Below are 54,754 nucleotides of genomic sequence, written 5' to 3'. Positions count from 1 at the left end.
CGATCGCGGTCTTGACGTGGGTGGAGTCGCTCGGTCTGGGTAGTGCTCCGCAGCTTGCCGGAGCGGCGATGGAAGGCAAAGAGACCCGGTACGGGATCTGGGGATCGACGCTCTTCGCCGGCGCAACGACCCTCACGAGCACAGGCGCCGTCAATTCGATGCACGATTCCTACACCGCGCTGGGCGGCATGATCCCCGTGATCAACATGATGCTCGGCGAGATCGCACCCGGCGGCGTGGGATCAGGGCTCTACGGAATGCTCGTGCTCGCCGTGATCGCCGTGTTCGTCGGGGGCCTGCTGATCGGACGCACCCCCGAGTACGTCGGCAAACGCATCGGGCCGACGGAGATGAAGCTTGCGAGCCTCTACATTCTCGTGACACCGACCCTCGTTCTGTCCGGCCTCGCACTGAGCTTTGCGATTCCGGCAGTGCGAGCGGATGTCGAGTCCACGTCGATCTGGAATCCCGGTGTCCATGGACTCAGTGAGGTCATCTACGCCTTTACCTCGGCAGCCAACAACAACGGGTCAGCCTTCGCCGGTCTGACAGCCAACACGCCGTGGCTCAACGCGGCGTTGGGCACCGCGATGCTGCTCGGCAGATTCATCCCGATCGTTCTCGTGCTCGCACTGGCGGGAACTCTTGCGTCGCAAGAACGCGTGCCCGAGACCGTCGGGACACTACCCACCCACCGGCCGCAGTTCGTCGGTCTCCTTGTTGTCGTGGCAGTGGTCGTCACGGCACTCACCTACTTCCCCATACTCACGCTGGGACCCCTGGCGGAAGGGCTTATCTGATGTCCAGTACCACCCACGAACACCTACCAGCGATTCGCGGTGATCAACCCGAGCGCCCAGGACGCTCGCGCGTGCTCAGCGGCGCGCAACTGGTCTCCGCGCTTCCCGGCGCGTTGCGAAAGCTCAACCCCGCGGCGCTGTGGCGCAACCCCGTCATGCTGCTGGTCTGGGTCGGCGCAGCCCTGACGACCGCCATCGCGATCACCGAGCCGTTCCTCGGTGGGCCCGAGGCATCCGGCGGGACTCCCGTGCCGGCCGGGTTCACGTGGGCGATCGCGATCTGGCTTTGGCTGACGGTCCTTTTCGCAAACCTCGCGGAATCCGTTGCCGAGGGACGCGGCACGGCGCAGGCGGCAACGTTGCGGCGCACGCGTACCTCGACGATGGCGCGGCGAGTCAGCGACTATGACTCCGTGTCGGATGCTGCAGCCGAGCGCGCGTCGACGGCGGAGGTCTCGTCGGCAGATCTCACGCTCGGCGATGTCGTCATCGTCGCGGCGGGCGAACTCATCCCCGGCGACGGCGACATCATCGCGGGGATTGCGACAGTCGACGAATCTGCGATTACCGGCGAGTCGGCGCCGGTCGTGCGCGAATCGGGTGGCGATCGCTCGGCCGTCACCGGCGGTACTCGCGTGCTCTCCGACCGGATCGTTGTGAAGATCACGTCGAGACCCGGTGAGACATTCGTCGACCGCATGATCGCCCTCGTGGAGGGCGCCGCTCGTCAGAAGACGCCGAACGAGATCGCCCTCAGCATCCTGCTGTCGAGTCTGTCGTTCGTGTTCGTCATGGTCGTGCTTACCCTCAACCCGATCGCGTCGTACGCTGCGTCTCCGGTATCGATCACGGTTCTCGTCGCGCTCCTGGTCTGCCTCATTCCGACGACGATCGGAGCGTTGCTTTCGGCGATCGGCATCGCCGGGATGGACCGGCTCGTGCAGCGCAACGTGCTGGCGATGTCGGGTCGGGCAGTCGAAGCGGCTGGCGACGTCACCACCCTCTTGCTCGACAAGACGGGAACGATCACGTACGGAAACCGCCGCGCAACGCACACCTCTCCTCTCGACGGAGTGTCCGAGGCCGACCTCACCCGGGTCGCGGCGCTCTCGTCGCTGGCGGACCCTACTCCCGAGGGCGCTTCGATCGTCGACCTCGCCGCGGCCCGCGGCATCCGGGTCTCCCTCCCGGAGGGTGCGATTGTGGTTCCGTTCACGGCGCAGACACGGATGTCGGGGCTCGACCTTGCGGACGGGACGCTGGTGCGAAAGGGTGCCGGGAGCGCCGTGCTCGCGTGGCTCGACCAATCCGGTGCAGGGCCGAGTGACCAGGTGCGAGCGCACGTAGCTGCCGAAGCCGATCGCATCGCTGCGTCGGGCGGAACCCCGCTTGTCGTGGCGACCCTGACGGGCACGGTGGGAACGGTGTCGGGCGTTGTGCACCTGAAGGATGTCGTGAAGGAGGGTCTGCGCGAACGGTTCGAGGAACTTCGCGCGATGGGTATCCGTACCGTGATGATCACGGGAGACAACCCCATCACCGCCGCCGCAATCGCTCGAGAAGCGGGGGTTGATGACTTTCTGGCGGAGGCGACCCCCGAAGACAAGCTCGCCCTCATCAAGCGGGAGCAGGCCGGTGGGCGCCTGGTCGCGATGACGGGGGATGGCACCAACGATGCTCCTGCGCTCGCGCAGGCTGATGTCGGGGTTGCGATGAACACCGGCACCTCGGCGGCGAAGGAAGCCGGCAACATGGTCGACCTCGACAGCGATCCGACCAAGTTGATCGACATCGTCCGTATCGGGAAGCAACTGCTCATCACGCGCGGTTCGCTCACGACCTTTTCGCTTGCCAACGACATCGCGAAGTACTTCGCGATCATCCCGGCGATGTTCATGGGTGTGTTCCCGGGCCTCGCGGCCCTGAACATCATGCAACTGAGCTCACCGGCCTCGGCGGTGACGAGCGCGATCATCTTCAACGCGGTCGTCATCGTCTTTCTCATCCCGCTCGCACTGCGCGGTGTCACCTACCGGCCGGCGTCGGCATCCCGCGTGCTCAGCCGAAACCTGCTCATCTATGGCCTGGGCGGCGTGATTGCCCCCTTCATCGGGATCAAGCTGATCGATCTCGTCATCAGCCTCGTTCCTGGCTTCTGATCACCCCTGGGAGAAACGCAATGTCAACCAGTCACACCACGCGAGCAACCCTTCGCCAGGCGGCAGTCGCGATCCGCGCGATGCTCGTCTTCACGGTCGTGCTCGGTGTCGGCTATACGGCTCTCATCACGGGAATCGGGCAGCTCGCCTTACCCTGGCAAGCAGGAGGTTCGCTGGTGACCGACAGGTCCGGCGAGGTCGTCGGCAGCTCGCTGATCGGTCAATCGTTCACGGATGCCGACGGTAACCCCCTTCCCGAGTACTTCCAGTCCCGGCCCTCCGCTGCCGGTGACGGGTATGACGCGGGCGCCTCGAGCGGCTCGAACTGGGGTCCGGAGAATCCTGACCTCATCGCGGCCATCGCGCAGCGCAAAGCCTCAATCGCCGCTTTCGAGAACGTCGCCGAATCGGAGGTTCCCGCCGATGCCGTGACCGCGAGCGCGTCAGGCCTTGACCCTCACATCAGTCCTGCCTACGCCGAGCTTCAAGTGGCGCGTGTCGCTGAGGCGCGCGGGCTCTCCGAGCGCGAAGTCTCAGCGCTCGTGTCGCAGTACACCGAGAATCGAGACCTCGGGTACCTCGGCGAACCGAGGGTCAACGTGGTGGCGCTGAACCTCGCCCTCGATGCCCTCGATGCCCTCGACCCGTGAGCACGGATGCGGAAACTAGGGTGATCCCATGAAGCGCGGATCGTTGCGGGTCTTGCTGGGCGCCGCGCCCGGTGTCGGCAAGACCTACGAGATGCTCGAGGAAGGTCGACGACTGTTGAGCGAGGGACTCGACGTCGTCATCGCCATCGTCGAAACCCACGGTCGCGCCGCCACCGCCGCCCTGACCGAGGGGCTACCGGTCATGCCGCGTAAGACGGTGAACCACCGCGGCACCGCGTTGACCGAGATGGACCTCGAGGGGGTGTTGAGCCGCCAACCGGCCATCGCGCTGGTGGACGAACTCGCGCACACCAACGCGCCCGGCTCTGTCAATGAGAAGCGTTGGCAGGATGTCGAGGACCTGCGGGCAGCCGGGATCGATGTGATCACGACTCTCAACGTTCAGCACATCGAGTCGCTGGGTGATGTTGTCGAGAAGATCACCGGTGTCGTGCAACGCGAGACGGTGCCGGATGCCGTGGTGCGCGGCGCCGACCAGATCGAGGTCGTCGACCTCGCTCCGCAGACGCTGCGCGATCGCCTCGCCATGGGTGTCGTGTATCCGGCCGAGCGCGTCGATGCCGCCCTTTCCAACTACTTCCGCCTCGGGAACCTCACTGCGCTGCGTGAACTCGCCCTGCTCTGGCTCGCCGACGAGGTTGACAGTGCCCTGCAGTCCTACCGTCAGGAGCACGGGATCAGCGGGACCTGGCAGGCGCGTGAGCGCGTCGTGGTCGCCATCACAGGCGGGCCGGAGGGGGAGACTCTCATCCGTCGGGGCGCAAGGATCGCTGCTCGCTCTGCTGGTGGAGAGATGCTCGCCGTGCACGTGAGCAGCCAGGACGGTCTTCGCGGTGCGGTTCCCGGCGCGCTCGAGGCGCAGCGAACCCTCACTGAGAGCCTCGGGGGGACGTATCACCAGGTTGTCGGCGACGACATCCCGACGGCGCTGGTGCAGTTCGCTCGATCGGTGAACGCTACGCAACTGGTCGTGGGCGTGAGCCGACGTGGCCGACTTGCGTCGGCGCTCACCGGACCGGGAATCGGAGCGACCGTCATCCGCGAATCCGGCGACATCGATGTGCACATCGTCACTCATGCCGCCGCCGGCAGCCGGTTCTCACTTCGCCGGCTGAAGGGCGGGGCGCTGAGCATCCGTCGCCGCATCCTGGGGTTCGCGCTCGCCGTTAGCGGCGGCCCACTGCTGACCTGGCTGTTGATTGCGATCCGGGATCAAGACAGCATCACTGCCGATGTGCTTGCCTATCAGCTGCTCGTCGTCGCTGTGGCGTTGGTCGGTGGAATTTGGCCGGCTGTGTTTGCCGCGATCATGTCGGGACTCACGCTCAACTTCTTCTTCGTCGAGCCGTTGTACACGATCACGATCGCGGATCCGCGCAACGCGTGGGCCCTCGCCCTGTACGTGATCATCGCGATTCTTGTCAGCCTCGTCGTCGATCGAGCTGCTCGTGCGGCGCGCCGTGCCCTGCGCGCCACCGCCGAAGCCGAGCTCATCGGAACTGTCGCGGGCTCGGTGCTGCGCGGTCAGGGCGCCGTTCCGGCCCTCGTTGCTCGTGCGCGCGAGGCGTTCGGAATGTCGGGCGCTCGCCTCGTCGACGAATCTGGCGACGTGCTCGCAACCGACGGCGAACCGCTTCTGAACGGGCGTCACAGCGACGTACCCATCGGCGAGCGCGCGACGTTGGAACTTCATGGCGGCGATCTTGACGCATCGGAGCGGCGCCTGTTGGGTGTTGTGGTTGCCCAGCTGGATGCCGCGCTCGAGCAGACAGCACTTCAGGAGACCGCCCGGGCAGCCGACATCCTTGCCGAAGCCGATCAGGTCCGCAGCGCCCTCCTCTCGGCGGTGAGCCATGACCTTCGTCGTCCGCTCGCCGCCGCGCTTGCCGCTGTCGGCGGGCTTCGCGCCGCGGGGGCCGCGCTCGGTGAGCAGGACCGCGCTGATCTGCTGGACACTGCCGTCGAGAGCCTCGATACCCTCTCGCGGCTTCTCACCGACTTGCTCGATGTCAGCCGGATCGAGGCCGGAGCACTTGCCGTCTCGCTGACGTCGACGGATGTCGGAGACGTTGTGCTCGCTTCGCTCGACGAACTCAGCCTGGGCCCGGCCGCGGTGGAGCTTGCTCTGGATGTGGAGGTGCCGAATGTCCTTGCCGACCCGGTGTTGCTGCAGCGTGTCGTGGTCAACCTGCTCACCAATGCTCACCGTCACTCGCCGGTCGGCACCGCGGTGAGAGTGACGACCAGCGTTCTCGGTGATCGCGTTCAGGTGCGGGTCATCGACCGTGGTCCTGGCATCTCGACGGATCGTCGTTCGGACATGTTCACGCCGTTCCAGCGGCTGGGCGACACCGACAACACGACGGGGCTCGGGCTGGGGCTTGCGCTCTCTCGCGGTTTCACCGAGGGGATGCGCGGGACCTTGATGGCTGAGGACACCCCGGGCGGGGGCCTGACGATGGTGGTGGAGCTTGGCACCGCGCCTATGGTCGGGGATGACGATGCGGCTGTCGCCGAGCGGACGGGCGTGGCGTCGTGAAGGTCCTGGTCGCAGACGACGACCCGCAACTCGTGCGGGCCGTGCGCATCACCCTCGCCGCGCACGGTTACGACGTCGTGGCGGCGCCAGACGGACCGGCGGCGATAGCGCTCGCCGCCAAGGAGCACCCCGACGTGATCATGCTCGATCTCGGGATGCCGCACCTTGACGGGGTTGGGGTCATCCACGCCATTCGAGGCTGGAGCGAGGTGCCGATCATCGTGGTGTCGGGACGTTCGGGTTCCGCCGACAAGGTGGAAGCGCTGGATGCCGGCGCAGACGACTACGTCACCAAGCCCTTCCAGATCGATGAGCTCCTCGCACGCCTGCGCGCACTGACACGGCGGTCATCATCGGCACCGACGGGCGAATCCATGGTGCGTTTCGGGGATGTCGAGGTCGATCTGTCAGCCAAGAGCGTTCGGCGACGCGGCGCCCGTGTTCATCTGACTCCGACCGAATGGCGGATGCTCGAGTTCCTCGCCCGTAACCCCGGAACCCTGGTAACAAGGCAGACGCTGCTGAAGACTCTCTGGGGCACCGAGCAGGTCACCGATACCGGGTACCTCCGTCTCTACATCTCGCAGTTGCGCAAGAAGTTGGAGGTCGACCCCGGCCACCCGGTCCATCTGCTGACCGAATCGGGGATGGGCTACCGACTCACCCTTGAGGCGTGAGCGGTCCCGGTCAATTGGGCCGGACGCGTGCTCCTGGCCGGGGTTTGAATGTCGGAGGCCCCTCGTAGTGTCGGGGTATGGAAGCAGTTGGTGCGGGTGATTCGGGTCAGTGGCCCGGCGCTTCGGATGCCGACGCGTTCCTGTATGAGGGTGATGTGCGGGAGTGGGATGCGGAGGTGGCGGGGTGGGTTCCGCCGCGTCCTGACGCTGTTGCACTTGTCTTGGAGGCTGCTGACATGGAGGCGGTGTTCGCGGCGCAACGGTTCGCGCGGGTCGATGACCTCCGCCTCGAAGCCCTGGATGATGTCACCCGGTATGGGGGTGGGTCGCGGGAGCTGGTGATGCGGTCCCTACGCCTCGAACTCGCCGCGGCGTTGCGGGTGACGGAGAACGCGGCGGGGATGATGCTTGCCCGCGCCGAGTCCCTCGTGCACTCCTACCCGACGGTGTTGGAGTCCCTGTCGCACGCGAACGTGACGGTTCGGCATGCGGAGATCCTGGTCGATGACCTCGACGTGTTGGACCCGGTGGTCGCGGCACGGTTGGTGGGGCTGGCGTTGGGGCTGGCGGAATCGTTGCCGGTGGGGTCGTTCCGGCGGGCGTTACGGCGCCTGATTGACCGGGAAACCGCCCCGACGCTGACGGAGCGTCATCAGGTGGCGGTGCGGGGCCGTCGGATCATGGTGGAACCGGCGGGGGATTCGATGTCGTGGGTGCACGCTTTGGTCCCGTCGGTGGAAGCTCACGCGATCTACGGGCGGGTCACCCAGAAAGCTGTGGTGATCCGTGACCACGACCGCGGTTCGACCCGCGGCGGACAACCGGGGGATGGGTCGGAGCGGAGTCTGGATGAGATTCGTGCTGACGTGTTCTGCGACCTGCTCATCGACGGAACCGTGGCTCAGCACCCGGAGCAGGCTCGGGGGATCCGCGCGACCGTTGTGGTCACCGTCCCAGCCCTCGCGCTGCTCGGGGTCGAGGGTGTGATCGATCCGGCGGAGGTGGAAGGGGTCGGTCCGATCCCGATCGACACCGCCCGGGAGCTGGCAGGTAACGCGTCGGGGTGGATGCGGGTGCTCACCCACCCCGAAACCGGGGTCGTCATCAGCGTGGGGCGCACGAGGTATCGGCCACCGCCGGAGCTGGCGAGACTGGTGACGTGGCGGGCTGACCGGTGCATGAGCCCCGGATGCGGGAAACCGGCCTCCCAGTGCCAGATCGACCACTCTGTCGCGTGGGCCGACGGGGGTGAAACATCCGTGACGAACACGGCACCGTTGTGCCAAGGTCATCACACCGTGAGACACCACGGCGGGTGGCAGATCACCCACCTCGACGACGGGTCGTTGGAATGGGTATCCCCACACGGCCGCCGGTACATCGTCAAACCCGAACGACACCTCCCCACCTTCTACCCCAACGCCGCCTGAACCGGCCTGCGCGGCTACGACAGTTGCACTGGCTCCGGGGCGATAGATCTCGTGCGCGGTGCGGCGAGGGGATCCGCGCACGCCGTGTCGGCGAGCCCGCGCGCGACCAGTAGAGTGCCGTCATGGTGTCGCTTGGTCAGGCCATGGCGGATGCGAGACAGCCGGCTCCCGACGCCGCCACCTATTGGCGCAGGCAAACTGACGCCATAGCCGATGTCTCCGGTCCCGTCGCGACCCTGCACCTCGGTGCGCTGCGTCACAACGCGCTCGATATGGCGGTGCGCGCCGCGGGCGTGCCGATCCGGGTTGCCAGCAAGTCCGTCCGGGTGCGAGAAGCCATCGACGCTACACTCGCGCTCCCGGGCTACGCAGGCATCCTCGCTTTCACGCTCCCCGAAGCGCTGTGGCTCGCCGAGACGCACGACGACGTCGTGCTCGGCTATCCGACCGTTGACCGCGCGGCGATCCTCGCCCTCGCCCAGAGCGAGGAGGCGTGCGCGCGCGTCACCCTCATGGTCGACGATCTCGCCCAGCTCGACGTCGTCGATGCCGTCGTGCCGCCGCGCGCGCGGCCCGCGATCCGTGTCGCGATCGACGCCGACGCGTCCTGGCGCGCCCCCGCGCTCGGCCACATCGGCGTGCGCCGCTCGCCGGTGCACGAGCCGGGGGAGGTGGCGAGCCTCGCGCGGGCAATCACCAGGCGCGACGGTTTCCGGCTCGTCGGGCTCATGATGTACGAGGCGCAGATCGCCGGCCAGGGGGATGCCACCGGATCCGGCGACGGACTCATCCGATGGATGCAGCAGCGTTCGTCCGCTGAGCTTCTGGAGCGGCGCGAGGCGATCGTCGCAGCGCTGCGCCCGATCGCCCCCCTCGAGTTCGTCAACGGCGGTGGAACCGGATCACTGGAGTTCACGGCATCCGACCAGGCTGTTACGGAACTGACGGCGGGAAGCGGCCTGTTCGCCGGTCACCTGTTCGACGGATACCGCGTCTTCGCGCCCCAACCAGCGGCAGCCTTCTCGCTCGAGGTGGTGCGCAAGCCGACTCCCGACATCGCAACGGTGCTCGGCGGCGGATGGATCGCGTCAGGCCCGCCCGTCGCGTCGCGCCAGCCGAAGCCCGTGTGGCCGCAGGGTCTTCGCACACTTTCTCGCGAAGGAGCCGGGGAGGTGCAGACCCCGCTGCAGGGTGAAGCGGCTCGAAGCTTGAACGTCGGAGATCGGGTGTGGTTCCGGCACGCCAAGAGCGGGGAGCTCGCCGAGCGGGTCGAGCGCTATCTGCTCCTGGATGACGACACCGTCGTCGGCGAAGCACCGACGTATCGCGGCGAAGGGAAGGCGTTCCTGTGACACGACCCGGCGGTACATGGCAGAACTGGGGACGCTCGGCACGAGTGCGGCCGCAGAGCGTCGAGTTCCCGGCATCCGCGGATGCCGTGCAGCGCTCGGTAAAGGCGGCAATCACCCGCGGCCGACGCATCAAGGCGGTGGGCGCCGGGCACAGCTTCACGGGAATCGCTATCGCGCCCGACGTCCTGCTCGATCTCACCGATCTCTCGGGCCTCATGTCGATCGACCACGAACGGCGTCGCGTGACGCTGCGCGCCGGAACGCGGTTGCACCAGATCCCGGGGATCCTCGCGCGCCACGGCCTGGCGATGCAGAACCTCGGAGACATTGACCGGCAGACGATAGCCGGTGCCATCTCGACCGGAACGCACGGGACGGGTGCTGCCTTCGGTGGGATCTCCACCCAGATCGTCGGCGCGACCCTCGTCACGGGAACCGGAGACATCCTGCGTGTCAGTGACACCGAGAACGCCGACCTCCTTCCGGCCGTCGCCCTCGGGCTCGGCGCCCTGGGCATCCTGGTCGACGTCACCGTCCAATGCGTCCCTGCCTTCGTTCTCGAAGCAACCGAGCGCCCGGAGCCCCTGGCGGACGTCCTGGACACCCTCGATGACCGAGTCGCGAGTACCGACCATTTCGAGTACTACTGGTTCCCGCACACGGATGTCGCGCTGACGAAGTCGAACACGCGTCTGCCCGAATCCGCTGTCCGCAAGCCCCTGCCCACGGTGGGGAAGTGGGTCGATGAGACACTGCTCGCGAACGGTGTTTACCGGGCGGTGTGTGCCGTTGGAGCGCAGGTGCCGGGCGTCGTGCCGCCGTTCTCTCGGCTCGCAGTCAAGCTCACCGGCAACCGCGACTACACGGACCGGTCCAACCGCGTCTTCACCCAGAGTCGCACGGTCCGCTTCCGCGAGATGGAGTACGCGCTGCCAGCCGCCGCCGTGCGTCCGGCATTCGACGAGATGCGGGCGCTCATTCGCGCTCGCGGATGGCGCATCTCCTTCCCGGTGGAAGTGCGTTTCGCCGCTGCCGACGATCGGTGGCTCTCAACCGCGTACGACCGCGATTCCGGCTACATTGCCGTGCACCGGTATTGGCGAGAAGACCCGACCGAGTATTTCACTGCCGTCGAGCAGATCATGCTCGAGCATGGCGGCAGGCCCCACTGGGGCAAGATGCATACGTTGGATGCCGACCTGCTGCGTGAGCGGTACCCCCGGTTCGATGACTTCGTGTCGCTACGCGACCGGCTCGACCCGCGTCGCGCGTTCCAGAACACCTACCTGGAACGGGTTCTCGGCGCCTGATCCGGTGGTGGCGGCACCCGACGCACTCACAGTCAGCGAGCAGCCGAGTCCCCTAGGATGGGGGCCATGTGGGAGTGGCTGATCCCGGTACTGATCGTCGTGGCGCTCATCGTCATCGTCGGTATCTATCTATGGGCGACATACAACTCGCTTGTGCAGCTGAACGTGCGTGTCGATGAGGCGTGGAGCGACATCACCGTCCAGCTCAAGCGACGAGCGGACCTGATCCCGGGCCTGATCGAGACCGTCAAGGGCTACGCGGCCCATGAGCGAGCGGTGTTCGAGAACGTCACCCAGGCGCGAGCCGAGACACTCTCCGCATCCGGGCCCGCAGAGGCTGGTGTCGCCGAAGGCCACGTGCAGCAAGCTCTCAAGTCGCTGTTCGCCGTCGCTGAGGCCTACCCCCAGCTGCAGGCCAGCACGAACTTCCTGCAGTTGCAGCAGGCGCTGGTCGACACCGAAGACAAGATTCAGGCATCCCGCCGCTTCTACAACGGTGGCGTTCGCGAGTTGAACACGAAGATCAAGGTCTTCCCGAACAACCTCTTCGCGAAGAATCTCGGTTTCACTGAGCGGGAGTTCTTCGAGGTCGTCGACGGGGCAGCGATCTCCGAGCCGCCGCGCATTCAGTTCTGATCGACCCCTGAGGTCGCATGTACAGCGCCATCGCGCGGAACAAGCGCAACACCTGGTTCATCCTCGTCCTGTTCGTCCTGGGCCTGGGAGCCATCGGGCTGCTCGCCGGATGGCTCATGGGCAACAACTGGTGGGTGACCGCTTTCGTGCTGATCTTCGCCGTCGGCTACGCCACCGTGCAGTACTTCGCGGCAGACCGTGAGGCGCTTGCGATGGCCGGCGCCATCCCTGTGTCCCGCGAGGAGGCGCCGCGCTACTACCGGCTCGTCGAGAACCTGTGCATCACGACCGGCACACCGATGCCGCGCCTGTACGTCGTCGAGGATGCCGCACCGAACGCCTTCGCCACCGGCCGTAAGCCCGAAGAGGCCGCGATCACCGTGACGACCGGCCTGTTCGAGATCATGACCGACCGGGAGCTCGAGGGCGTCCTCTCGCACGAGCTCGGCCACATCCGCAACTACGACATCCGGGTATCGCTCATCGTGTTCGGCCTCGTCGTGGCGGTGGGGCTGTTGGCCGACATCCTGATGCGGATGGCATTCTTCGGTGGTCTGCGCCGCTCCGGGGGCAACAACAGTCAAGCGCAGCTGTTCTTCCTCATCTTCGGCATCGTCGCAGCGATCGTCGCACCACTTCTTGCCGGTGCGGTCCAGGCCGCAATCTCGCGTCAACGCGAGTACCTCGCCGACGCAACCGGCGCGCTCACGACCCGTGACCCGGACGGCCTCGCCTCGGCGCTGGCCAAGCTCGAGGAGCACGCGCGACCGCTCAGCCGCGAGAACACGTCGATGGCCCACCTGTGGTTTGCCAACCCACTCAGCGCCAAGGGCATGTCGCGCCTGTTCGCAACCCACCCGCCGATCCCGGACCGCATCGAGCGCCTCCACACCATGGGCGGCCAGTTCTGAGATCTCCCGATCGGCAGCGGGTGCAGGTCAGTCGACCGACAAGACGAGTTGGTTGCCGCTGAAGGCCATGCCCCCGCGCAGCGACCAGTCGTCGGTGCGATAGGTGAACGTTCCCGACGCTCCGTCCCTGGTCGTGCCGGATGCCGTCGCGACGAGGACCCCGCCGGTAGCGGCAAAGCTCGACAGGTCCTCGGCAAAGGCGAGCGTCGGTGCCGTCTCGACGCGGAAAGAGAGCGAGGTCAGTGTGGCGAGGTCTGCGGCCCAGGGAACCCGGATGCCGCAGTTCTCGGGCACCGCATCGGCAGGAGCGGTGCATGCGTCGACGTATGCCTGCACCTGCGCGGATGCCGTCTCAAGCGCGGTGTCCGAGAGCTGCGGCTGCAGTGCTGCTGTCGCGGCCGAGCCAGGTGCCACGGCGACGGTCAGCGCTCCGGTCAGGATGCCGACCGGAGCGGCGTCGATCTCGTAGAGCGCGGGCAGCAACAGGACGGGTTCGTTCACCCCGAACACCGCTGTGCCGATCGCGGCGGCATCACCGAGTGTCGAGGTGATCGTGACCGTACCGAGCCCGTCCGGGGCGACTTTCCAGCCGGTGGGAGTCTGCTGAAGCATCAGCTCACCCGAGCCGGAGGTCGAATCGAGGGTGTAGGTAATCGACGCGGTGGCAGTCTCGCCATCCTCGATGACGCCTGTGACCTCGGCATCCGAGATCGTGGCAGTAGCCCCCGCGAACGCGGCTTCGATCAACGACGGATCGAGGCTGTCGGAGGCGACGAGATCCAACGCCGTGTCGGCGTCGCCGCCGGCCAGCGCACGGAGGTAGTCCTCGGCGACTGCCTGCGGTCCCGGCGGGCGCTGGAGAAGCCACAGCACAAGTCCGGCGACTGCCAGAAGCACGACTCCCGCCGCAACGACGGCGATCAGGGGGCCACGTTTCACACCCCCACGCTAGCGCGCCAGCACATCCGGTTCACGGCATGTGCCAGTTCTAGACTGAACGGATGAGCACGTCCGACGACAAGCCCACGGGGTCGTTCTTCGACGCGATCCGGGACCGGCGACGGATCGTCACGATGCAGCAAACGCGCGGCATCCCCTCAGGCTTCCAGCTTGCCGCCGCGTACGCGTGGCGCTTCCTGGTCATCGCCGCGGCGATCGGTGTCGGGATCTGGCTCGTCATTCAGCTCAAGTTGCTGGTCATTCCGTTGCTGATCGCGATCCTGATCACGGCGCTGGTCTGGCCCGCGTTCGCGGGGATGCTGCGCCTGCGCTTCCCCAGGTGGCTTGCGATCGCCATCACCGTCCTCGGCGCGGCAGCGATCGTCACCGGCTTACTGTGGCTCGCCATCTGGCAGATCACGCGCGAGTGGTCTTCGGTACAGACGCGCACGATCGAGGCCATACAGCAGTTCCGGCAGTATCTGATCGACGGGCCGCTCCACCTGACCGAGACCCAGATCGATGACCTGCTCGCGCAGGCCTGGACCTTCATTCAGCAGCAGGCAGAGCTGCTGTGGTCGGGTGCGCTGGCCATCGGCACCACGGTCGGTCACGTCGCAACGGGGGCGCTGCTCACGATCTTCATCCTCCTTACCCTCCTCGCCGATGGAGCAGGGATTTGGCGCTGGACCACGCGGCTGTTCCCGCGAGCGGCGCGCCCCGCTGTCGATGGCGCCGGCCGCGCCGGCTGGGTGACCGTCGCCAACTATGCGCGAACCCAGTTGCTCGTCGCTACGATCGACGCGATCGGAATCGGTCTGGGGGCGTTCCTGCTCGGCGTTCCGCTCGCGATCCCCATCGCCGTGCTCGTGTTCCTCGGCTCCTTCATCCCCATCGTCGGTGCGGTCGTCACCGGCGCGCTCGCCGTTTTCCTTGCCCTCGTCTACAACGGACCCTGGATCGCGCTGTGGATGCTGGTGGTCGTGCTCGGCGTTCAGCAACTCGAGGGTCATGTGCTTCAGCCGCTTCTCATGGGATCGGCGGTCAAGGTGCACCCCCTTGCCGTCGTCCTCGTGGTCGCCGGTGGTGCGCTGATAGCCGGCATTCCGGGAGCCCTCTTCGCCGTGCCGCTGGCTGCGTTCATCAACGTCGTGGCGGTATATCTCGGTGACCGCGCCTGGGAGCCCGGTGCGAAACTCGACGCCCCCGACCTGATTTGGTCGACAGTTCCCCGCCCGAGGAGAATCAGCACGTGAGCATCCCCACCCTGCCCGAGATCGAGGATGCTGCAGCAACTCTCTCGGGGGTCATCCGACGCACCCCGATGGATGAGTCCCTGCACCTGACCGACCTCCTCGGCGTCCCTGTCGCACTCAAGCTCGAAAACCTGCAGCGCACCGGTTCGTTCAAGATCCGCGGTGCTGCGTACCGGCTGTCGCGGCTGACGGAGGATGAGCGCGCGCGCGGCGTCGTCGCTGCATCGGCAGGAAACCACGCCCAGGGGGTTGCGCTTGCTGCCCGGGAGCTCGGAATCCCGGCGACGATCTTCATGCCGCTCGGGGTGCCCGTCCCCAAGCTCCTCGCTACGCGCGGCTATGGCGCTGACGTCATCCTCGAGGGCGCCACCGTCGAGACGCCGCTTCGCCTCGCGGCGGAGTTCGCGGAGCGTACCGGCGCCGTGCTGATTCACCCCTTCGATCACGGGGACATCATCACCGGGCAGGGCACCCTCGGCCTCGAACTGATGGATGACATGCCCGACCTCGACACCGTCATCATCGGGATCGGCGGTGGGGGATTGCTGTCGGGTGTCGCCGCCGCGGTGAAGGCGCGCGCCGCGGCAGTCGGCCGCACGGTGCGCGTCATCGGCGTCCAAGCCGAAAACTCCGCAGCCTACCCGGCGTCGCTCGCAGCCGGGCGACCCCTGGAGGTTGCCACTCGAGCCACGATCGCCGACGGAATCGCCGTGGCTCGGCCGGGAGATCTGCCCTTCGAGATCATCAGCCAGCTGGTGGATGAGGTCGTCACCGTGTCGGAGGACGACATCGCGCGTGCGCTCCTCGTGTTGCTCGAACGCGCGAAGCAGGTCGTCGAGCCGGCTGGGGCGGTCGGCGTCGCCGCCATCCTCGCCGGTAAGGTCACGGCTCAGGGGCCGACTGCGTGCGTCCTGTCGGGGGGCAACATCGACCCGCTGCTGCTGCAACGGGTCGTCGCACACGGACTGTCGGCATCCGGTCGCTACATGACGATGCGCATCCCCTTGCCAGATCGCCCCGGACAGCTGGCCCGGGTCTCAGAACTGCTTGCGCTCGCGGGCGCCAACGTGATTGAAGTCCTGCACACCCGTCATGGGCAGGGTCTTCAGATCAGCGAGGTGATTCTGCAGTTGAGTGTCGAGACGCGCGGCGAAGAACACAAGGCGCACGTCATCGCGACGCTCGAGAACGCCGGGTTCGTCGTCCACGTCGACGCGGACTGATGCGGCGGCCTACTGCCCGCCGTAGGTCTCGACCTTGACGATCTCGACCGCAATCTCCCGCCCGTTGGGTGCGGTGTACGACGTCTTGTCGCCTTCCTTCAGACCCAGGATGGCAGAGCCCAGCGGCGACGCCTCGCTGTAGACATCGAGCTCTGACCCGGCACCGATCTCGCGGTTACCGAGAAGGAAAACCTCTTCGCCACCGGCGACGACGGCGGTCACGACCGTGCCCGGCTCGACGACGCCCGTGCTCTCGGGCGCGACGCCCACCGTGGCGTTCTTGAGCAGCGCCTGGAGCGTACGGATCCGAGCCTCCTGCTTGCCCTGCTCGTCCTTGGCGGCGTGGTATCCGCCGTTCTCCTTGAGGTCGCCCTCTTCGCGTGCAATCTCGATGCGCTTGGCGATCTCTTCACGGCCGACGGTCGACAGGTGCTCGAGCTCGGCGTGGAGGCGGTCGAAGGCCTCCTGGGTCAGGAAGGTCACCGGGGCATCGCTGGACACGAGCGTCTCCTTTCGTCGGCGCCGATATGGCAAGACGCCCCGGCAGCGCCAGGGCGTCGTGGAATTCGTCCCGCTAGATTACGTCACCCAGCAGGAGTTGATCAAACCCGTCGTCGCTGCCGCTGTCGTCGGGATCGTCTCGACGAACGCCCGCGTGTGATCGCTCGAGGGAGGAATCACCAATACCCGCCAACCCACGATGCCGTGTTCTTCGTCCTGCGCCTCCAGGATGCACGCTACCTCGCGCTCCAGGGGCGCCGTCACCTGGAAACTCAGGCTCACTGACCCGTCATCGACCACGGTGAATCCGGTGGTGTCGGCATCCACGCTTTCGAGGGAACTGGCCACCGTCATCCAGCCGAACCATCCGATGACGGCAACGACGATCACGAGTCCGAGGCCGATGACCCACCGCGGTGCGCGTGCGCGTCGGCGTCCGTAGCGATCGTCGAGCTTCGCGCGGATCGCGTCGTCAGAGGTGGGGAGTGCGGTCGTCATCGGCGGTGTCTTGTGAGTCGTTAGGCTGGAACTCCAGGCTAGACGCTGGCCAGTCGAAACGAGACATGATGCGCATTTTGTTGGGGACCTCGACCCCGGTTCCAAGCCCGTCGGAGACGGTCAACCCCGACCTCGTCACCCCGGGCCCGTGGGGCTTTCTGGTCATCGCACTGCTGGCGGTCGTCGTGATCTTGCTCATCACCGACATGATGCGTCGCATCCGTCGTGGCCGGGTGCGCGCCGACATCCGCGAAGAACTGGACGCCGAGGCGCAGGCGGAAGCCGCCGCGGAGTCGGGTTCAGAAACCGGAGACACTGACGGCGGAGACCCCGAGCCCGGAGAGCCCGAGCGGTCCTAGCTGCGCGAGGCTCTAGCCGTGATAGGCGGGGCTGAGTCCGATGAGCAGGCACGCCGTCCAGTGGCACAGGAACGCGAGCACGGTGCATACGTGGAAGATCTCGTGAAATCCGAAGTGGTTCGGCCACGGGTTCGGGCGCTTGAGCGCGTATACGACGGCGCCCAGTGTGTAGAGGATGCCGCCCACCGCGACAAGGACCATCATGGCGGCGTTGGCCTGGAACAGCGGCACGATGTACATGACCGCCGCCCAGCCGAGCACGAGGTAGAGCGCCACATAAAGCCATCGCGGCGCGTCGATCCAGAACACGCGGAACAGGATGCCGAGAATCGCCCCGCCCCAGACGAGAGAAAGCAGGATGACCGACTGGCTTGTCGGGAGCGCGAGCACCGCGATCGGGGTGTAGGTTCCCGCGATCAGCAGCAGGATGTTGGCGTGGTCGATGCGCTTGAGGACGGCACGGGTCTTCGGCTTCCAGCGGAACCGGTGGTACAGGGCTGAATTGCCGAAGAGCAGCAGCGATGTGAGCATGAATACGGCAGCCGACCACTTCGCCGCCGCGCCCTGTGACAGCACAATGAGGACGATGCCGGCAGCGATGGCGATCGGGAAGGTCGCTGCGTGGATCCAGCCGCGCCAGGACGGCTTGAGTTCGTCGGAGGCGACTGCCTCGGCCTCTTCGATGAGGGGCAGTCGGGGCATCTCAGCGCCATCGACGGCCTCGTCCCATTCGGGGGCCGGGCGCTCGGTCGGGTGGTTCACGCCAGACGGGGTCACACCCCGAGCCTACGGGCCCGAGTATTCCCGCGGGGGCACGCGCCGGTGCTGCGGATCGTCCTCGCGTCGGTGTGGCGCAGGAGTAACGTGGCCGTGTGGCATCGGGAGTCGGAACAGCGCGCGGCAAGGGCCCGCTGTATCGGCTCTACACCGCTCGCCTCCGCCGTGAACTGACACCGGAGAACATGCCGCATCACATCGCGATGATGATCGACGGCAATCGTCGGTGGGCTCGTCAGCTCGGGTACGAAACTGCAGCGCACGGTCATCGTGCGGGTGCGGCCAAGATGCGCGAGTTCTTGGAGTGGTGCGACGACCTCGGAGTCAAGGTCGTCTCGCTCTACCTGCTTTCGACGGACAATGTCCGCAAACGTGACGCTGCAGAACTCAACGACCTGCTGCAGATCATCGCGGGTCTCGCCGAGGAGCTCTCAAGGGTGCGCGACTGGCGGGTCAAGCACGTGGGCCGAGCCGACCTCCTTCCCCCAGAACTGACCACAGTGCTGCGTGCTGCGGAAGACCGGACGGCAGGAAACGCCGGTCTTCACGTGAATCTCGCTGTGGGCTACGGTGGGCGCTCCGAGATCGTGGATGCCGTCCGCAGCATCATCGCCGCCCACGACCGCGACGGAGGCTCGCTCGAGGAGCTTGCGGCAAGCCTCACGCCTGAGCAGATCGGCGAACACCTCTACACCGGCGGTCAGGCGGATCCCGATCTCGTGATCCGGACCTCGGGCGAGCAGCGGCTCAGCGACTTCCTGCTCTGGCAGAGTGCTCACAGCGAGTTCTACTTCATGGAGGCTCTCGGACCTGACCTTCGCGAGGTCGATTTTCTTCGTGCCCTGCGCAACTACGCGAGTCGCGAACGCCGCTTCGGGAGCTGAGCGCGGGGAACACCCGCCCGCGGTGCGCCGTGGGCGTGCCACAATGTGACCGTGACGGGTGACATCACGACGTATATCGAGTCCTTCGATTCCGAGCCCGGCTACCTCGACTGGGCGGCATTCGGTCCGCTCTCTCCCAATGTTCGCAGCGAAGTTCACGCGGATGCCGAGCTGCTGGGCACGGGGCGCCGTTCGAGCGTCGACCTGGTGAACGAGCACGTCGACCAGTCGCGTACTCACGCGGCATCCGTCTTGGGTGTGCCCGCAGAGCAGATCGTCATTCAGCCCTCGACGAGCCACGGCCTGCAGCAGGCGATCTATGGCCTCAGCGGCACGCTGCTGCTGTCGCGCGCTGAGTTCCCCGCCCTCACCATTGCCGCCGCGCGCGCCGAGGCATCGCTCGGTACCATGCGAGCGGCGTGGCTGGATCCCGAGAACGGGTTCATGACTCCGGATGCCGTCCGCGACGCCCTCACCGATGAGGTGACCGCCGTCGCCGTGAGCCTCGTGGATTTCCGCACCGGCTATCGCGTCGACCTCAGCGCCCTCCGCGATGTGATCGGGGATCGCCTGCTCATCGTCGACGCGATCCAGGGGCTCGGGATCGTCGACGCCGATTACGGTGCCGCCGACGTCGTCTGCGCTAACGGATACAAGTGGCTGCGCGCCGGGCGCGGCACAGGGGTCGCCTCGTACAGCCCGCGCGCCGTCGATCGGCTGGCTCCCGTGCTCTCGGGCTATGCGGGGGTAGCCGATGGCCTGCCCGTGGATGAGGTGCCCGAGCCGTCGCGTGACGCGCGCGCCTTCATCGTTTCGAAGGCCGATTCGCTTGCGGCTGCGCGCCTCGGAAGTGCGCTCCATGAGATTCACGAGGTTGGTGTGGCGACGATCGGCGCAGCAGTCGAGACGCGGGCGACGCGGGTGATCGAGATCGCCGACGAGAACGCCATTCCCGTCATCACTCCTCGAGAGCCCCAGCTTCGCGCGGGAATCGTGACCCTGGCTCCCGAACCGCAGGATGCCGCACCGCTGGCGGCTGCGCTCGCCAACGCAGGAGTCACGATTACTCCTCGCGGCGGCACGATCCGCGTCTCCACCCACGCCGGGACTGACGACGAATCCCTCTTGCTGTTCGCCTCCGCACTTTCGGCCTACTCTGCTTCGCGAGCCTGGTAGAACCCGCGAGGAATTTACCTCGACGTAACGGGACCGACAGCGTGTCGATGCCTACGCCACCCGCTCCCCGTCGTACGTTCAACTCGTCGGGCAAGGCGCCCGACCGGGTCGGCCGTCAGGATCGCGACTCGTGACCCCTGGTCGACTCGCTGGGTACCGGGAATTACCACCCGGGGCGGGAGTGGGTTGTGACCACACGGGCAGCACAGGCACAGAACCGGGTTCACCAGGATGACCGGATCGAGGATGCCGAGCAGGATCAGACGCTGCGCACCTACGTGCTCGACACATCGGTGCTGCTGAGCGATCCGCGCGCGTTCTTCCGATTCGCGGAGCACAATGTCGTGGTCCCGGTGGTGGTCATCACCGAACTCGAAGGCAAACGGCACGACCCCGAGATCGGCTACTTCGCGCGGCAGGCGCTGCGTCATCTCGATGAGTTGCGGGTCGAGCACGGGCGACTTGACTTCCCGGTTTCTGTCGGCGCCGGTGGGACCCTGCGCGTCGAGTTGAACAACACCAATCCCGATGCACTGCCCTCGGGTATGCGACTCGGGGACAACGACAGCCGCATCCTTGCCGTGGCGATGAACCTGGCATCCGACGGCCAGGAGGTTACCGTCGTCTCAAAGGACCTCCCGATGCGCGTCAAGGCGGCCTCCCTCGGCATCTCAGCCGAGGAGTACCTTGCTGAGCAGGCAGTCGACTCCGGGTGGACTGGCATAGCCACCCTTGACATCTCCGGCGACGAACTCAGCGATCTCTACGAGAGCGAGGTCGGTACCAGCGACCAGGTGACGGGCCTTCCCGTCAACACGGGCCTGATCATCCACTCTGAGCGGGGGTCGGGCCTTGGTCGTGTCACCGGCGATGGCGGTTTCCGGCTCGTTCGCGGCGACCGCGACGTGTTCGGGCTGCACGGTCGCTCGGCTGAGCAGCGCGTCGCGATCGACCTCCTTCTGGATCCGGAGGTCGGCATCGTGTCCCTCGGTGGTCGGGCCGGCACAGGCAAGTCGGCTCTTGCCCTGTGCGCTGGGCTCGAGGCGGTGCTCGAGCGGCAGCAGCAACGGAAGATCATCGTCTTCCGTCCGCTGTTCGCGGTGGGCGGTCAGGAGCTCGGCTACCTGCCCGGTGACCAGGCAGAAAAGATGAACCCGTGGGGTCAGGCGGTGTTCGACACGCTCGGATCCGTGGTCTCTGGGAACGTCCTCGACGAGGTCGTGGAACGGGGACTTCTGGAGGTCCTGCCTCTGACGCACATCCGAGGTCGCTCCCTGCACGACGCTTTCGTGATCGTCGATGAGGCCCAGTCACTCGAACGCAACGTCCTGCTGACGGTGCTTAGCCGCATCGGCCAGAACTCGCGAGTGGTGCTCACCCACGACGTCGGCCAGCGAGACAACCTCCGGGTGGGGCGCCACGACGGTGTCGCCTCCGTCATCGAGACCCTCAAGGGCCAGGCGTTGTTCGGTCACGTCACCCTCGTGCGCTCGGAACGTTCGGCGATTGCGGCTCTGGTCACCGACCTTCTCGAGTCGGGAGAGTTGTCCTGACGGGATCGCATTGAGCTCGCTCCCATCGCATGCCAAGGAAACAATGAGAAGAGTCTCATCGAGCGGTCGGTCATCGGGGCCCTGGCTTCTGTCACCATGGTTGCAACGGGTTCCGCGAGCCCCCCAGATCGCGAGGCCCTCCGGTCGGTGACCCCCCAATAACCGGCCCTGCCCCCGGCGACACCCCAGACGCCGGGGGCATTCTCGTTACTCCCAGCGGTAGCCGGCGCCGCGGACAGTCGCGATGTGGTGGGCGCCGAGCTTGCCCCGCAGATAGCGCACGTACACGTCGACGACGTTCGACCCCGGATCGAAGTCCATCTCCCAGACGCGGCTGAGAAGCTGTTCGCGAGACAAGACCGTCCCCGGGTTGCGGAGGAATTGCTCAGCGAGAGCGAACTCTCGAGCCGATAGTTCTACCTCTCGACCCGCAACCAGCGCCCGCCGAGACAACAGGTCGAGCGAGACCTCGCCATGCACGATCGTCGTGCCGGCGTCGGTCGGCAGCTCGCGCAGCCGCGAGCGCACGCGCGCGAGCAGCTCCTCGAAGGTGAATGGCTTGCGGATGTAGTCGTTCGCCCCGGACTCGAGGCCTTCGACAGTATCCCGGGTGCTGGTGCGGGCAGTGAGCATGATGATCGGCACCGTGCGACCCTCGCGTCGAATCTGCCGAAGCACCTCGAGCCCGTCCACCGTGGGCAGACCGATATCGAGGAGGCCGAGGTCGATCCCCCCACCCCGAAGAAAGTCGAGCGCAGGTGGACCGTCGTCGACAACAACGACGTCGTAGCCTGCTGCGCGCAGCCCCCGCTCCACGAACGCCGAGATCTGCGGCTCGTCTTCTGCGATGAGGATCCTCGTCACCGCTTTCCCCCCTGATGGATCACGTCATCGGCGCGCACCGGCGCCGGATAGGACGCGCCGCTGGTGTGCGGCACGTGGATCGTGAACGTTGCCCCACCCCCGGGGGTATCGGTCACCTCGCAATGGCCACCGTGGCCTTTCGCGATGGCATCGACGATTGCCAATCCCAACCCTGAGCCTCCCACACTTCGGCGTCGTCCCGCTCGGTCAAATCGACGGAAGATGCGATGGCGCATTGCCGGCGGTACTCCGGGACCGTGGTCGCGCACCCAGAAGCGCACTTCTGCGGGGTCCGCCGCGCTGCCGATATCGATCGGACTCGCGTCGGGTGAGTACTTCGAGGCATTGTCAGCCAGCTGCAACCACGCCTGAAGGAGGCGGTCGCCGTCGCCGAGCATCAGCCCTGAAGCTCGATCGGTGACGCGCCAGTCGTGTCCGGGAATGACGGCGACCATGTCCGCCATGCGTGTGCTGAGGGCGGCAAGATCGATCTCATCAGACGCGTAGGTGTCGGTCTCCGCCGCTGCCAAGAGATCGATGTCTTCGACCAGTCGGTTGAGGCGATCGAGCTCAGCGATGCCGATCGCCCGGGTGGCTTCGACGTCGGCCGGATCCGATGCATTCATGATCTCGAGGTGTCCGCGCACGATGGTGATCGGTGTCTTCAGCTCGTGACGCACGTCATCCAGCAGCTGTCGCTGCGAGTCAATCGAACCCTCGAGGCGGTCGAGCATCGAATTGACAGTCTGCGACAGGTCAGCGATGCTCTCGCCTCCCTCGGATGGTAGGCGGCGGCTGAGATCGGCCAGCGTCATGCTGTCGGCGGCCTCACGCACCTCCGCGATCGACCGCAGTGCCGCGCCGGCGACGAACCAGCCGACGACGGCGACGAGAGCAATCGTGACGACGGATGCGACGCCGAAGACGATCATGGGAATCAGCAGGTCATCCAGCGGCGTTCCCATACGCCACAGCGCCGCAGCCTGCACCGTGAACGTCACGCCCCCGACGAGGGCGAGGGCGACTGCGCACGCCAGCGCCACACCCGTGACGATGCGAGTGCGCGCGGATCGCGGCCGCCGGGACCGTGTCATGGGGTGATTATGGCCCGGAGCGTCGGCTCCGCGCATCCACGCCAGCTCAGCCCGGGTGGGTCATCGACAGCAGGTCGAGCTTCTCGTCGAGCTGTTCGAGGGTCAGCTCGCCGCGCTCGATATAGCCCAGGGCGACGACGGCCTCCCGAATCGTGATCCCCTCGGCAACCGCGTGCTTGGCGATCTTGGCCGCCGCCTCGTACCCGATCAGCTTGTTCAACGGCGTCACGATGGACGGCGACATGCCGGCAAACGCTGAGGCGCGCTCGACGTTGGCTTCCAGACCCGCGATCGTCTTGTCTGCCAGGACCCGGACCGTGTTCGAGAGCAGCCGGATCGATTCCAGCAGTGCCGTCCCCATGACCGGGATCGCGACGTTCAGTTCGAAGGCGCCCGAGGCTCCTGCCCAGGCGATCGTCGCGTCGTTGCCGATGATGCGCGCGCACACCATCAGGGTCGCCTCGGGAACGACCGGGTTCACCTTTCCGGGCATGATCGACGAGCCCGGCTGCAGGTCGGGAATCCGCAATTCGGCGAGACCCGTGTTCGGGCCCGACCCCATCCACCGCAGGTCGTTGTTGATCTTCGTGAGCGACACCGCGATCGTGCGCAGAGCACCGGATGCCTCTACAAGCGCATCGCGGTTCGCCTGGGCTTCGAAGTGATCCTTGGCCTCGGTAATCGGCAGCTCGGTTTCGGCGACCAGGATCTCGAGGACCTTCTGCGGGAACCCGAGAGGAGTGTTGATTCCAGTGCCGACGGCGGTGCCGCCCAGCGGCACCTCGGCCACGTGGGGGATGACAGCCTGAACACGCTCGATGCCGAGACGGATCTGACGCGCGTAGCCACCGAACTCCTGGCCGAGGGTAACGGGAGTGGCATCCATGAGGTGAGTCCTGCCGGACTTCACGACGCTCTTCCAGAGCTCTGCCTTTTCTTCGAGAGCTACCGCCAAGTGGTCAAGCGCGGGAATGAGGTCATCGATCAGCTCCTGGGTCACTGCGACGTGCACCGAGGTGGGGAAGACGTCGTTCGATGACTGCGAAGCGTTGACGTGGTCGTTCGGGTGAACGGTCTGGCCGAGGCTGTGCGTCGCGAGGGTAGCCAGCACCTCGTTCATGTTCATGTTCGACGACGTTCCGCTGCCGGTTTGATACACGTCGATCGGGAACTGGTCGGCGTGAGCACCACCGATGATCTCGTCGGCCGCCGCAGCGATCGCTTCCGCGATCTGAGCGTCCAGGGTGCCGAGGTCTCGGTTGGCCAGCGCTGCGGCCTTCTTGATGCGCGCCAGCGCCACGATCTGCGCGGGATCGAGCGCATCGCCCGAGATGGGGAAGTTCTCGACGGCGCGCTGAGTCTGCGCGGCATACAGTGCGTTCTTGGGGACACGCACCTCGCCCATCGTGTCGTGTTCGATGCGGTACTCGATGTCAGTCACGTCCTCGTTCCTTCGCTTCAGGTGGGTTCGGGCAACTGCCCGCAGTGATCAGGGGTTCTCGGCGGCGCCCACGATGACATCGGGGATGGCCGTGCCTTCGGACAGGCGGTAGTTCGCTCCGACGATGGCAAGGGTTCCGGCAGCGACGGCGTCGCTGATGAGCTCAGAGGAGTGGAGGAGTTCGGCGACAGTGTCGCGCAGGTGCTCACGCCCCACCTCTTCGGCATCCACCGGCGCGCCCGGGGAAGCGCGGATGACGCGTCTGACCGCCGGGACGATGGGGGCGATTTGGCGCCAGATGTGCGGGGGAAGGGAAGGGGCATCCACGGTCGTGGACTCGATAGCGGCGGCAACAGCACCGCACTCGTCATGTCCGAGCACGACGATGAGGGGCACCTCGAGGACCGCGACGGCATACTCGAGGCTGCCCACGACCGAGTCGGAGATGACTTGCCCGGCGTTTCGGACGACGAACAGGTCGCCGAGGCCCTGATCGAAGATGATCTCCGCGGCGAGCCTCGAATCGGCACAGCCGAAAAGCGCGGCGCGCGGACGCTGGCCCCCGGCCAATTCGTGACGACGTTCGACATCCTGCCGTGGGTGCGACGGGTCGCCCGAGACGAACCGGGCATTGCCCTCGCGCATGTCGCCCCACACCTCGGCGGGAGTCGCGGTCGGCGTCATGAGCTCTCCTCCTGGGCGGTGACGATCTGATCGGCGAGACCCGCTGCGACCACGCGGAGGGTCTCGGCATTCGTCGCGCCGTAGACCAGGATCGTGTCGTCGCCGGCGGTCGTACTCAGAGCAGCAGAGATGTTGCCGGCGCGGGCGGGGTCGGGGATGTTGTACTCGGTCCATTCGACACCGTCGATGACGATGGTTCCCGCCGCATCTGCCCCTGAGAGCTCGCGAGTCGGCCATGTCGCGTCTGCGTTGAAGCCCTGAGAGACCCGCACGAATCCGGCGTCTTCGGCAGGGACGTACAGCACCGTCCACGTGTGCGGGTCGTCTCCTGCGACGGCGGCGGAGGTGACCAGCCAGTTCTCGGGAACGACAGGGACGATCGCAACCCCGCCCCCGAGGGTGCTCGAGACATCCTCCGCTACCGCGGCGACGTCGATCGGCTCGGGCGCTGGTGGCTCGCCGCGCGGCACGGCGAAGATGACGATCGCGACGATGCCGAGGGTGATCACGAGGGCCGCAATGAGATTGCGAAACGTCTGACTCGAGCGATAGACGCGGGATGACTCGGCCTTGCGCGCCGCCGTCTCCTCGGGGGTTTCGGGACGGCCGAGCTCGGCGACGACTCGCTCACGCTGCGCCATCACGACTCGGCCCCTCCCGCCGGTGGCATCGAGGCTGCGCGCGCAGCATCCAGTCGTTCTTTCGCGCCGACGAGCCACTGCTCGCACCGCGCTGCGAGAGCTTCGCCGCGCTCCCAGAGTCGAAGCGACTCCTCGAGAGTTGGTGCGCCCTGCTCCAGTTCTGCGACGACCCGAACCAACTCGTCGCGAGCCTGCTCGAACGAGAGGCCGTCGACGTCCCCCGATGCAGGCGGGTTCGCGGCGGTCATGGCTTCCATCCTAGAGCGGCCCGTCGGGGGTGCTGGTCTCGTCGACCTCGCCTCCCGAACGCGCAGCGAACGAGCCGCGTCCGACGGTCACCGTAACGTCAGTCCCAGGCGGCGCCTGCTCGGCATCCCGCACGATCACGCCGCCAGCGACATGCGCGATCGCATACCCGCGAGCAAGAGTCGAAGCGGGGGAGAGCGCGCGCACAGCTGCCCGCAACTGCGCGGTACGTGCGCTTTGCGCGGCCACGGCGCGCTCAGCGTGGTCGCGCCCCCGCGCAACCAGAAGCTCGATGTGCTGCGCTCGCTGGGCTAGCGCGTTCTCGGGGTTGCGCAGCACGGGGCGTGAGCGAAGCTGCTCGAGCTGGGTGATGTCGTGGGCCAGCCGCTGTGTCACCCGGGTGCGGGCGCGGCTGAGCAGCTGAGACACGAGCGCCCTTTGTTCGGCCACGTCCGGGACCACGCGCTTTGCGGCATCCGTCGGCGTGGATGCTCGAAGATCCGCCACATCGTCGAGGATCGGATGGTCGTTCTCGTGTCCGATGGCGCTGACCACGGGGGTGGATGCCGCCGCCACCGCCCGTACGAGCCGTTCGTCGCTGAATCCCAGCAGCGTCTGCGGGTCGCCACCGCCCCGAGCGATGATGATCACGTCGACCTCGGGGTCGGCATCCAGCGCCTTCAACGCCGCGATCGTCTCGGGTACACAACGATCCCCCTGCACAGCCGCGTACTGTGTGCGGAATCGCACACGCGGCCAGCGCAGTTCGGCGTTGCGATGCACATCCTTCTCGGCATCCGAGTTCTCGCCAGTGATCAGGCCGATGAGGTGCGGGAGGAAGGGGAGCTGCTTCTTACGAGCGGGGTCGAACAGCCCTTCGCCGCGCAGCTGGACCCGGAGCCGCTCGAGCCTCTCCAACTGGTCGCCGAGCCCCACGTGCCGCATCGCCGAGACGGCGAAGCTGAAATCACCCGTTCGGGTGAAGTAGTCGGCCTTGACGCACGCGACGACCCGATCGCCGACGGCGAGGTCTGCGGGAAGCCGCTGGCGCGTACTCGACCAGATTCGGATCGAGATCGTCGCGTCAGTCGTGAGGTCTTTGAGACGCCCGAAAACGTTGCCGCCGCGAAGGTTCCAGGATGTGATCTCGCCCTCGACCCACACCGAACCCCACGTCTCGACGAAGCCGCGAATGGTGTCGCCCAGGCGAGCCACCGAGGTCGGGGATTGGGCGCTCGACTCCCGCGGATGCACCGAATCAGGCGGTGGGGCCTGGCCGGGGACGGGTTCGGGCTGAAACGTCGTCATGATCCCTTTCGGCTTGCCCGGCCCGCGCTCAGGCCGCCCCCGTAGAATCGGACCGATGAGCACTCCCGCGGTACACATGCCCATGCCCCGCGTTCCGCGGCGCCGTGAGCGCCTCCAGGATATCCCGGTCGATCGACCCAAGCGGGTGCTGCTGGCTGCGCCCCGGGGATACTGCGCGGGCGTCGATCGTGCGGTGATCGCCGTCGAGAAGGCGCTCGAGCGATTCGGTGCGCCCGTTTACGTGCGCAAGCAGATCGTTCACAACATCCACGTCGTGACCGAACTGGAGCAAAAGGGCGCCATCTTCGTCGACGAGGTCGACGAAGTGCCCGAGGGCGCACACGTCGTCTTCAGCGCGCACGGTGTGTCGCCGGCTGTCGTGCAGTCGGCAGCAGACCGCCAGTTGCAGGCGATCGACGCGACCTGCCCGCTGGTCACGAAGGTGCACCGCGAGGCCGTGCGCTTTGCCCGCGACGAATTCGAAATCCTCTTGATCGGTCATCTCGGACATGAAGAGGTCGAGGGCACAGCCGGTGAGGCGCCCGAGCACATCACGATCGTGAACTCGCCCGACGAGGCCGACACCGTCGAGGTGCGGGATCCGTCCCGCGTCGTGTGGCTGTCGCAGACGACCCTCTCGGTTGATGAGACGATGGAGACTGTTCGGCGCCTGCGTGAGCGGTTCCCCGAGCTGCAGGATCCGCCCTCAGACGACATCTGCTACGCGACCCAGAACCGCCAGGTCGCCATCAAGAAGGTCGCGCAGGGTGCTGACCTCGTGATCGTGGTCGGTTCTGCCAACTCCTCCAACAGTGTGCGACTGGTCGAGGTCGCTCTCGAATACGGCGCGAAGGCGGCGTATCGCGTCGACTATGCGGACGAGATTCGGCAGGAATGGCTCGATGGCGTTGCCAGTGTCGGTGTCACCAGCGGTGCGTCGGTCCCTGAGGTTCTGGTTCAGCAGGTGCTCGAGGATCTTGCTGCAGCGGGCTATCGCGACGTCGAAGAGGTACGCACCGCCGAGGAGGACCTGATGTTCTCGCTTCCCAAGGAACTGCGGCAGAGCTCGGGCGAACACCGGGGCGGACGCGTACGCGCATGAGCGACGACGACCGACCCGAGCCGAAGTACGGCGTCTATGCGACGCCAGAGGAGCAGCGCGCGCGCATCCAGAAGCCTGACGCGACGTGGGCGCTCGAGACCGGCGAGTCGGTGACGGATGCGGCGGTGCCGGCATCCGCGAGTAACGCAGGCGCGGCCCCCGCTGCGGTCGACCCCGGACGCTCGCGGGCCATCGACCGCATCATCACCTTCGCGCTGCTCGCCTACGCGTTGGTGAACGTCGCTGTCGCCGCGCTCGCGCTCCTGGACTTCCCGCAGTACGCCGCAACGGTTTTCGAGGTCATGGGGATCCCCGGCGAGTTCACCAACCTCGACGGAGGACAGACCTGGGGCGCTGCAGCTGCCGTCTCGCTCGTCATCGGCTATCTCATCACCGCATGGTTCTCAGTGCGGCGGATCATGGCCGGCAAGGTCGCGTGGTGGGTTCCGCTAGTGGGCGCCGTCGTGACTCATCTGGTCGTCGGCGCGCTCGCGATCGTTCCGCTGATGTCTGACCCCGCCTTCACCGCGTACCTGACCTCGATCTCCTGAGGTCAGGCACGCGGTTCGGCTGACTGATCGCCTACCCGGCGGAGCTCAGGCGCCGAGCGACTTGCCCGCGGAACCGAGTTGCTGCGTGGCCTCGACGACGCGTGCCGCCATCGCGGACTCCGCCACCTTGCCCCATGCACGGGGGTCGTAGGCCTTCTTATTGCCGACTTCGCCGTCGACCTTCAGGACGCCGTCGTAGTTGCTGAACATGAAGCCGGCGACGGAGCGCGTGAACGCGTACTGCGTGTCGGTGTCGATGTTCATCTTGATCACACCGTTCGCGACAGCCAGCGCGATCTCTTCCTCGGTCGAACCACTGCCACCGTGGAAGACGAGGTCCAGAGGCTTGGCCGCCGTGCCGAACTTTGCAGCGATGCCTTCCTGGATCTCGCCGAGCAGTTCCGGCTTGAGCTTGACGTTGCCGGGCTTGTAGACCCCGTGCACGTTGCCGAAGGTGAGAGCGGCGATCCAGCGACCCTGGTCGCCCAGGCCCAGAGCCTCAACCACCTGGGTGACGTCGCCGGTCGTGGTGTAGAGCGCGTCGTTCGTGCCCTCGTGCTTGACGCCATCCTCTTCGCCGCCGACGACGCCGATCTCGACCTCGAGGATCGCGTTGATGTTCTTCAGCCGGGGCAGAAGTTCCTTGGCGATTTCGATGTTCTCGCCCAGCGGGACTGCCGAGCCATCCCACATGTGGGACTGGAAGATCGGCTCGCCACCGGCTTTGACCTGCTCCTCGGATGCTGCAAGCAGCGGGAGCACGAAGTCTTCGAGTGCCGGCTTGGGGCAGTGGTCAGTGTGCAGTGCGACAGTGATCGGGTAGTTCTTGGCGACTTCGGTGGCGAACTTCGCCATGGCGAGTGCTCCCGTGGCCCGCGCCTTGACGGTGTGCCCGGCGAAGTAGTCGGCGCCGCCGGTCGTCACCTGCAGGATGCCGTCGGAACCGGCCTCTGCCAAGCCCTGCAGCACGGCGTTGATCGACTGCGAGCTCGAGACGTTGATCGCCGGGTAGGCGAACCCGCCCGCCTTGGCGCGGTCGAGCATCTCGGCGTACTGGTCGGGGGTTGCGACGGGCATGAGTGCGCTCCTTGTCGGTGGGGAATCACCTCGGTGGGGGTTCACCGTCACTCTAGCGAAGCGAGTCAGCGAGCGCCGAGGCGGTCGGCCGTGAGATTCCCCGGCGGACGGGTGACCTGTAACCCGAACATGAAGGTTCTGCCATGTCGGCCGTTAGCCACGGCCCGGCACGTAAGGTTGCGCACATGGGAACCGTTTATTACGGAGGATCGGCGACCCCGATCTACATCGATGACCTCGCGCTTGCTCATCTCAAAGTGGTGATCGCCACGAAGCTGCGTCGCGGCGAGAGTTTTACGGTGTCGTGGCAGCACCCAGACGACCAGGAACCCGGCCGCACGACCCTGTGGCTGCATCCGTCGATTCCGCTGCGCTTCGTCTTCGATGAGCCGGAATCGCCGCAGCTGAGTCGCGAATGGATCGAGGACCTCGCAAACTCAGCCAACTCGTCCGGGGGGATTCTGTTGGTCTCGCAACACTTCGATGCGACGAGCGCGCCGGTGGTCCGCCCCTGACGGAGTCGGAGTTGTCTGATTTGGGATTCTGTCAAGAACTTCGATTCTTGCGCCCCCGCGAGGGCGAAACCTCGCGGGCGAGGCGGCATGCGTGGCTAGGGTGAAATCATGGTGAGCCTGACCGCAGACATGAGCCCCTTGCATCCCGACCGGAACCTGGCTCTCGAGCTGGTCCGTGCGACCGAGGCTGCGGCGATTCGGTCAGTGCCGTTCATCGGTCGCGGCGCCAAAGAGGCTGCCGACGGCGCAGCGGTTGACGCGATGCGCGCCTTCCTCACCACCGTGAGCTTCGACGGCACCATCGTCATCGGCGAGGGCGAGAAGGATGACGCCCCCATGCTCTTCAACGGCGAAAGCGTCGGCAACGGGCGAGGGCCGAAGTGCGATGTTGCGGTCGACCCGATTGACGGGACGTCGCTGACCGCCGAGGGTCGCAACAACGCGCTCTCCGTCCTTGCCGTTTCGGATCACGGCACGATGCTCGACGCCTCGTCGGTCTTCTACATGGACAAGCTCGTGACCGGACCTGCCGGTGTCGGCGTGGTCGACATCCGTCTTCCGATCGGGGAGAACATCCGTCTGCTCGCGAAGGCATTGGGAAAGCCGGTCGACGAGATCGTCGTCTCGGTCCTGAACCGTCCCCGTCACGACAAGCTCATCGCTGAGATCCGGGAGGCTGGGGCGGGCACGCGCCTCATGAGCGACGGCGATGTCGCTGGCGGGATCAACGCGGCCCGCCACAATGCGCGCACCGACATGTGCGTGGGCATCGGAGGCAGCCCCGAGGGAATCGTCACGGCCTGCGCGATCAAGGCTCTTGGCGGTCACATCCAGGGGCGGCTCTGGCCTCGCAATGACGACGAGGCGCAGCGCGCTATCGATGCGGGCCTCAAGGTCGACGGACACATTTACGAAGCCGACGACATGGTTCGGGGTAATAACACGATCTTCGTTGCCACCGGCGTGACAAACGGCGAGCTTGTCGCCGGGGTTCGGCGCGAGGGTGGGTACGTCTACACCGAGAGTGTCGTGCTCCGCGGGGCATCGGGGACGCTGCGTCGGATCTCGTCCGAGCACCTCGTGTCGAAGTGGCTCTGAGTCCCGGAAGCACCTCGTCGCGGTCACGGACGGCGCTGCTCCCTGGCGCGGTGAGGCAGCCTCGGCGTGGACCTCTGGCAGAATCGGAGGAGTCCGAACGGAAGCGAGGAGTGACGCCATGTCGACACCACCGAGCGAAGACCGGAATCCCCGCACGGGACCGCACACCGGTGCTCAGGCCGTGATCGCAGATGCCAGCGATCCCGCGCGACGCCCGGACGTGCTATTCCGTGTTCGTCGTCCCGCGGGACACCAACCGTCGGTCTGGTGGTCGATCGGGGCGTTCATTTTGGTGTCGGGCACGGTTGTCGCGCTGCTGAGCCTCATTCCCGGCGGTGCGTAGGCGCCTGAATGCGCCCCCGCACCTCACCGAGATCGGCCGTGATGCGTGCGGTGGGATCGTCGTCCGTCGTCACCTCAGATCCACTGGAGCCGCGCTCCGGGCTCGGGTCCAAGAACTCGATCGCTGTCAGGTGACGCGGCGTTGACTCGATTGCTGCGGGTCCCGTGACAGCATCCAGTTTCGTGTCATCGATTCCGGGAAACTTCCTCGCCGTCACGAGCACGCGAGACTCGAGAGTTCCGGCGAAGCGGTTGAAGGACTCAACAGTCCGTTCGATCGACCGGCGCAGGTCGTTGGCGTGCGATGCGAGGCCGCCGAGCCGCGTGAAGAGTTCATTGCCGAGGTCGAACAGGCGCCGGGCGTCCGCGGTGACGTCCTGCTGCGTCCAGGTGTAGGCGACGGTCTTTAGCACTGCCCACAGGTTGACCGGTGACGCCAGCGCGACGCGTCGTCCGAAGGCGTAATCCAGCAGCGTGGGGTCAGCATCGAGTGCCGTCGACAGCAGCGACTCGCTCGGCACGAAGCAGATCACGAACTCGGGGCTCGACGACAAACCTGCCCAGTACGTCTTCTTCGCGAGGGCGTCGACGTGCGCGCGCATGGCCTTCACGTGCTTGTCCATCAGCGCACGCCGCGATGCGGCTTCAGCGCCGACTGCGGTCTCGGGGACTGCTGCCGCCTCCAGATACGCGTCAAGGGGCACCTTGGCGTCAACGGCGATGGCCTTGTCTCCCGGCAGGCGAATGATCATGTCGGGGCGGCCGGCGCCGGCATCCGTCTCGATCGTCGACTGGATGTCGAAGTCGACGTGCCGCGTGAGCCCGGCAGCCTCGACGACCCGGCGCAACTGCGTCTCGCCCCACACGCCGCGCGTGCTTCCCGAGCGCAGCGCACTGGCGAGGCTCTCGGTCGTGGCACGCAGAGCCTCATCGGACTGCTGCGCTCGCCGCAGCTGCTCGGCGATCGTGCCGTACTGGTTCTGTCGTTCGCGCTCGAGCTCGGCGACGGTCACCTGCATCGACTGCAGCGTCTCGCGGACCGGTTCGAGGGCGCGGAGGACCGATTGCTCCCGTCGCTCGCGTTCCTCACGGGCTGCCTGGTCGGAGCGCGTCTGCGCAACGAGGTCGCGGTACCACTCCTTCTGCTGCGCGAGCTGCACGAGCGTCGCATCGTGTGCGGCGGAGGTTGCGGCAAGCTGCTCGCGTACGGTGGCCAGCTGAGCCATCGATCGCGCCCGAGCGCCCGCCGCGCCGAACGCCCAGCCCGCGATGAGTCCTGCGGCGAGGCTCCCGAGGATGATTCCCGACACCAGTAATGCGTCCATGTCGTCAGGATGCCGCGGGCCACCGACATCGCCAGCTCACCGCGCCGCGACCGGGGTAGAGGCAGTGCAGAGCACGTGGCGCGTCAGGCGAAGATCGTCTCGGCTGCTGCGGCGAATCCCTCGAGGTGCCCGAGCCGGACTCCGAGCGCTTCGGCGAGCGACGTGATGTCGGGTACGGCTGCGCGACGGGCAGCGTCGATCGCGATGTGCGCGCAGGCCACGGCATCCGCGACAGCCTCGTGGTGGACGAAACCCGCGTATCCGGCGGCCGCTGCCGCGGCCGGAAGGCGGTGAGACGGGATGTCGTAGGTGCGTCGTGAGATTTGCACCGTGCACGCGTAGGTCAGATCGGGGCAGGCAGTTCCGGTTGCCTCGCAGGCCCGGCGGATGACGCTCATATCGAACCCGGCATTGTGGGCGATCGCCACGTCATCACCGATGAACGCGATGAGTTCCGGTAGCTGCTGCGCCCAGGTCAGTGCGTTGACGACATCCTGTTCGCGGATGCCATGGATGCGGGTGTTGATCTCGAAGAAGCGGTCGTGGGGGAACGGCGGCCGGATGAGCCATCCTGCCGTTTCGACGATCTCGCCATCACGCACGCGGGCAAGGCCGACGGCACACGCTGAGGCATTGCTGGAGTTCGCCGTTTCGAAGTCGATTGCGGTGAAATCCAGTGACACGGCTTCAGCATCGCCTGCCCATCCGACATCGCCCCCGAGGCGCGCCGGGGCAAGGGCGTGCCGCCCCCGTAGACTGGACCCCCGTGGCTCTTACCATCGGAATCGTCGGACTCCCGAATGTCGGCAAGTCGACCCTGTTCAACGCCCTGACGAAGAATCAGGTGCTCGCGGCGAACTACCCGTTCGCGACGATCGAGCCGAACGTCGGCGTCGTTAACCTCCCCGACCCGCGCTTGAACACCCTCGCGGGAATCTTCGGATCCGAGCGAATTCTTCCGGCCAGCGTTTCGTTCGTCGACATCGCCGGCATCGTTCGTGGCGCCTCCGAGGGGGAGGGCCTGGGTAACCAGTTCCTCGCCAACATCCGCGAAGCCGACGCCATCGCGCAGGTCGTGCGCGGCTTCGCCGATTCGGATGTCGTGCACGTCGACGGAGCCGTCGACCCCAAGAACGACATGGAGACCATCAACGCCGAGCTTCAGCTGGCCGACCTGCAGACGCTGGAGAAGGCGATCACGCGGTACGAGAAAGAGGTCAAGGGCAAGAAGCTCGACCCGGTCGTGCTCGAGACCGCGCTCGCCGCGAAAGACGCGCTCGAGCGAGGGACGCTGCTGTCGGCATCCGGAATCGACTTGGCTCCGATCCGCGAACTCGGCCTGCTGACCGCCAAGCCCTTCATCTTCGTGTTCAACGTGGACGAGTCGGTGTTGACGGATGGCGACGCCAAGGCGAATCTCGCGGCGCTGGTTGCCCCCGCGCAGGCCGTGTTCCTCGACGCGAAGATCGAGTCCGAGCTCATCGACCTCGATCCCGAGGATGCCGCGGAGCTCCTCGCCTCGACCGGCCAGGAGGAGTCCGGCCTCGATCAGCTCGCCCGCATCGGGTTCGACACACTGGGCCTGCAGACCTACCTCACCGCCGGGCCGAAGGAGGCCAGGGCGTGGACGATCGGGAAGGGATGGAAGGCGCCCCAGGCTGCCGGAGTCATCCACACCGATTTCGAGAAGGGCTTCATCAAAGCCGAGGTCATCTCGTTCGACGATCTCGTCGACGCAGGGTCGGTGCTCGAAGCCCGCGCTCGCGGCAAGGCGCGACTCGAGGGCAAGGACTACGTCATGCAGGACGGTGACGTCGTGGAGTTCCGCTTCAACAACTGAGTTAGCGCCCGTAGCGCGGGTGCTACGATCGGATTGTGAGCGCGCATGAGCAGCAGGTCGAGACTCTTTCGCAGCGGGAGCTGAGAAACGAGTCAGGACGTGTTCTTCGCGAGGTGGCAGAGGGACATTCCTTCGTGCTGACCAATCGGGGAGTTCCGGTCGGACGTATCGTCCCGCTCGACGCTCCCGCGCCGACACTCTCGATCGTCCGGCCCGCCAGGAGGACTGCCGGTTGGGCTGCGCTGGCGCCAGAGGCGACCGCGAATGACTCGCCGATGGCTCGGATTCTCGATGAACTCCGCGAGGATCGGGCTTGACTGACGTTCCGCTCGTCTATGCAGACACCTCAGCGCTCGGTGCGCTCCTGGTTGCTCAGCCCGAGACGTCAGCGCTCGTGCGGTGGCTTGATCAGACACCATCTCGGCTTGTCTCGAGCGACCTGCTCGAGACGGAGCTTCGCCGCATTGCCCTCAGAGAAGGACGCGACCAGGCCAAGGTCAGCTTGATCCTCGACGGAGTGTCTCTGGCGGCGCTCGATCGCGCGACGTACCGGTCCGCCGGGCTATTGCCGATGCCTTACCTGCGCACGCTCGACGCCCTGCATCTGGAGGCGGCGATACGCCTGGATGTGGATGCCGTCCTCACTTACGACCGCCGGCTCGGCGAGGCGGCGCGGACTGTGGGCCTCGCCGTCATCGCCCCGGGGGCGCTCCCCATACCCTGATCAGAAGCGAGAGGACCCAAGACGACATGGCAGAGATCGAGACGTTCGAACCCGAGGGGCGAGCGATCCCGTACGCCGACGACCGCCGCAACGGTCCGTCCCTCATGCTGCTCCCCGGACAGGGATTGAACATCGGATACCTCGGGCCGCTGGCCGAGGCGCTCGCCGAGGAGGACTTCCACGTCGTGCGCATCGGCAGCCGTCGCCCGCAGTCAGGGATCGAACCGACGATGCACGATCTTGCTCGGGACATCGTCGACGTGATGGATCACCTCGGCCTCGCCTTCCCCTGGGTCGGTGGACACGGCTTCGGCGGCACCGTGGCACGTGTCGCTTCCCTCGACCACCCCGGGCGGTTTGGTGGGCTCTTGCTTCTCGGTGTTGAGGGGACCGAGGATGCCGCGACATCCGCTGCATCCGAGGTGCCGGAGAACGCCCGCAAGTCCGATCTCGTCGCCGTGCAGAGCGCCGCTCGCGCCGCTACCCCTGAGATCGGCGCGCTCGAGATCCCGCCGAGTATCCCCATCCTGATCATTCAGGGATCAGACGACGAGGTTTCGCCGCCCGCTAACGGTCAAGCGCTCGCGGCGGTCGCGCCCGAGCGGATCAGCGTCGTCACGATCGAGGGCGCGCGCGACCTGTTCCCCCTGACCCACGTCGGGGAGACTGCCTGGCCCATCGAGGACTATCTCGACTGGGACTGACATCCGGAGCTGAGAACTACTGGGCGTGTTGAACTAGGGGAATGAGCCCGAAGCCACGCCCCGTCGTTCTCATCACCGGCGCTTCCTCGGGGATCGGTCACGCAACCGCACTCGCTCTCGCCGCCCAGGGCTGGATCGTCTACGGAGCAGCGCGGCGGGTCGACCGGATGCAGGAGCTGGAGGCATCCGGATGCCACGTCATCGAGATGGATGTCACGGATGATGCATCCATATGCGCTGGCGTCGACCGCATCATCCGGGAGCAGCGGCGCCTCGACGTGCTCGTCAACAACGCCGGATACGGGTCGTACGGCGCACTCGAGGACGTGCCCATCGACGAGGCGCGCCGGCAGTTCGAGGTCAACGTCTTCGGGTTGGCGCGGCTCACCCAGCTCGTGCTTCCGACGATGCGGGCTCTCGGGCGCGGCCGCATCATCAACGTCTCGTCCATCGGTGGGCGCATCTACGAACCGATCGGCTCCTGGTATCACGCCACGAAGTTCGCGGTCGAAGGGCTGTCCGACTCGCTGCGGATCGAACTCGCCCCGCACGGGATCGACGTCGTCATCGTCCAGCCCGGGCCGATCCGCACCGAATGGAACACGATCTCCCGGCGCAGCGTCCAGGAGTACTCCGGCGCCGGCCCGTACGCCGAGCAGGCCCGAGCCCTCGTCCGAAACTACGAGCGCGTCGACAACTCGCCGGCATCCGGGACCCCCGGGGACGTCGCGGCGACGATCGTGCGCGCGGCGACATCGAAGCGCCCCAAGACCCGTTACGCGACCCCGGCGTCGGCGAAGATCGTCGTCGCAGCACGCCGCCTGCTTCCGGACCGGGTCATGGACCTCATCCTCAGACGTCTCGCCATGTAGACCAGGCGTCTGAAGGCGCTGCGGACGCCGGATGTCAAGGCCCGCGACGCGGCTGTCGGAGGCCGCTTGACTGCCGCCATGACTGTTACACCCCTGCGCGCGATCGCGCTCAACTGCACGCTCAAGCCGTCGCCCGCCGAGTCCAGCACTCAGGACCTCACCGACATCGTGCTCGACTCCCTGAAGCAGCACGGCGCTTCGAACAGCACGGTGCGAGTGGTCGACTTCGACATTCGTCCCGGTGTCGAAGCCGACATGGGTGACGGCGACCAGTGGCCGCAGGTCCGCCAGCAGATCCTGGATTCCGACATCCTCGTGTTCGCCACTCCGACCTGGGTGGGGCATCTCTCCAGCGTCGCTCAACGAGTGATCGAGCGACTGGACGCCGAAATCTCGAAGACGGATGACGAGGGTCGGGCACTGCTGGCGGGCAAGGTCGCCGTCGTGGTCGTCACCGGCAATGAGGACGGCGCGCACGCCATCATCGCCGACGTCTTCCAGGCGCTCAATGACGTCGGCTTCACGATCCCGAGCCAGGGAGGTGTGTATTGGAACGGCGAAGCGATGCACTCCACGGACTTCAAGGACCTCGATCAGACGCCGGAGAAGGTCCTGACGACGGCACAGACGGTGGCGCTGAACGCCGCGCATCTGGCTCGCGCTCTGCGAGAGGCACCGTACCCGGCGCCCTGATGCGTGCGCGGCTCGCGATCTGCGGCGGGGCGCTTGCGTTTGCGCTGTCGGTCGCGCTGACGGCGTGCGGAGTGCCAGCCGACCCGGACGGCACCACAACTCAGGTTCAGGGCGCAGTCCTGCGAGCAGGGGCATCGCCGTCGGAGGGCGAGGTCGTGATCAACGGACGGCGAGTTTCGGGGCCCCTTGCCGATCTGATCGATGGCTTTGCCGCCGACATGGATGCCCGCGTTGTATGGACCATCGGCAGCGAAGAGCAACTCGTCGACGCGCTCGAGAACGGCACGCTGGACGTCGCGGTCGGGGGAATGAGCGCACAGACCCCCTGGGTCGACCGAGCGGGGGTGACCCGCGAATACTTCCTGCCCACGGGTGAATCGTTCGTGGTCCTCCTGCCGCTGGGCGAGAACGGTTTCCAGGCGGCCCTCGAGCACTACCTCGATGAGGAGCTCTCGTGAAGGCTCTGGGGCGCACGGATTTGCCCGAAGCACAGCAGACCGCGCTGCGCTCAGCCGTGCGCTGGGAGTGGTTCACGATCGGCTTCACGTCAGTGACGATCACGCTCATGGCGTTCATCCTCGGCGGATCCCAATCCATGCGCACCGCGTGGATCGAGGACATGCTGTCGCTGCTGCCGCAGATCTCGTTCCTGCTGGCGCTCATTCTCGTGCGGCGTCGGCCGAACAAGGCTTATCCGTTCGGCTACCACCGCATCATGGGCGTCGGGCACCTCGTCGCGGGTGTTGCGCTGCTCGGCGTCGGCGGGTCCCTCGCAGTCGAATCCGTCGTGGGACTCGTCACGGCGGAGCATCCGGCGATCGGAACCGTGCAGATCGCAGGCGTCACGATCTGGCTCGGCTGGATCATGGTCGCGTTCATGGCCGTAATCGCTGTGGTGCCACCGTTCTATGGCCGCATCAAGGCGCGACTGGCCGACACACTGCATAACAAGGTGCTGGCTGCCGACGCCGACATGGCAAAGGCAGACTGGACGAGCAACGCAGCCACCATCGTCGGCGTGCTCGGCGTCGGTATCGGCTGGTGGTGGCTCGATGGAGCAGCGGCCCTGTTCATTTCCCTGGGGATCGTCAAGGACGGCTGGACCAACTCGCGCGGCGCCATCGCCGACCTCATGGACCAGCGGGCCCGCACGACGAGCGACGATGACATCCATCCGCTCGCTGCCGAGTCTGCTGCACGGCTGCGCGCCTTGCCGTGGGTCCGGGACGCCGCAGTACGGATGCGCGACATGGGACAGGTCTTCCACCTGGAGGCCTTCGTCGTGCCGCGCCGCACGCGGGTCACTCTCGAGCAACTCGACGAAGCGCATCGGCTGCTCACGGCATCCGACTGGAAGGTGCAGGATGTCGTGCTGATCCCGATGCGGACGCTTCCCGATGAGGCGACGCGCGATGTCGGCGAACGGTGATGGAGTGCACTGCTTGTTTGGCCCCGAGTTGTCAACCTCCTCTGTGCGGAACCTGATCCCGACGTAGTGTCGCGCCATGAAGCAAGTGCACTATGCCGGTAGGTCGCTCTTCATGCACGACGACACTGCCGATGCCCTGATCGATTACGCCCGCGTGCTCAGCGAGCACCGAGCTGCGGATGCTGTCACAGTTCCCGCCGTGAGCGCGGAGGGTAACCCGGTCACGGTCACTTTGCTTCTCAACGAAGCCGCCGGGTTCGTCGTCGAATCCGTCGCCGGAGGTATCACCATCGAACCGGACCAGGATGCGCTCGAAGAGATCGAAGCCCGCAAGCAGCGCCTCGATGGCGTTCGCGGCGCCCCGCCGGACGAGGCCTGGCCCCTCGAACTCTGAGCGGGGTCCTTCAGCCCTTGACTGCGCCGGCGCTCACCCCGTCGATGATCTGACGCTGCGCGAAGAAGAACACGATGATCATGGGGACCGTGGCGATCACACTGGCCGTGACGATGATCTCCCAGTGCCACTCGCCGCCGAATCCGTAGGCGTCGATGAGCCACTTCAGACCGCGCGGGATGGTGAAGGTCGTCGAATCGCGCAGGTAGATGAGGGCACGCATGAGGTCGGTCCACACCGCCTGCACTTCGAACACCATCGTGACGGCAAGTGCCGGACGAGTGAGGGGAAGCGCGACGCGCCAGAACACCGCCCAGGCGCTTGCGCCATCGACCCGAGCGGCATCGAAGAGGTCGCGGGGGAGTCCCAACATGAACTGGCGGAGCAGGAAGATGTAGAAGGCGCTCCCGAACAGGTTCTGGGCCCACAGCGGATACAGGGTGCCGACGGCTCCGACGGAGTTCCAGATGAGGAATGTCGGGATCATCGTGACGGCGCCAGGGAGCATCATCGTCGCGAGCACGAGACCGAACAGTGCTCCACGGAACCGGAACCGGTAGTGCGCGAACCCCCACGCGACCATGGCACTCGAGAGGGTGACCGCGACAGCGGCGAGGACTGTCACGATGACGGTGTTGAGGATCCACAGCGCGAGCGGTGCCTCCTGCCACACGGTGATGTAGTTCTCGAGCGTGAAGGTGTTCGGGATGAGCGCATTGTCGAAGACCTCCCCCCGAGGCTTGAACGACGCGCTGACGAGCCACACGAAGGGGTAGGCGAAAATGACGGCCAAGACGCAAAGGGCCGCGATGATGCCGATCCGGGCAGCGAACCCCCGTGGTTGGCGTCGGCTGTGCTCGCGGGGCTGCGCTGGCCTGGGATCGTCATCCGGCTCCTGCTCGGCGCCTGCAGCAGTCCAGACCTCGTCCTCGACGACCGGGGCATCTTGGGCCTCAGTTTCGGGGCCACTCGGGGGAGGCAGTACGTGGGTCATCGGGCGTCCTCCGCCTCGTAGTACACCAGGCGTCGCGAGACCACGAGCTGGATGATGGTGACGATCATGATCAGCACAAACAACAACCAGGCCATCGCTGAGGCGTAGCCCATGTGCAGGAACTCGAAAGCCTGCTGGAACAGGTAGATCACGTAGAAGAGGGCAGCGTCGTTGCCGTACGTGGTGTTGCCGGCGCCGAAGAAGGCCGTGTAGGCCTCATCGAACGTCTGGAGCCCCGCGATCGTGTTGACGACCACAATGAAGAAGACCGCGGGACTGATCAGGGGAAGTGTCACCGATAGAGACTGCCGCCAGAATCCCGCCCCGTCGATCTTCGCCGCGTCATAGAGATCATCCGGGACGCCTCGGAGGGCCGCGAGCAGGATGATCACCGACGCGCCGATCGTCCACAGGCTCATGATGATGAGCCCCGGCTTTACCCAGGCCGGATCGGTCGTCCACGACGGACCGTCGATTCCGAACCAGCTCAGCACGACGTTGATCAACCCGTTCTGGCCGTTGAACAAGAGCAGGAACAGCACACCCACGGCGACCGGCGGTGTCATCTTCGGCAGGAAGAAGATCGTGCGGAAGAACCCGGCGCTACGTCCCGCGCGGTTGAGGAGGAGCGCCAGGATGAGCGCGACGATGATGTACAGGGGCACCTGGATGGCGGTGAACAGCACCGTGTTTCCCAGTGCCAGGGCGATCTTCGGATCCGAGAACAGCCGCACGTAGTTGTCGAATCCGACGAAACCCGGATCGTTGATGACGTCGTAATCGGTCAGCGACAGGTACGCGCTGTAGATCAGCGGCCACGCGGTGAACACGCCGAAGCCGAGCAGCCAGGGACTCAGGAACAAGACGGCGGCAGTGGCGTTGCGCCGACGGGCACGCCGCCGCGACCGTGCCCGGTCCGGTGTCAGCGGCGGCAAGGCGATGGCGGGAGCTGCAGTTCGTGCGCTAGCCACCTCACCGCTCCTCGTCGATCGAAGCCCACCCCGCATCCAGTGCCTGCTGGGCCGTCTGCTGAGCCTGTGTGAGCGCGTCCGCCGGCTCGGCCTGTCCGTTCAGGACGCGGTTGATCGCGTCGAACAGGGCGGTCTCGAACTCAGCGTCTGCCGGGTTCGCCGGCAGCGAGAACGTGTTGTCGTTGGCCTCGTACATCGCCGCGATCCCGGAGTCCCATGGCTCACCCACGGATGTGGTCATCTCGCGGATGCGCGCATCGGCTGCCGCGTTTCCGGTCAGGATGCCGGTGAAGGGCTTTCCTTCGGCTTCGCGTGCCTCGAGGCGAGCGTTCGCCGCCACCATCCAGGCATCCATCGATGTCATGCCTCGCGCGAAGCGGCATGCTGCTTCGGGGTTGTCGGAGCCGGACGGGATGGCCCAGGCAGACCCGGAGGCGTAGGCGAGCGGTTCCCCGTCGCGGTCGTGCACGGTGTCGAAGGCCATCGGAGCGTCGGGTGACACGTCGTTGAGCACGTTGATGTACCACTGCTCCATCGGCATGGCGCCGAGGGTGCCGCTCGCGAACTGGTTGCCGCTGCCGAAGAAGTCGGCCGAATCGCGGTAGGCCTTGACGGCGCTGAACCCGCCCTGAAGCTCGTAGATCTCGGATGCCCACTCGAGCGCCTCGACCGCGGCCGGGTCATCCAGCATCGCGGTGCGACCGTCGTCCGAGATCAGCTGGGCGCCGTTCGCCCGTGCCCACAGAGGGAAGAACTCCGGCAGCTTGCTGTCAAACCCGATGACGCTGAGCGAGCCGCCGCCGCCTTGCATGAGCGCTTCGGTGGCTGCGGTCACGGCATCCCAGTCCGAACCGTTCACATCGTCGACCGTCAGGCCGGCCCCCTCGAGCAGATCGGCGTTGGCCATCGTCACCTGCACCGAGTTGAACTCGGGGATGCCGTACACCTGGCCTTCGAGTGTCACCTGATCGAGCGCCGCCGGAACATAGTCATCCGTCGGGATCTGCTCTCCCTCAATACACGAGTCGAGGGGCAGGATGGCGCCGCGAGCAGCAAGCGACCCGATCTGGTCGCGGTTTGCGTAGACGACGTCGGGCGGCGAGCCCGTCGCAACCGCCGAGAGGAACTGCTGCATATCGAGTTCGCCCTCGATCAGGGAGACATCCACGCCGCTGAGGAGCTCCTCGGTGTACGAGAGGCGGGAGGTCGCAACCTCATCGACGCCCGAGAATCCCATGACGCTCACCTGGCCGCTGAGCTGCGCGTTCTGGTCGTAGGAAGCGTCACCGTCGCCGGTGCCTCCGGTTCCGACCGCGCACCCCGAGATGGTGAGGGCTGCGGTGATGAGACCCGCGGCGCCGAGCGTGTAGGTGGTGGATGCTCGCATGAGACTCCTCGCTGTCGGACGGTGCGCGCCCGAGGGCAGCGCGCCGAGAAGTGGGCAATAGCCCGACGCTAAGTCCGAGAAGCGTTTCTCTCCGCGGGCTTGACACCAACACTGAGTGGGCGTAACCGCGCGGCTACGCTCACGCGAGGGTTACCCTGGGCACATGAAGGCTCTGCGAACCGCGGGAATCTGGGCAGCAGTGATCGCCGCGATCACCACGGTGCTGGGCATCCTCGTGACAGAACTCGTCTCGCTGCTGGCCGCCGTGCTGGGCGCGGTCGTGAGGGTCGTGCCGAACCTCAGTGGTTCCGCAGGGCGTCGATGAGCTCCTTCTTGCGCATCGACGAGTAGCCACTCAGTCCCAGTTCCTTCGCGCGCTTCTTGAGCTCGTCGACGGTCCAATCATCGTAGCTGCCCGATTCGCCGCCCTTGCGGCCGACGTTCGAGCGTCCTCGGTTGGCTGCCGCGTTCGAAATGCGGGCCGCTTTCTGTTTCGACGCCCCGTCTTCACGCAGTTCCTCGTACAGCTCCGGGTCCTTCAGGCTGGAGTTTCGTCGTCCAGGCATGGTTTCTCTTTTCTGTCGTCCGGTCCTGGCTAGAGCGCACGTCCTCCCGTGACCGGGAAGACGCCGCCTGAGACGTACGAGGCTTCGTCGCTCGCGAGGTAGACGTACATGCCCGCAAGTTCCGCGGGCTGCCCGGCGCGCCCGAGCGGGGTGTCGCTGCCGAAGGTCGTGAGCTTTTCCTCATCGAAGTCCGTCGCGGGGATGAGCGGGGTCCAGATGGGACCGGGGGCCACAGCATTGACCCGGATGCCGCGGGGCCCGAGGTCCTGCGCCATGGCACGCACGAAAGCTACCTGCGCCGCCTTGGTCATCGCATAGTCGAGCAGGCCCGGCGAGGGATCGAAGGCCTGAATCGACGACGTCACAATGATGGCCGAACCGGCATCCAGGTGCTCCATGGCGGCGCGCGCCGAGAAGAGCAAGCCGTAGAGATTCGTGCGGAACGTCCGGTCGAACTCGGCGGTTTCGAGCTCGGCGAGACTGTCGCGGTCGCGCTGGTAAGCGGCGTTCAGGACCAGGATGTCGATCCCGCCGAACTCGGCCACAGTGTCGGCGACGATCTTCTCGGCGAACCCCTCGTCGCGAACGTCACCGCTGAAGGAGGCCGCGCGCGCACCCGCGTCGCGGATGAGCGCGACGGTCTTCTCAGCATCCTCGTGCTCTTCCGGCAGCGACACGATGGCGACATCCGCGCCCTCACGGGCGAAGGCGATAGCGACAGCCCTGCCGATTCCGGAGTCGCCGCCGGTGATCAGGGCGCGGCGTCCGGCGAGCCGTCCGTGTCCGACATACGACTCCTCGCCATGATCCGGCGTCGGAGTCATCTGGGTCTCCAGTCCCGGCTGCTGCTGCTCCTGCTCGGGGAAATCATCGGTGGTATGGGCGGTCCGAGGGTCCTGGGATGCGTCGTTCGAAGTCATGCGGCGACGATAAAGCGGATACTCGCCGGCACCCGAGGGACTTGACCATCCGTCCCGGCGAGAGTACGGGGCACTACCGGGGCAGCACGTCCTCCGGCAGATCACGAAGGAAGATCTCGGCGGTCTTGGGCCCGATGCCCTTCATCGCCGTGAGCCGACGAACGAGTTCGTCGCGGTCACCGCTCGTGCGCACCATTTTCGACACGGTTCCGTATTCGTCGACGATTGTCGCCATCACCTCGTGCAACTCATCCGTCATGATGTAGTCAATCCGCGCGTAATGTGCGTCGTCGAGGATTGCGCGCAACTCTTCGCGCCCCAGCTCGGCGTACTTCGGGGGGCTGGTCAGTCCGCGATCGATCAGCGCGCGATACGCGTCGGCGCCCACGGACTGCTGCACTGGCCGGCCGAAGAGCATGCTTGCGACGAGCCACCGGTACATGGCTTGCCCGGTGCCGCGGTCGAGATGGATGCCGAGATCGGCGGCGTGAATCACCAAGCGTTCCTCCGGGGGGTGGGATCGAGGGCCGAGGTCGTGAGACAGAGGGCTGAGGTCGCTGCTGCGACCGCGACCTCTGGCGGCATCACGCCATGGGGGAGTAAACCGAAGGCGTGCCGGTCAGCGAGTGCCACCAGCGCGAAGCCGCCTGCAGTGAAGCCCACCCAGCGCAGCCGCACGCGCAGTGTGGAGTCGGATCTGCGCAGCCCATCGAGAAGAGCGACGGCGAGCGTGATCCGCGCGACAGTCAAGAGTGGGTCCGCGCTGAGAAGTCCGAGAAAAATGCTCGCCCCGGGGAGGAGCCCGGCGAACACGGCCGCCGTGAGGACCGCGGTGACCGCAATGGCGACGGTACGCCGGATGCGCTCTGCCATGGCGGAAAGCGGTTGGATAGCATCGGACATACGACCTCCTTCGCGACGGGCCCGAGAGTAAACGGGGATGGAAAGGAGTGTCGCGGGGCTTGTGCGAGAAGCCTCAGCGTGCCATCGCGACGGGCGTGAGACAGGAGAGCCGCAGCTCTCGTCATAGGGGATAACGGGGGTCGTGGTCAATGCCCTCGCGCGCGCGGTCGAACCGTGCCACGGTTGCTGAGATCCGCACCACGGGGTTTCCCGATGTTTCGGGCGACACCACACATGGGAGAAGGAGCGGAATGGGAAAGTTCATCTACGACGGAAACGTCAAAGTCGATTTCGACGACCGCACGTTGGCTCACCTTCAGGTGGTCATCGGAACCAAGTTGAGGCGCAACGAAGCCTTTCATTTCACGTGGAAGGACGACGCCAGCATCGGAGACGGCCGCACCACCGTGTGGGTTCATCCTCGCTGCTCGCTGGTCTACAAGTTCTACGGCGGCAGGCGCCCGCAGCTGAACATGGCGTGGGTCGAGGCCCTCGCCTACACGGCGAACTCCCCATCCGGCCTGTACGTGGTGCCCGAACCCAGAGAAGGTGACCCGGTGCCCGGAGGTAACAATGAAGCGCATTGACATCGTGTACGGCGGCGAGCTCTATAGCGTCGGCGGACGCGAGTTCGAGGATGTGCGCCAGGAAGTCGCTGACGGCACGACCGGCGGACCGAGCTGGCTCCGGGTGAACGACGGAGAAGGTATGCGCCGCGAGGCCTATCTGCTGCTCTCCCCGGGCGTTCCCATAGCGCTGATTCCCGTGCCCGACGACGACCTCGAGGTCGCCGGTAACGGACAGTGGAGCTCTGACGACGATCACTGAGCAAGCCGGGAAGGATACCTTCGTCAGCCTCGATGCGTGGTGGCGGGCAGCCACCTACCTGAGTGTCGGGCAGATCTACCTGCGCGATAACCCTCTGCTGCAGCGTCCACTCGAACCTGAGCACATCAAGCCCCGACTGCTCGGTCACTTCGGCACCGTTCCGGGCCTGACGCTTGTCTACGCGCACCTGAACCGGATCATCGCCGAACGCGGCACCGAGATGCTCTTCATCGCCGGTCCCGGCCACGGCGGGCCCGCGATGAACGCGCTCAGCTGGTTGGAGGGGACCTGGAGTGCGACCTACCCCGACATGCCACGCAGCGAGGACGGCATGCGGGAGCTCTTCTCGCGGTTCTCGGCTCCCGGAGGCATCCCGAGTCACACCTCTCCGCACGTTCCGGGATCGATCCAGGAGGGTGGCGAACTCGGATACTCGCTGGTGCACGCGTATGGTGCGGCTCTCGATGACCCGGACCTGGTCGTCGCCTGTGTCATCGGCGACGGTGAGGCAGAGACCGCGGCACTGTCGGCATCCTGGCAGTCGGCCGGCTTCCTCAATCCACGGACCGACGGCGCAGTGCTGCCGATTCTGCACCTCAACGGCTGGAAGATCGACAACCCCACGGTCATGGATCGGATGCCGGAGCATCAGCTGCGTGACCTCATGAGTGGCCACGGTCACGAGCCGATCGTCGTCGATCTTCGCGACGCCACCGATCCGGTCGAGATCCACAGTGTCATGGCCCACGCCCTGGACCGCGCGTTCGATCTCATCGCGCAGATCCAGCGTCGTGCGCGCAGCGCGGGAGGGGCAGAGTCCGAGCCGGCCCCGCGATGGCCGATGATCGTGCTTCGCAGCCGCAAGGGCTGGACCGGTCCTGAGGAGGTGGACGGTGAGCCTGTCGAGGGAACGTGGCGGTCGCACCAGGTCCCGCTCGAGGACGTCGCTTCCTCTCCGGAGCGCCTGGCTCAGCTGGAACGATGGCTTCGCTCCTACCGCCCCGACGAGCTCTTCGATGAGCGCGGAGTTCCCATGCGAGAGGTGCGGGAACTGGTCCCGGAGCCGATGGGAGCCACCATGAGCGGCTCACCGCGCGCGAACGGCGGCCTGCGCCGACGAGTTCTTCGGATGCCGAAACTGGCGGACGAGGCTCTCCAGCGCGCAGACCGTGAGGGTGAGGCGTCGGCGACGACCGTGTTCGGCCAGTGGCTCGGCGAACTGGTGCGGCTCAACCCCCGCGACTTTCGGATCTTCGCGGCCGACGAGTTGCGCTCGAATCGGCTCGCGCAGGGAGTGCTCCCCGCCACCGCGAAGCAGTGGAACGAGCAAAAGCGCGGTGTCGATGAAGATCTGGCGACCCAGGGCCGGGTCATGGAGATCCTCAGCGAGCACCTGTGTCAGGGATGGCTCGAAGGCTATGTGCTCACCGGGCGCCATGGGCTGTTCACCTCGTACGAGGCGTTCGTCCACGTCGTCGACTCGATGTTCAATCAGTATGCGAAGTGGTTGGAAGCCGCTGCCACCTATCCATGGCGTGCCGAGCTGGCAAGCTTCACCTATCTCCTCTCCAGCCATGTCTGGCGCCAGGACCACAACGGCTTCACGCATCAGGACCCGGGCTTCCTCGACCTCGCTGCCCGCAAAAGCTCCGACATCGTGAGGCTCTCGCTTCCCCCCGACGCGAACACGCTTCTGGTCACGATGGAGCGCGCCTTCACCGAACCCGGCCGGATCAACGTCGTGGTGGCGGGCAAGCAGCCCGAGAACCAGTGGTTCTCCCTCGACGCCGCCCGCCGGCTCGTCGCGGATGGGGTCGGCATCCTGCCTGGGGCCTCAGATGTCGCCACCGGCGCGGACGGCAACGAGGAGCCCGACGTCCTCTTGGCGTGTGCGGGCGACGTCCCGACGCAGGAAGCGGATGCCGCGCGCAAACTGGTGCGAGAGCTGGCGCCATCCGTCCGACTTCGCGTGGTCACCGTCATTGATCTGCTGCGCCTCCGCGCGGGGGAGCCGCAGAGCCTTGACGATGACGCGTTCGCCACCCTGTTCGGCGAGGGATTGCCGATCGTCTTCGCGTTCCACGGGTACCCGCACCTCATCAAGGAGTTGCTGTTCGACCGCCCGGTCACAGCGGGCGTGACGGTGCGTGGCTATCAGGAGCGGGGATCGACCACGACGCCCTTCGACATGCTGCTTCAGAATGAGATCGATCGATTCACCCTCGCTGCCGACGTTCTCGAACGGTGCCGCATGGGTGAGGGCGAACGAGCCGAGGCGCTCGCAGTCCTGGCACGTCGGCGGGAGCATGCGACAGACCGCCTGCGGTGCTTCGGTGTCGACGACCCGGCGCTCGCATGAGCGGGACGGGTCTGGGGTGATCAGACCAGCGCGCGGCTCAACGGCACGCCGGAGACCGGCGCGATACTCGTGACCGTCGCCCACCCATCGGCAAGAAGCGCTGCGTCGGTGCCGGGCTCTGGTCGATTCGGAAGATCTTCGACGGCGAGGCTGATGTGGTGCTCATCACGCTCGGCCAACGTCGTCTGAACGATGCCGAACGGAGCAAGCTCCGCTTCGACGATCCCGCGCGGACGCTCTGTATTCGGGACGTTGACGTTCAAGATCGTGCCAGCGGGCTCGGTCATGAGGTACGGCAGCAGGTCATCCACCACCGTCACGGCGCTCTCCCACCAAAACGTCTCGGGCGCGAAGCCGACATCCAGTGACACAGCGATCGCTCGCGAGCCGTGCAGGCCCCCCGTGAGTGCCGCGCCCACTGTTCCCGAGTGCAGGATGGCGCGTCCGACGTTCGCGCCGTGGTTGATGCCCGAGATCACGACATCCGGCGGCTCGCCGAAGGCGCCCCGAGCGGCGATGAGCGCGATCAGACCCGGTCCGGCGTGCACCGCGTGCGCGGGCACGCCAGCCGCGTCGGCGAGCTCACGTCGCTCGACGCGGATACGCCCGTCGGACTGCGCCGCCATGATGGAGGCGCTCGACCCGCTTGACTGCGACGCCGGCGCGGCGATCACCGGGTCGAATCCCGCTCGATGAAACCGCCGCGCCAGGGGAGCGAGACCGTCGGCGTCGATTCCGTCGTCGTTGGTGATCAGGATGCGGGTCATCGGGCCGCCTTGCCCTTCCCGGTCTCCTCCGGAGTTGTCATGGCGGCGAGGTCGTCGGGAGTCACGCGACGGTCGGCAGGACTTGCCGCCGACTCCACGACACGAACGCTCACCTGCGCGCGCAGCCCCTCGATCGCATCACGGTGGCCCGTGCCCAATCCGTGCCTCGTGACGTTGAGCGCCCCCGCCGCGGCGCCCAGCGTCGCGGCTTGGCGAACAGTCTCGCCGCGCGCGATTCCCGCGACGACTCCGGCGGTCAGAGAGTCGCCGGCGCCGCGATGGTCGGCGATCTCGAAGCGCGGCACCGCGATCTCGGCGAGGCCCTCGGCATCCAGGAGCAGCGCCGGCTGGCTTGCCCGCGTGAGGATCACTGTCTCCGCCCCTCGCGAGCGCAACTCACTCATCCGCTCCGCCAGATCAGCAGTCGATCCGTCGCTCTCATCGGCGGCAAGCTCCTCATCGCTGAGCTTCAAGACGCTCACGCCACCGCGCAGCGCGGCATCCAGGCGTCCACCGGCGAGATCCACCACAACCGTCGCTCCGCCGCGGCGCAGGTCCGAAGCCAGACGATGGTAGATCTCTCCGGGAATCTCGTCGTGGGGCGGACCGCTGAGAACCACGAGGCCCGCTTCGATCCCCCGGCTGAGGGTCAGCGAATACAGCTCGTCCATTTCGTGCCGGCCCGGGGTCGTCGCCCGCTGCTCAGCGATCGTGCGACGCTCCCCATCCCGGCGATCGTGAATGTAGGCGGAGCCGCGGTCGCCGCGTTCGATGGCATCGATCGTGATTCCCTCCCGCTCAAGGAGAGTCCGGATGACGAGGCCGCTCTCGCCGCTCAACAGAGCGCACAGCGTCACATCGACGCCGAGCAGTGTCAGCATCCGTGCCTGCCAGACCCCTTGACCGCCGGCGTGCAGATGGACATCGTCGCCGGAGGGATGACTCTCGATCGTGACCGTCAGAGTCGGGGACGGTGCGAACACCGTCGCGCTGTTCACCGATGCGCTCCTCAGGCCGTCTGGCCCTCGTGCCGACCCTCGCCGATCTCTTCGACGAGCTTGTCGTTGAAGGCGGGAAGGTCATCGGGCGTGCGGCTGGACACGAGGCCCTGGTCGACGACGACTTCCTCGTCGACCCAGTTCGCGCCCGCGTTTCGCAGGTCGGTTTGCAGGCTCGGGTAGCTGGTGAGCGTGCGACCCTCGACGACGTTCGCTTCGATGAGAGTCCATGCGCCGTGGCAGATCACCCCGACCGGCTTGTGCTGCTCGAAGAAGTCGCGCGCGAAGCCGCAGGATGCGGCATCCATGCGCAGATGGTCGGCGTTGACGACGCCGCCGGGCAGCACGAGAGCATCGAAGTCCGCGGCGTTGGCGACGGAGCTGTCGATGTCGACGCTCTGCTGGTGACCGTTCTTGCCGGTGACGCTGTCGCCGGTCGGTGAAACCAGCCGCGCCGTCGCACCGTGTGAGGTGACGGCCTCCCAGGGCGAGGTCAGTTCGCTGTCTTCGAAACCGTCGGTGACCAGGAATGCGACGGTCTTGTCCGTGAGATGCGACATAGTGATCCTCCCTTATGCGTGTGTGCGTACAGCGACGGTACGAAGCCCCTGACCTCGGGGCCAGGGGCTTGCACGCAGGAGACTCGCTCGCTAAGGATCAGTGCGCGGCGATGACACCCTCGGGATGGTCAGCGGGCTTGCGGATGATGAAGGCCCCGACGAGGATCGGAAGCGCCACGATCGCCGACACGAGGAAAGCGCCGCGTGCGCCTGCCGCTGCCGCCTCGTTGGCCGGGAGTCCCGCTTCGACGGCGGAGGCGGCGATTGCCGACATCGTCGTGACCATGACCGCCACGCCCGCAGCGCCCGCGACCTGTTGCACGGTGCCGAGAACCGCCGATCCGTAGGAGTAGAACCGCGGCTGGAGCGAGGCGAGAGACGCGGTGAACAGCGGCGTGAACGAGAGCGCGAGACCCAGCGACAGCACGATCTGCGTGACGAGGATGACCCAGATGGAGGTGTCTGCGCCATAGCTCGCGTACGCCCAGAGGGAGACGACAGCGAGAATCGCACCGGGAACCAGCAGCACGCGGGTGCCCGAGGCGTCGTAGATCCGGCCCACGATCGGCCCGGCGAAGCCCATGGCGAGCGACCCCGGCAGCAGCAGGAGACCACTTTCCAGCGCCGTCGCTCCGACAGCCTGGCTGAGGTAGAGCGGAAGCACGGTGATCGCCCCGAAGAACGCCATCGAGAGGACGCCCATCTGAGCGATCGACAGGGAGAAGTTCAGAGAACGGAAAACGCGCAGGTCCATGAGCGCGTCATCCTTGCGCTGCAGCACAAGCTGGCGCCACACGAACAGCGCGAGTGCGACGATGCCCACCGCGATCGCAATCACCAGGGTCATCGTGGACCCGGCTTCAGCTGCGGCGTCAGTCTGCGATCCGCCGTGACTTGCCGCGCCACCGATCTGGCTGAGGCCGTAGACCAGGCCGCCGAACCCGAACGCCGACAGGATCACAGACAGCACATCAATTGGTGCGCGGGTGGTCTCGCCGAGATTGCGGATCCAGATCGCGCCGGCCACCAGAGCGGCGATCGCGATGGGCAAAACGATGCCGAAGATCCAGTGCCAGCCGAGGGAGTCGAGGATGAGGCCCGAGAGCGACGGGCCGATGGCCGGGGCGAGCGCGATGACGATGCTGACTCGCCCCATCATCCGACCGCGTGCGTGCGGCGGCACGATGGTCATGAGCGTCGTCATGAGCAGCGGCATCATGATCGCCGTGCCCGAGGCCTGAATGACGCGAGCGACGAGAAGGATCTCGAAGCCGGGCGCAATGAACGCTACAGCGGTTCCGGTCGAGAAGAGGGTCATCGCGGCGAGGAACACCTGCCGGGTCGTGAAGCGCTGCAGGAGGAAGCCGCTGATCGGGATTACGACCGCCATCGTGAGCATGAACGCCGTCGTCAGCCACTGGGCAGCCACCGCGGTAATGCCGAGATCGACGATGAGGTGGGGGATCGCGACGCCCATCGTGGTCTCGTTGAGGATCGCGACGAACGCCGCAGACAGCAGGAGCCAGATGATCCGGCTCTCCTCGGGGCGCAGGTTCAGCCCCGGGACCGGCGTCGCGGAGTCGGGTCCGGCAGGGATGACCGGGATCGAGCCGGTCTGCGGGTTTACATTGGTCGCTGCCACGGGCGGGTCCTCACTATCAGGGCGCGTGTCGTCGAGTCGAAAAAGAGGGGACGCCGAGAGCGGGCGCACGAGAGCCACGCGAGGTGGCGACGTTCACGATAACGGCGGGAACCGACATTCGATTCCCGCGGGGCGGAAGAAACTACTCCCGCGTGGAACGGGACTCAGTCGTCGAGAGTCTCTTCGTCCACCGACTTGTCCCACTGCTCGGACCCGATCGCATTGGTGGGGTGCGGTGTGGGCTCCCGATCGAGCAGGTCGGCCGGGGCGGGGGAGATCAGCTGCTCCTCGGGGATCGACTTCAGCTCGTCGATCTCCTTGCGAAGCGCGTCCAGGTCTTCGTGTCCAGTGCCGGCGCCGTCGTTCGCAGTCATGGTCACAGCCTACCGGTGTCACCGCCCGGGGTTATGCTCCAGGCGTGAGCTTCGACGGCCTGAATCCTGATGCCCTGGCCTTCTTCGATGAGTTGGCGGTGAACAACACCAAGGAGTGGTGGCAGAGCCAGAAGTCGCGCTTCGCCGAGAACGTCGCCGGTCCGTTCGAGGCCTTGGCTGAGGAACTCGAACCGGAGTTCGGCACTGTGAAGATCTTCCGCCCGTATCGTGACGTGCGCTTCAGCGCCGACAAGTCGCCCTACAAGCTCCAGATCGGCCTCGTCACTCGCGCTTCAGCCGCGCACTACCTGCAGCTGTCGGCATCCGGGCTGCTGATCGGCGGCGGGATGTATCAGCCCTCGCCCCCACAGCTGGCGGCGTTCCGGTCGCTCGTCGATGATGCCCGGACGGCGCCCGATCTCGAGGCCACCCTCGCCGAGGTTCGCGCCGGCGGCTTCGAGCCGATGCGTGATGACGAGCTGCGCACCGCGCCTCGGGGGTTCTCTGTCGATCACCCCCGCATCGATCTGCTGCGGCTTCGCCACCTGGCCATCGGGCGAGAAGAGCAACCTGACGACTGGATGTGGACGCCGGACGCTTTGGATGAGATCCGTGCGGCCTGGCACGTCGTATCGGTGTGGTGCGACTGGTTGCACGCGAACATCGCCATAGATCCCGAGGCCCGCTGACGGCAGCGGTGGCGTCAGCTGCGGCGGCCCTCGTCCAAGAGCGCCTCAAAAGCGTCCAACGCTTCGCGATAGCGAGGGTCGGGGTGGCTGTCGGCGATTGTACGCAGACGTGGCAGGTCCATGTCACGGATGAGGCCGATGCGCGCGCGGAGCGCCTCCGCGTGGCCGGCGAGTACGTCGAGTCCTTCTGCCATCGCGTCG

62 protein-coding genes (2 of these 62 only partly in view) are annotated in these 54,754 nt (G+C 66.4%); 35 read left to right on the top strand and 27 right to left on the bottom strand.

The window, feature by feature from the left end; genetic code table 11:
- From kdpA to AADH62_RS12290, 10 genes are all read left to right on the top strand, one after another.
- On the top strand, positions 1 to 800 hold the end of the coding sequence (gene kdpA / locus AADH62_RS12335; RefSeq protein ID WP_341579725.1) for a potassium-transporting ATPase subunit KdpA. It extends 883 nt beyond the left edge of the window; only the last 800 of its 1,683 coding nucleotides appear in the window; the start codon falls outside the window, past its left edge; it ends in the stop codon at positions 798 to 800.
- Entirely contained in the window at positions 800 to 2,959 is a 2,160-nt protein-coding gene (gene kdpB, locus AADH62_RS12330) for a potassium-transporting ATPase subunit KdpB (RefSeq protein WP_341579724.1), read from the top strand. The genes kdpA and kdpB overlap by 1 nt, the downstream gene beginning before the upstream one ends.
- Before the next feature lie 20 nt (positions 2,960 to 2,979).
- Entirely contained in the window at positions 2,980 to 3,609 is a 630-nt protein-coding gene (gene kdpC, locus AADH62_RS12325; protein ID WP_341579723.1) for a potassium-transporting ATPase subunit KdpC, read from the top strand.
- Positions 3,610 to 3,637: 28 nt separating this feature from the next.
- Positions 3,638 to 6,169: a DUF4118 domain-containing protein gene (locus tag AADH62_RS12320; protein WP_341579722.1), complete on the top strand. Its 2,532-nt coding sequence runs from the start codon at positions 3,638 to 3,640 to the stop codon at positions 6,167 to 6,169.
- Complete coding sequence (locus AADH62_RS12315; RefSeq protein WP_341579721.1) at positions 6,166 to 6,846, top strand: response regulator transcription factor; 681 nt, start codon at positions 6,166 to 6,168, stop codon at positions 6,844 to 6,846. Before AADH62_RS12320 ends, AADH62_RS12315 begins: the two co-directional genes overlap by 4 nt.
- Before the next feature lie 77 nt (positions 6,847 to 6,923).
- Entirely contained in the window at positions 6,924 to 8,276 is a 1,353-nt protein-coding gene (locus tag AADH62_RS12310) for an HNH endonuclease signature motif containing protein (protein ID WP_341579720.1), read from the top strand.
- A gap of 122 nt (positions 8,277 to 8,398) precedes the next feature.
- Positions 8,399 to 9,628, top strand: a complete 1,230-nt coding sequence (locus AADH62_RS12305; protein ID WP_341579719.1) for an alanine racemase — start codon at positions 8,399 to 8,401, stop codon at positions 9,626 to 9,628.
- Positions 9,625 to 10,938 (top strand): D-arabinono-1,4-lactone oxidase, encoded by a 1,314-nt coding sequence (locus tag AADH62_RS12300; protein ID WP_341579718.1) that lies wholly within the window; start codon positions 9,625 to 9,627, stop codon positions 10,936 to 10,938. The genes AADH62_RS12305 and AADH62_RS12300 overlap by 4 nt, the downstream gene beginning before the upstream one ends.
- A gap of 66 nt (positions 10,939 to 11,004) precedes the next feature.
- Positions 11,005 to 11,574, top strand: coding sequence for a LemA family protein (locus tag AADH62_RS12295; RefSeq protein ID WP_292708368.1), 570 nt, complete (start codon positions 11,005 to 11,007; stop codon positions 11,572 to 11,574).
- Positions 11,575 to 11,591: 17 nt separating this feature from the next.
- Entirely contained in the window at positions 11,592 to 12,485 is an 894-nt protein-coding gene (locus AADH62_RS12290) for a M48 family metalloprotease (protein WP_341579717.1), read from the top strand.
- Positions 12,486 to 12,512: 27 nt separating this feature from the next.
- Here AADH62_RS12290 and AADH62_RS12285 read toward each other — a convergent pair whose 3' ends face one another.
- The gene (locus tag AADH62_RS12285) at positions 12,513 to 13,424 is read right to left on the bottom strand and encodes a hypothetical protein (RefSeq protein ID WP_341579716.1); all 912 of its coding nucleotides are present in this window, start codon (positions 13,422 to 13,424) and stop codon (positions 12,513 to 12,515) included.
- Between the two features lie 62 nt (positions 13,425 to 13,486).
- On the opposite strand from AADH62_RS12285, the gene AADH62_RS12280 reads away from it, so the two are divergent.
- Together AADH62_RS12280 and ilvA are read left to right on the top strand one after the other, a co-directional pair.
- Positions 13,487 to 14,680 carry an AI-2E family transporter gene (locus tag AADH62_RS12280; RefSeq protein WP_341579715.1) on the top strand — a complete coding sequence of 398 codons (1,194 nt, stop codon included), beginning with the start codon at positions 13,487 to 13,489 and terminating at the stop codon, positions 14,678 to 14,680.
- On the top strand, positions 14,677 to 15,903 hold the full coding sequence (gene ilvA, locus AADH62_RS12275) for a threonine ammonia-lyase (RefSeq protein ID WP_341579714.1): 1,227 nt from the start codon (positions 14,677 to 14,679) through the stop codon (positions 15,901 to 15,903). The genes AADH62_RS12280 and ilvA overlap by 4 nt, the downstream gene beginning before the upstream one ends.
- A 9-nt stretch (positions 15,904 to 15,912) precedes the next feature.
- Here ilvA and greA read toward each other — a convergent pair whose 3' ends face one another.
- A complete protein-coding gene (greA, locus tag AADH62_RS12270) occupies positions 15,913 to 16,404 on the bottom strand; it encodes a transcription elongation factor GreA (RefSeq protein WP_292708378.1) in 492 nt (163 codons plus the stop codon).
- Between the two features lie 78 nt (positions 16,405 to 16,482).
- Positions 16,483 to 16,902, bottom strand: a complete 420-nt coding sequence (locus AADH62_RS12265; protein WP_341579713.1) for a DUF4307 domain-containing protein — start codon at positions 16,900 to 16,902, stop codon at positions 16,483 to 16,485.
- A gap of 68 nt (positions 16,903 to 16,970) precedes the next feature.
- Here AADH62_RS12265 and AADH62_RS12260 point away from each other — a divergent pair, with 68 nt between their 5' ends.
- On the top strand, positions 16,971 to 17,261 hold the full coding sequence (locus AADH62_RS12260) for a hypothetical protein (RefSeq protein ID WP_341579712.1): 291 nt from the start codon (positions 16,971 to 16,973) through the stop codon (positions 17,259 to 17,261).
- A gap of 12 nt (positions 17,262 to 17,273) precedes the next feature.
- Here AADH62_RS12260 and trhA read toward each other — a convergent pair whose 3' ends face one another.
- Positions 17,274 to 17,963 carry a PAQR family membrane homeostasis protein TrhA gene (trhA, locus tag AADH62_RS12255; protein ID WP_300593100.1) on the bottom strand — a complete coding sequence of 230 codons (690 nt, stop codon included), beginning with the start codon at positions 17,961 to 17,963 and terminating at the stop codon, positions 17,274 to 17,276.
- A 170-nt stretch (positions 17,964 to 18,133) separates the two neighbouring features.
- On the opposite strand from trhA, the gene AADH62_RS12250 reads away from it, so the two are divergent.
- The 3 genes from AADH62_RS12250 to AADH62_RS12240 all read left to right on the top strand — a co-directional run bounded on the left by AADH62_RS12250 (position 18,134) and on the right by AADH62_RS12240 (position 21,651).
- Positions 18,134 to 18,922 carry an isoprenyl transferase gene (locus tag AADH62_RS12250; protein ID WP_341579711.1) on the top strand — a complete coding sequence of 263 codons (789 nt, stop codon included), beginning with the start codon at positions 18,134 to 18,136 and terminating at the stop codon, positions 18,920 to 18,922.
- 51 nt (positions 18,923 to 18,973) lie between these two features.
- Complete coding sequence (locus tag AADH62_RS12245) at positions 18,974 to 20,098, top strand: aminotransferase class V-fold PLP-dependent enzyme (protein WP_341579710.1); 1,125 nt, start codon at positions 18,974 to 18,976, stop codon at positions 20,096 to 20,098.
- A 188-nt stretch (positions 20,099 to 20,286) separates the two neighbouring features.
- On the top strand, positions 20,287 to 21,651 hold the full coding sequence (locus tag AADH62_RS12240) for a PhoH family protein (RefSeq protein ID WP_425355685.1): 1,365 nt from the start codon (positions 20,287 to 20,289) through the stop codon (positions 21,649 to 21,651).
- 207 nt (positions 21,652 to 21,858) lie between these two features.
- Here AADH62_RS12240 and AADH62_RS12235 read toward each other — a convergent pair whose 3' ends face one another.
- Genes AADH62_RS12235 through xseA form a run of 7 tightly spaced genes read right to left on the bottom strand, consistent with a single transcriptional unit; the run spans position 21,859 to position 27,929 of the window.
- Positions 21,859 to 22,515: a response regulator transcription factor gene (locus AADH62_RS12235; RefSeq protein ID WP_341579709.1), complete on the bottom strand. Its 657-nt coding sequence runs from the start codon at positions 22,513 to 22,515 to the stop codon at positions 21,859 to 21,861.
- Positions 22,512 to 23,609: a HAMP domain-containing sensor histidine kinase gene (locus AADH62_RS12230; RefSeq protein WP_341579708.1), complete on the bottom strand. Its 1,098-nt coding sequence runs from the start codon at positions 23,607 to 23,609 to the stop codon at positions 22,512 to 22,514. Before AADH62_RS12230 ends, AADH62_RS12235 begins: the two co-directional genes overlap by 4 nt.
- A 46-nt stretch (positions 23,610 to 23,655) precedes the next feature.
- The gene (locus AADH62_RS12225) at positions 23,656 to 25,050 is read right to left on the bottom strand and encodes a class II fumarate hydratase (RefSeq protein ID WP_341579707.1); all 1,395 of its coding nucleotides are present in this window, start codon (positions 25,048 to 25,050) and stop codon (positions 23,656 to 23,658) included.
- 48 nt (positions 25,051 to 25,098) lie between these two features.
- Positions 25,099 to 25,734 carry a carbonic anhydrase gene (locus AADH62_RS12220; RefSeq protein WP_341579706.1) on the bottom strand — a complete coding sequence of 212 codons (636 nt, stop codon included), beginning with the start codon at positions 25,732 to 25,734 and terminating at the stop codon, positions 25,099 to 25,101.
- Entirely contained in the window at positions 25,731 to 26,375 is a 645-nt protein-coding gene (locus AADH62_RS12215; RefSeq protein WP_341579705.1) for a DUF4245 family protein, read from the bottom strand. Before AADH62_RS12215 ends, AADH62_RS12220 begins: the two co-directional genes overlap by 4 nt.
- A complete protein-coding gene (locus AADH62_RS12210; protein ID WP_425355684.1) occupies positions 26,375 to 26,623 on the bottom strand; it encodes an exodeoxyribonuclease VII small subunit in 249 nt (82 codons plus the stop codon). The genes AADH62_RS12215 and AADH62_RS12210 overlap by 1 nt, the downstream gene beginning before the upstream one ends.
- A gap of 10 nt (positions 26,624 to 26,633) precedes the next feature.
- Positions 26,634 to 27,929 carry an exodeoxyribonuclease VII large subunit gene (gene xseA, locus AADH62_RS12205; protein ID WP_341579703.1) on the bottom strand — a complete coding sequence of 432 codons (1,296 nt, stop codon included), beginning with the start codon at positions 27,927 to 27,929 and terminating at the stop codon, positions 26,634 to 26,636.
- A gap of 82 nt (positions 27,930 to 28,011) precedes the next feature.
- Here xseA and AADH62_RS12200 point away from each other — a divergent pair, with 82 nt between their 5' ends.
- Together AADH62_RS12200 and AADH62_RS12195 are read left to right on the top strand one after the other, a co-directional pair.
- The gene (locus AADH62_RS12200; RefSeq protein WP_425355686.1) at positions 28,012 to 29,031 is read left to right on the top strand and encodes a 4-hydroxy-3-methylbut-2-enyl diphosphate reductase; all 1,020 of its coding nucleotides are present in this window, start codon (positions 28,012 to 28,014) and stop codon (positions 29,029 to 29,031) included.
- Positions 29,028 to 29,582, top strand: coding sequence for a DUF6264 family protein (locus AADH62_RS12195; RefSeq protein ID WP_341579701.1), 555 nt, complete (start codon positions 29,028 to 29,030; stop codon positions 29,580 to 29,582). The genes AADH62_RS12200 and AADH62_RS12195 overlap by 4 nt, the downstream gene beginning before the upstream one ends.
- Before the next feature lie 45 nt (positions 29,583 to 29,627).
- On the opposite strand, the gene fbaA is transcribed toward AADH62_RS12195, so the two are convergent.
- Positions 29,628 to 30,659: a class II fructose-bisphosphate aldolase gene (fbaA, locus tag AADH62_RS12190; RefSeq protein ID WP_341579700.1), complete on the bottom strand. Its 1,032-nt coding sequence runs from the start codon at positions 30,657 to 30,659 to the stop codon at positions 29,628 to 29,630.
- 185 nt (positions 30,660 to 30,844) lie between these two features.
- Between fbaA and AADH62_RS12185 the strand changes: the two genes are divergently transcribed.
- From AADH62_RS12185 to AADH62_RS12175, 3 genes are all read left to right on the top strand, one after another.
- Positions 30,845 to 31,174 (top strand): hypothetical protein, encoded by a 330-nt coding sequence (locus AADH62_RS12185; protein ID WP_341579699.1) that lies wholly within the window; start codon positions 30,845 to 30,847, stop codon positions 31,172 to 31,174.
- A gap of 108 nt (positions 31,175 to 31,282) precedes the next feature.
- The gene (gene glpX / locus AADH62_RS12180) at positions 31,283 to 32,272 is read left to right on the top strand and encodes a class II fructose-bisphosphatase (protein ID WP_341579698.1); all 990 of its coding nucleotides are present in this window, start codon (positions 31,283 to 31,285) and stop codon (positions 32,270 to 32,272) included.
- A 118-nt stretch (positions 32,273 to 32,390) separates the two neighbouring features.
- On the top strand, positions 32,391 to 32,615 hold the full coding sequence (locus tag AADH62_RS12175) for a UDP-N-acetylmuramyl pentapeptide phosphotransferase (protein WP_341579697.1): 225 nt from the start codon (positions 32,391 to 32,393) through the stop codon (positions 32,613 to 32,615).
- On the opposite strand, the gene rmuC is transcribed toward AADH62_RS12175, so the two are convergent.
- Positions 32,596 to 33,939 (bottom strand): DNA recombination protein RmuC, encoded by a 1,344-nt coding sequence (rmuC, locus tag AADH62_RS12170; RefSeq protein WP_341579696.1) that lies wholly within the window; start codon positions 33,937 to 33,939, stop codon positions 32,596 to 32,598. The genes AADH62_RS12175 and rmuC overlap by 20 nt on opposite strands.
- A gap of 83 nt (positions 33,940 to 34,022) precedes the next feature.
- Entirely contained in the window at positions 34,023 to 34,622 is a 600-nt protein-coding gene (locus tag AADH62_RS12165; protein ID WP_341579695.1) for a 3'-5' exonuclease, read from the bottom strand.
- A gap of 83 nt (positions 34,623 to 34,705) precedes the next feature.
- Here AADH62_RS12165 and ychF point away from each other — a divergent pair, with 83 nt between their 5' ends.
- The 9 genes from ychF to AADH62_RS12120 all read left to right on the top strand — a co-directional run bounded on the left by ychF (position 34,706) and on the right by AADH62_RS12120 (position 40,595).
- On the top strand, positions 34,706 to 35,779 hold the full coding sequence (gene ychF, locus AADH62_RS12160; RefSeq protein ID WP_341579694.1) for a redox-regulated ATPase YchF: 1,074 nt from the start codon (positions 34,706 to 34,708) through the stop codon (positions 35,777 to 35,779).
- Positions 35,780 to 35,814: 35 nt separating this feature from the next.
- Positions 35,815 to 36,096, top strand: coding sequence for a type II toxin-antitoxin system prevent-host-death family antitoxin (locus AADH62_RS12155; RefSeq protein WP_341579693.1), 282 nt, complete (start codon positions 35,815 to 35,817; stop codon positions 36,094 to 36,096).
- Complete coding sequence (locus tag AADH62_RS12150; RefSeq protein ID WP_341579692.1) at positions 36,093 to 36,503, top strand: type II toxin-antitoxin system VapC family toxin; 411 nt, start codon at positions 36,093 to 36,095, stop codon at positions 36,501 to 36,503. Before AADH62_RS12155 ends, AADH62_RS12150 begins: the two co-directional genes overlap by 4 nt.
- A gap of 26 nt (positions 36,504 to 36,529) precedes the next feature.
- The gene (locus AADH62_RS12145; protein WP_341579691.1) at positions 36,530 to 37,207 is read left to right on the top strand and encodes an alpha/beta hydrolase; all 678 of its coding nucleotides are present in this window, start codon (positions 36,530 to 36,532) and stop codon (positions 37,205 to 37,207) included.
- Positions 37,208 to 37,248: 41 nt separating this feature from the next.
- Positions 37,249 to 38,079, top strand: coding sequence for an oxidoreductase (locus tag AADH62_RS12140; protein WP_341579690.1), 831 nt, complete (start codon positions 37,249 to 37,251; stop codon positions 38,077 to 38,079).
- A gap of 78 nt (positions 38,080 to 38,157) precedes the next feature.
- Positions 38,158 to 38,772 (top strand): flavodoxin family protein, encoded by a 615-nt coding sequence (locus tag AADH62_RS12135; protein ID WP_341579689.1) that lies wholly within the window; start codon positions 38,158 to 38,160, stop codon positions 38,770 to 38,772.
- Entirely contained in the window at positions 38,772 to 39,230 is a 459-nt protein-coding gene (locus tag AADH62_RS12130) for a hypothetical protein (RefSeq protein ID WP_341579688.1), read from the top strand. Before AADH62_RS12135 ends, AADH62_RS12130 begins: the two co-directional genes overlap by 1 nt.
- Positions 39,227 to 40,201, top strand: coding sequence for a cation transporter (locus AADH62_RS12125; RefSeq protein ID WP_341579687.1), 975 nt, complete (start codon positions 39,227 to 39,229; stop codon positions 40,199 to 40,201). Before AADH62_RS12130 ends, AADH62_RS12125 begins: the two co-directional genes overlap by 4 nt.
- Positions 40,202 to 40,277: 76 nt before the next feature.
- Entirely contained in the window at positions 40,278 to 40,595 is a 318-nt protein-coding gene (locus AADH62_RS12120) for a hypothetical protein (RefSeq protein WP_341579686.1), read from the top strand.
- 10 nt (positions 40,596 to 40,605) lie between these two features.
- Here AADH62_RS12120 and AADH62_RS12115 read toward each other — a convergent pair whose 3' ends face one another.
- Genes AADH62_RS12115 through AADH62_RS12105 form a run of 3 tightly spaced genes read right to left on the bottom strand, consistent with a single transcriptional unit; the run spans position 40,606 to position 43,947 of the window.
- Complete coding sequence (locus tag AADH62_RS12115; RefSeq protein WP_341579685.1) at positions 40,606 to 41,589, bottom strand: carbohydrate ABC transporter permease; 984 nt, start codon at positions 41,587 to 41,589, stop codon at positions 40,606 to 40,608.
- The gene (locus tag AADH62_RS12110) at positions 41,586 to 42,596 is read right to left on the bottom strand and encodes a carbohydrate ABC transporter permease (RefSeq protein WP_425355683.1); all 1,011 of its coding nucleotides are present in this window, start codon (positions 42,594 to 42,596) and stop codon (positions 41,586 to 41,588) included. The genes AADH62_RS12115 and AADH62_RS12110 overlap by 4 nt, the downstream gene beginning before the upstream one ends.
- Positions 42,562 to 43,947 carry an ABC transporter substrate-binding protein gene (locus tag AADH62_RS12105; protein WP_341579683.1) on the bottom strand — a complete coding sequence of 462 codons (1,386 nt, stop codon included), beginning with the start codon at positions 43,945 to 43,947 and terminating at the stop codon, positions 42,562 to 42,564. The genes AADH62_RS12110 and AADH62_RS12105 overlap by 35 nt, the downstream gene beginning before the upstream one ends.
- 163 nt (positions 43,948 to 44,110) lie before the next feature.
- On the opposite strand from AADH62_RS12105, the gene AADH62_RS12100 reads away from it, so the two are divergent.
- Entirely contained in the window at positions 44,111 to 44,272 is a 162-nt protein-coding gene (locus AADH62_RS12100) for a hypothetical protein (protein ID WP_341579682.1), read from the top strand.
- On the opposite strand, the gene AADH62_RS12095 is transcribed toward AADH62_RS12100, so the two are convergent.
- From AADH62_RS12095 to AADH62_RS12080, 4 genes are all read right to left on the bottom strand, one after another.
- Positions 44,247 to 44,513 (bottom strand): DUF7218 family protein, encoded by a 267-nt coding sequence (locus tag AADH62_RS12095; RefSeq protein ID WP_341579681.1) that lies wholly within the window; start codon positions 44,511 to 44,513, stop codon positions 44,247 to 44,249. The two genes, AADH62_RS12100 and AADH62_RS12095, sit on opposite strands and share 26 nt — an antisense overlap.
- Before the next feature lie 29 nt (positions 44,514 to 44,542).
- Positions 44,543 to 45,433, bottom strand: coding sequence for an SDR family oxidoreductase (locus tag AADH62_RS12090; RefSeq protein ID WP_341579680.1), 891 nt, complete (start codon positions 45,431 to 45,433; stop codon positions 44,543 to 44,545).
- A gap of 73 nt (positions 45,434 to 45,506) precedes the next feature.
- Complete coding sequence (locus tag AADH62_RS12085; RefSeq protein ID WP_341579679.1) at positions 45,507 to 45,929, bottom strand: hypothetical protein; 423 nt, start codon at positions 45,927 to 45,929, stop codon at positions 45,507 to 45,509.
- A complete protein-coding gene (locus AADH62_RS12080) occupies positions 45,926 to 46,336 on the bottom strand; it encodes a hypothetical protein (protein WP_341579678.1) in 411 nt (136 codons plus the stop codon). The genes AADH62_RS12085 and AADH62_RS12080 overlap by 4 nt, the downstream gene beginning before the upstream one ends.
- Positions 46,337 to 46,587: 251 nt before the next feature.
- Between AADH62_RS12080 and AADH62_RS12075 the strand changes: the two genes are divergently transcribed.
- Genes AADH62_RS12075 through AADH62_RS12065 form a run of 3 tightly spaced genes read left to right on the top strand, consistent with a single transcriptional unit; the run spans position 46,588 to position 49,523 of the window.
- On the top strand, positions 46,588 to 46,923 hold the full coding sequence (locus AADH62_RS12075) for an ATP-dependent DNA ligase (protein ID WP_341579677.1): 336 nt from the start codon (positions 46,588 to 46,590) through the stop codon (positions 46,921 to 46,923).
- A complete protein-coding gene (locus AADH62_RS12070) occupies positions 46,910 to 47,164 on the top strand; it encodes a hypothetical protein (RefSeq protein ID WP_341579676.1) in 255 nt (84 codons plus the stop codon). Before AADH62_RS12075 ends, AADH62_RS12070 begins: the two co-directional genes overlap by 14 nt.
- The gene (locus AADH62_RS12065; RefSeq protein ID WP_341579727.1) at positions 47,148 to 49,523 is read left to right on the top strand and encodes a phosphoketolase family protein; all 2,376 of its coding nucleotides are present in this window, start codon (positions 47,148 to 47,150) and stop codon (positions 49,521 to 49,523) included. Before AADH62_RS12070 ends, AADH62_RS12065 begins: the two co-directional genes overlap by 17 nt.
- 20 nt (positions 49,524 to 49,543) lie before the next feature.
- On the opposite strand, the gene surE is transcribed toward AADH62_RS12065, so the two are convergent.
- The 5 genes from surE to AADH62_RS12040 form a co-directional block, all read right to left on the bottom strand.
- Positions 49,544 to 50,290, bottom strand: coding sequence for a 5'/3'-nucleotidase SurE (gene surE / locus AADH62_RS12060; RefSeq protein WP_341579675.1), 747 nt, complete (start codon positions 50,288 to 50,290; stop codon positions 49,544 to 49,546).
- On the bottom strand, positions 50,287 to 51,288 hold the full coding sequence (locus AADH62_RS12055) for a PfkB family carbohydrate kinase (RefSeq protein ID WP_341579674.1): 1,002 nt from the start codon (positions 51,286 to 51,288) through the stop codon (positions 50,287 to 50,289). The genes surE and AADH62_RS12055 overlap by 4 nt, the downstream gene beginning before the upstream one ends.
- A gap of 11 nt (positions 51,289 to 51,299) precedes the next feature.
- Positions 51,300 to 51,848, bottom strand: coding sequence for a type 1 glutamine amidotransferase domain-containing protein (locus AADH62_RS12050; RefSeq protein ID WP_341579673.1), 549 nt, complete (start codon positions 51,846 to 51,848; stop codon positions 51,300 to 51,302).
- 97 nt (positions 51,849 to 51,945) lie between these two features.
- Positions 51,946 to 53,490, bottom strand: coding sequence for a DHA2 family efflux MFS transporter permease subunit (locus AADH62_RS12045; RefSeq protein WP_341579672.1), 1,545 nt, complete (start codon positions 53,488 to 53,490; stop codon positions 51,946 to 51,948).
- 164 nt (positions 53,491 to 53,654) lie between these two features.
- On the bottom strand, positions 53,655 to 53,864 hold the full coding sequence (locus AADH62_RS12040; protein ID WP_341579671.1) for a hypothetical protein: 210 nt from the start codon (positions 53,862 to 53,864) through the stop codon (positions 53,655 to 53,657).
- Between the two features lie 44 nt (positions 53,865 to 53,908).
- Between AADH62_RS12040 and AADH62_RS12035 the strand changes: the two genes are divergently transcribed.
- On the top strand, positions 53,909 to 54,553 hold the full coding sequence (locus tag AADH62_RS12035; RefSeq protein WP_341579670.1) for a DUF2461 domain-containing protein: 645 nt from the start codon (positions 53,909 to 53,911) through the stop codon (positions 54,551 to 54,553).
- A 14-nt stretch (positions 54,554 to 54,567) separates the two neighbouring features.
- On the opposite strand, the gene AADH62_RS12030 is transcribed toward AADH62_RS12035, so the two are convergent.
- On the bottom strand, positions 54,568 to 54,754 hold the end of the coding sequence (locus tag AADH62_RS12030) for a glycosyltransferase family 2 protein (protein WP_341579669.1). 707 nt of this gene lie beyond the right edge of the window; the window shows 187 of its 894 coding nt (coding positions 708–894); its start codon lies beyond the right edge, outside the window; its stop codon occupies positions 54,568 to 54,570.

It is taken from the genome of Microbacterium schleiferi (genome assembly GCF_038150145.1).
GTDB classification, from domain to species: Bacteria; Actinomycetota; Actinomycetes; order Actinomycetales; family Microbacteriaceae; genus Microbacterium; species Microbacterium schleiferi_B.
Note: the sequence above shows the minus strand (reverse complement) of the source record. Positions and strands in the feature narration are given on the sequence as shown.

What these genes read in the sequence shown, in the direction of transcription:
- AADH62_RS12290 (WP_341579717.1), top strand. Translation starts at nt 11,592, where the DNA reads ATGTACAGCGCCATCGCGCGGAACAAGCGCAACACCTGGTTCATCCTC.
- kdpC (WP_341579723.1), top strand. Translation starts at nt 2,980, where the DNA reads ATGTCAACCAGTCACACCACGCGAGCAACCCTTCGCCAGGCGGCAGTC.
- AADH62_RS12185 (WP_341579699.1), top strand. Translation starts at nt 30,845, where the DNA reads ATGGGAACCGTTTATTACGGAGGATCGGCGACCCCGATCTACATCGAT.
- AADH62_RS12095 (WP_341579681.1), bottom strand. Translation starts at nt 44,513, where the DNA reads ATGCCTGGACGACGAAACTCCAGCCTGAAGGACCCGGAGCTGTACGAG.
- AADH62_RS12090 (WP_341579680.1), bottom strand. Translation starts at nt 45,433, where the DNA reads ATGACTTCGAACGACGCATCCCAGGACCCTCGGACCGCCCATACCACC.
- AADH62_RS12200 (WP_425355686.1), top strand. Translation starts at nt 28,012, where the DNA reads ATGCCCCGCGTTCCGCGGCGCCGTGAGCGCCTCCAGGATATCCCGGTC.
- AADH62_RS12130 (WP_341579688.1), top strand. Translation starts at nt 38,772, where the DNA reads ATGCGTGCGCGGCTCGCGATCTGCGGCGGGGCGCTTGCGTTTGCGCTG.
- AADH62_RS12115 (WP_341579685.1), bottom strand. Translation starts at nt 41,589, where the DNA reads ATGACCCACGTACTGCCTCCCCCGAGTGGCCCCGAAACTGAGGCCCAA.
- AADH62_RS12280 (WP_341579715.1), top strand. Translation starts at nt 13,487, where the DNA reads ATGAGCACGTCCGACGACAAGCCCACGGGGTCGTTCTTCGACGCGATC.
- AADH62_RS12100 (WP_341579682.1), top strand. Translation starts at nt 44,111, where the DNA reads ATGAAGGCTCTGCGAACCGCGGGAATCTGGGCAGCAGTGATCGCCGCG.
- AADH62_RS12230 (WP_341579708.1), bottom strand. Translation starts at nt 23,609, where the DNA reads ATGACACGGTCCCGGCGGCCGCGATCCGCGCGCACTCGCATCGTCACG.
- surE (WP_341579675.1), bottom strand. Translation starts at nt 50,290, where the DNA reads ATGACCCGCATCCTGATCACCAACGACGACGGAATCGACGCCGACGGT.
- AADH62_RS12310 (WP_341579720.1), top strand. Translation starts at nt 6,924, where the DNA reads ATGGAAGCAGTTGGTGCGGGTGATTCGGGTCAGTGGCCCGGCGCTTCG.
- trhA (WP_300593100.1), bottom strand. Translation starts at nt 17,963, where the DNA reads ATGCCCCGACTGCCCCTCATCGAAGAGGCCGAGGCAGTCGCCTCCGAC.
- AADH62_RS12215 (WP_341579705.1), bottom strand. Translation starts at nt 26,375, where the DNA reads ATGGCGCAGCGTGAGCGAGTCGTCGCCGAGCTCGGCCGTCCCGAAACC.
- AADH62_RS12265 (WP_341579713.1), bottom strand. Translation starts at nt 16,902, where the DNA reads ATGACGACCGCACTCCCCACCTCTGACGACGCGATCCGCGCGAAGCTC.
- rmuC (WP_341579696.1), bottom strand. Translation starts at nt 33,939, where the DNA reads ATGGACGCATTACTGGTGTCGGGAATCATCCTCGGGAGCCTCGCCGCA.
- fbaA (WP_341579700.1), bottom strand. Translation starts at nt 30,659, where the DNA reads ATGCCCGTCGCAACCCCCGACCAGTACGCCGAGATGCTCGACCGCGCC.
- AADH62_RS12135 (WP_341579689.1), top strand. Translation starts at nt 38,158, where the DNA reads ATGACTGTTACACCCCTGCGCGCGATCGCGCTCAACTGCACGCTCAAG.
- AADH62_RS12175 (WP_341579697.1), top strand. Translation starts at nt 32,391, where the DNA reads ATGTCGACACCACCGAGCGAAGACCGGAATCCCCGCACGGGACCGCAC.
- AADH62_RS12295 (WP_292708368.1), top strand. Translation starts at nt 11,005, where the DNA reads ATGTGGGAGTGGCTGATCCCGGTACTGATCGTCGTGGCGCTCATCGTC.
- AADH62_RS12260 (WP_341579712.1), top strand. Translation starts at nt 16,971, where the DNA reads ATGCGCATTTTGTTGGGGACCTCGACCCCGGTTCCAAGCCCGTCGGAG.
- xseA (WP_341579703.1), bottom strand. Translation starts at nt 27,929, where the DNA reads ATGACGACGTTTCAGCCCGAACCCGTCCCCGGCCAGGCCCCACCGCCT.
- AADH62_RS12195 (WP_341579701.1), top strand. Translation starts at nt 29,028, where the DNA reads ATGAGCGACGACGACCGACCCGAGCCGAAGTACGGCGTCTATGCGACG.
- glpX (WP_341579698.1), top strand. Translation starts at nt 31,283, where the DNA reads ATGGTGAGCCTGACCGCAGACATGAGCCCCTTGCATCCCGACCGGAAC.
- AADH62_RS12075 (WP_341579677.1), top strand. Translation starts at nt 46,588, where the DNA reads ATGGGAAAGTTCATCTACGACGGAAACGTCAAAGTCGATTTCGACGAC.
- AADH62_RS12070 (WP_341579676.1), top strand. Translation starts at nt 46,910, where the DNA reads ATGAAGCGCATTGACATCGTGTACGGCGGCGAGCTCTATAGCGTCGGC.
- AADH62_RS12050 (WP_341579673.1), bottom strand. Translation starts at nt 51,848, where the DNA reads ATGTCGCATCTCACGGACAAGACCGTCGCATTCCTGGTCACCGACGGT.
- AADH62_RS12305 (WP_341579719.1), top strand. Translation starts at nt 8,399, where the DNA reads ATGGTGTCGCTTGGTCAGGCCATGGCGGATGCGAGACAGCCGGCTCCC.
- AADH62_RS12110 (WP_425355683.1), bottom strand. Translation starts at nt 42,596, where the DNA reads ATGCGGGGTGGGCTTCGATCGACGAGGAGCGGTGAGGTGGCTAGCGCA.
- AADH62_RS12220 (WP_341579706.1), bottom strand. Translation starts at nt 25,734, where the DNA reads ATGACGCCGACCGCGACTCCCGCCGAGGTGTGGGGCGACATGCGCGAG.
- AADH62_RS12145 (WP_341579691.1), top strand. Translation starts at nt 36,530, where the DNA reads ATGGCAGAGATCGAGACGTTCGAACCCGAGGGGCGAGCGATCCCGTAC.
- AADH62_RS12120 (WP_341579686.1), top strand. Translation starts at nt 40,278, where the DNA reads ATGAAGCAAGTGCACTATGCCGGTAGGTCGCTCTTCATGCACGACGAC.
- kdpB (WP_341579724.1), top strand. Translation starts at nt 800, where the DNA reads ATGTCCAGTACCACCCACGAACACCTACCAGCGATTCGCGGTGATCAA.
- AADH62_RS12210 (WP_425355684.1), bottom strand. Translation starts at nt 26,623, where the DNA reads ATGACCGCCGCGAACCCGCCTGCATCGGGGGACGTCGACGGCCTCTCG.
- AADH62_RS12105 (WP_341579683.1), bottom strand. Translation starts at nt 43,947, where the DNA reads ATGCGAGCATCCACCACCTACACGCTCGGCGCCGCGGGTCTCATCACC.
- AADH62_RS12320 (WP_341579722.1), top strand. Translation starts at nt 3,638, where the DNA reads ATGAAGCGCGGATCGTTGCGGGTCTTGCTGGGCGCCGCGCCCGGTGTC.
- AADH62_RS12140 (WP_341579690.1), top strand. Translation starts at nt 37,249, where the DNA reads ATGAGCCCGAAGCCACGCCCCGTCGTTCTCATCACCGGCGCTTCCTCG.
- AADH62_RS12080 (WP_341579678.1), bottom strand. Translation starts at nt 46,336, where the DNA reads ATGTCCGATGCTATCCAACCGCTTTCCGCCATGGCAGAGCGCATCCGG.
- AADH62_RS12040 (WP_341579671.1), bottom strand. Translation starts at nt 53,864, where the DNA reads ATGACTGCGAACGACGGCGCCGGCACTGGACACGAAGACCTGGACGCG.